This is a genomic window from Amycolatopsis ponsaeliensis, assembly GCF_030182635.1.
In the GTDB taxonomy this organism is placed as follows: domain Bacteria; phylum Actinomycetota; class Actinomycetes; order Mycobacteriales; family Pseudonocardiaceae; genus Amycolatopsis; species Amycolatopsis ponsaeliensis.
Genome location: NZ_JAPZLD010000008.1, coordinates 225,273 through 280,845, shown reverse-complemented (window position 1 = coordinate 280,845; position 55,573 = coordinate 225,273). Strand labels below are relative to the sequence as shown.

Here is a 55,573-nt window from a genome sequence, read left to right as displayed (position 1 = left end):
GCAGGGCAGAGACCTGTTCGGTCGCGAGCGTCATCGACTCAGGACCACGCAGGTCTCCGTCCGCGTGCGGGTGGAGGCCGAGTATCGTGGCTTCGGCTTGCTGAGGCACCGATTCGATCGCGCCGCGCAAAAGGTCCTGGGCCGCGGCCAGGAGATCAGTACCCCAACGCTCTACCGCCTCGTCACCGGTATCGATTTCCTCCGCCCCTTCGGTTCCGGTGAGCACCCCGTCCTCGACGAGGAGATCCAGGCTGGATTCCAGCCAGGGTTTCCCGTCTCCCAGCCGCACCCGCCGGGTGACCGGGTCGTACTCCACCCGCACGCACTGCTCGGCCCGACGCAGAAGCAGATCCTCCAAACCGCCGTCCCACGTCGATCGCTCCAGCTCGACCCAGCCCGCGCCGGACAGCGTCGAGCCCACGACGTCGAGGACCGAGTCCGCGTACTCGGCGAACCCTGTCGCCGCATACAGCTGCAGATACGCCTCGGCAACTTCACCCTGGTCGATCAAGGCGCCGGACGTCTGGCCGGCTTCGATCAACGGCGACAACAGAGAGTCGAGCTCGGGCTCGACCGTTTCGGCGCAGCCTCCGCGATGGCACCAGTCCGGCCCTGGGCAGGAAAGCGTCACCCGGTGCGCACAGCGTCGATCACATCCGTCCCCGCTCGGGACCGGGTGACGCACAGCAGATGGCTGTGGAGTGGACCCGGATATCCCGACAGGCCTTCGTGAGCGTGGAACGCGCCACCGGAAACGTAGAGAATCAAGCCGCTGCCGCTATCGTGCGCCCAGCCCGCGAGGGCGGCTCGGGCAGTGACCAGCACTCCTGCGTCCGAAGTCGGATCCCACGCGTCGAGCCGCCACCGTCGGCTGAACCGCCAGTCCCCGGCCACCGCGAGGGCTTGCGCTGTCACCTCGGGCGAGTCGTCAATCACCCGGACACCGCCGAGGGTCACGCACGTGGCCAGCAGCTCACTGGCGATCCCCGGATCGTGTGTTGCCGGCACGGGCCCGGTTCGCTGCCGGGGCCACCAGCACGTCTCATCGGGAACGAGCGCTTCGTTGGCTGCCGCGTCAAGATGCAGCTCACCGAGTACTCCCTCGGCGCCAACCGTGCCCAGGGCAGCATGCAGCACCATTTCGAGCTCGCCGATTCCACCGGCGAGCACCGGAACATCGGGCCGATCTTCGCCGTCGGTGGGCAGCTGGATGGAGACGTCACCGAGCTCGGGGAAGCTGGCGATCGTCAACGAGACCGATGGCGGCTCGACCTCGGCGCCGGTCGAGGGCATGGGACGGCCGTCGCGGTCGATCGTGGGAATCCATGACGGCCGGTGCTCGTGCCGGCGTTTGATCCGCTCGAGCTCGTCGAGCAGTTCGCCCTTGGTGGGGTACGACCGCAGGAACCCTGTGGCAGCCGGGCGGACCAGCTCGGCCAGCTCGGCCTTGGACAGCTCCTCGGGGTGCTCGGGGATGTCGATGACCACCTCGGGCTTGGCCACCGCAGCAAGCTGCGCCTCGATCGCAGTGGCGAACCGGGCGGCGAAGTCTCCCCGGGTCGTCTCGAACGCGATCCTCGCAGGCTCAACGTCGATGTCGGCGCCCGCGAGGGTCAAGAGCATCGTCTCCAACAAGGCGTTCTGCGTCACCGGGCTCAGCATCGGCTCAACATACTTGATCAGCGAGTCGCCGGAGACCGGGTCAGGTGAATCGGACGGCAGTTTTCAGCAAGTCGGGATTCGCGCGGAGTTCGTTCAGTCCGACCGTTTCCTGGGGGATCCGCGCGCGCTGGTGGAGCAAGTCCGTTACGGCCTCGTGCATGTCTTCAGGGAGCCAGGCGGTCAGTGCGGAGACATCGATCGACCCGCGGCTGGATTTGTCCGGCCGGGCGGTGCCGTGATCGAGCAGCCGGCGGTAGAGCGACTCGGCCGGGCGCACTGGGGGCAATCCCAAGCGCGCCGCGGTCGCCGCCGCGCCACAAGCTGCTCTGAGCCCGGCGACGTCGAGATCGCCGAAGTAGTACAGCTCGTGTGGCTGCGGTTGCAACAGCTCGACCGCGGCGATCCCGACCGGGATCTGGTTTCCGCTTCCCCAGCCGAGGTGCAGGGCCGGTCGGCTCGCCGGGTCCAGGCTGCGGGCGATGGTGAGCAGAGACTGGAATGTCGCGTTGTTCTCGGCAACCAGCAGCCGGACAGGTCCGACGCCCGGAACGAACTGGGACGGGAACAGCAACGGTGGCGGGAAGCAGGCCAGCAGGTCCAGGGTGAGCGCTCCCGACGTGAAAAGCCGGTTCGGCAGCAGGGAACCCAGCATCTTCTCGTCGTCGAGCAGCTCCAGCGAGCGTTCTTCGATCGGCACACGTTCGGGATGCGGGTTCTCCCGCAGCCAGTTCGCAACCCGGTCAAGTATGTCGAACTCGTCAGGTCGCTGGGCAACCGCAGCCGCGGCGGCCAGGGCCTCCGGCCACACTCGTTCGGTGCCGGCTGGTTGGGGTTTGGTTGCGGCGGTTGGCTTTCGCACCCAGCGCGGCAGGGTCGGGCGGGCGCGGTCGTCCCAGCCAGCCGCCGTTTTCGGTACCACGATCAATCCGTTGTCGGTCAACTGCTGCACCGCGTCGGCAATCTTGTGGCGTGCGGCGGGATCCCCGACCAGCGAAGGACAGCTGGTAGTCGCTGCGCGCATCAGGTCGGACATCTCGATCCGCTGTTGTGTCTGCCCGGCAATCCAGGTGGCGAGCAAGCCGGGCAATGCGACCGTCATCGGGCTGCCTCAGGCGGTCGCTCCGTGTGGGCCACTCGCACGCCTTCCACTGACCGGGTGTCGGCATCGCCGTTCTCTTCCCCGACGATGTAACGGCGGTTCCGGGTCCGTCCCGGCCGGTTGTCCAGCCGGATCACCGTGGGGAAACGGGACACCGCATCGGGGTCTTTGACCCCGGTCGTGTAGACCAGCTGCACCCGATGGGCCGCAGCAACCGCCCGCTGCAGGGTGACGAGGCTGCCGTGTGAGGCGCGGCCGATGGGATTGTCCAGCAGCAGGACGCCGCCGGATCGGTCACGACGTCCGGCGTTGGCTGCGCGGAGCGCGGCTATGGTGCAGTACAACGCGACGCACACTGTCAGTTTCTCGCCACCGGACCACTTGCCGAGGCGGGTGATGTCCTCGGTGGTGGATACCACATCGAGCGTCGGCTTCAGGACCTTCACCCGGAATCCGGCCGGGCCCGCGGCTTCGTGGACTGCGTCCTTCAGCAGCGGCAGGCCCTCGGCCTTGACCTTGGCCTCGATCCGCCGCTCGATGACGCGGTCGACGTAGGTGCGCAGGTCCGCTTCACTCGCCGGCACTGTGAAGCCGATCCGCAAGACCTGTTTGCCGGACCAGCCGCCCAGGTGAGTGGTGACACGGGAGTACCGCTCGGCCTTGCGCAGCGTTTCCAGAGTGCTCGACACCAGGTGGGTGAGTGAGTCGACGATGATCGCCTGATCCTTGGCGATGCCGGCCAGCTCGCCCTCGATCATCTCCGCGCGCAGCCGCAACTGCCTGATCAACGCGCCTGCCTGCTCGGCAACGACCTCCTCCGGGTCGTGCACCAAGCGGTCCTTGGCGGGTGTGGCGACGGTCTGGAAGCGGCTGCCGATCGCCCGGAGATCACCGACCGCCCTGGTGCGGGCACCAACCTTGACGTTGTGCCGTTCCCGGGTGTCCAGCACGTCCTTCGCCACGGCCGCTTTTCGTGCACGTGCCGCGTCTTCGTCCCCATCGAAGGCCAGCGCGATGCGTTCGCCCGCCTCCGGCAGGCCATCGGCTAGCAGGAGGAACGTGTTTGCGCGTTCTTTGAGCCCGTTCTGCTGCTCCCGGATGGCGGCAAGCTCCTTTTCAGCGGCAATCCGCCGTTCGACGGCGGCCTGCCCGATCCGTTCCTGCTCGGCCGCGAGGGAATCGGCGTGCTCCGCATCATCCGGTTCGGTCGGCAAAGCCCGTCTCGGCGGTTCGAGACGGCGCTGTGTGATGGCCTTCAGTTCCGATTTCCGGTTCTTCGCCTCGGCTTCGGCTCGCCCGAGTGCTGTCAGCGCATCGCTTCCCTTCTGGCGGGCGTCCGCCAGCGCTGAGGCACGGTCCGCGGCTGTCTGGCCACGTCTGGTCAGAAGCAGGGAATCGGCCTGCTCGACGACGCTCCCGTCTGCCTGGGCGAGTGCGGCGTTCACGTCGGCGAGCTGGCCTCGGATCACGCGTTCGCGCTCGGCGAGGACGGATTGCGCCGCCTGCACCGCCCAGGCACGCTCGGCGTCCTCGTACGTCGCGCGCAGGGAATCCAGCAACACAGTCTCGTCGTCCTGGACCTCGAGCACCGCGTCGAGGAACCTGACCGATTCCGCCTCGGCTGTGCGCTGCTCGGCGGCCAGGTTCTCGCTGTTGGCCGCCGCAGCTGCGGTCACGGCGCGCGCCGAGGCCGCCTCCCGTTCGGTCTCGTGGTGATCGGCTTGTTCCATGGCCTGGCTCGATCTGCCGTTGGCCTCTTCCAGGGCCTCACGCCAGGTGCCGGCGGCAGCCACCTTGGGTATCAGGGTGGCGAGCTGCGCGCGCCGCTGGGCAATCTCGGAGAGCGCGGCGGTCGTGTCCGTCTCCAGCTGGGCATCCGCACGTTCGGCGACCTCGAGCGCTTCGAGTTCCGCAAGGACCGCCGACACCGACTCGCCCAGTTCACCTAGCGTGCGATCGAGATCGGCGATCCGCCGCTCCAACGCATCAAGGTGGCCGGCCGGGCAGTCCGCGAGGAACTGCGTCAGGTCCGCAAGCAGCGTCCGGTCGCGGTCACGATCCGTCATCAGCGCCGTACGTTCGCGCTCGTGGTCGGTGATGCGTGCGTGAATGCGGTTGATCGCCGCCTCGGCGACAGCCGTGTCCACGAGACCGCGGTGCAGGCCCGTCCACACAGGGGTGACCGCCGGGACGGGCGAACCGGTCGCCCGGGCAACCCGCGACGCGTCGGCAGCGGTGTACAGGCCGACGAGCGCGGTTGTCGACGCATCGGCTTCCAGCAGGGTGAGGGCAGCATCCTCCGCCTGCTCGGTCGCGACGACGACACCGAGACCGACACGCACGAGATCGGGGTCGCCCAGCAGCTCGCTCAGGCGGGCGTCGGCCACCACGGACAGCAGGTGCGTCCAGCCGGTCTCTGAGGCGATGCCCTGACCGGACAGGATCGTCCGCACGCGATCAGCGTCCAGCGTGGTGGGCAGGAGCCCCGTGCGGGCCTGGGTTTCCGTGGCCCGGCGATCTTCCATTCGCTCGGCTTCATGGCGGACCAGAGCCAGGTCCGCGCCGACGATCTCGTCGGTGAGGCGCCTTGTCAAGGTGTCCGCTTCGGCCCAGATGTCGGCTGGGACATCGCCACTTGCCTCGGTGAGGTCGAGGACCCGCTGGTCGCCGGACAGCGCCGCCGATCGATCCGCGAGTGCACTACGCTCGGCAGCCGCTCGTCCACGGTCGGCGTCGAGCTTGGCGATCTCGCCCGAGAGCTCCGTTCGCCGATCGGCCAGCCTCTGCCGGGCCACCGGGCGTTCCTGCCGCCTGGCCCGGACGTCCGCGAGGGTGGTTTCCTGGGCCTCCCACCGATCGGCCAAGGCCGCGTCGTGAGCACTCGGGTCCGTCGCGGCGTCCGGCAGCGCACCGGCCAGGACGGCCGCTTCGATGTCCGCGGCGAGTGTGTCGAGCTTGGCCTGTGCGCCGGCGGCTTCCTGATCGGCTTTCCGCGCTTCGACGCGGAAGCGTTCGGCTTCGGCATTGTGCTGTCGGGCGCTCTGTTCGGCTTCTCTTTGATCGTCGCGGGCTTGACCGGCCGCCTCCGCGTGTTCGGCAGCGAGGCTCAGCAGGCGAGTTCGCAGACGAGCGGCGTGGTCGTCGTGTTCCCGGCGTTGCGGTGCGGTGCGGGTCCGTTCCTCGGCGGCTTCCCGGGCATTGGCGTCGAGGTCGGTCTCGAGCTTCCGCTTCGCCGCGAGGTGACCGGCGACTTCCCAAGCGGACACAGTCTCGTTGGCCGCATTGACGGCGTCTCGTGAAGCAGCTTCCTCGTGGTCGGCCTCTTCGACCCGGAACCTCGCGCCACGGAGCTGGTACAGATAGAGCAGGTCATAAGCAACGCCTTGCTGCTGATCGGCGACGCTCCTCCGCCGGTCCACTTCACCGGCGCGTTCTCCGAGTGCGTCGGTCTTGATCTGCGCCTCGGACCTGCTCGCCACGAACGCTGCGGCGAGAGCATGAGCCGCATCTTCCGCCCTGCCGAGGGCGTCCTGCGCCGCGAGGACTTCGGCATGCACAACCTCCAGGCGCCCAAGGCCTGTCACGGATTCGAGGCAGAATTCCCGCTCCGCCTTCTTCGCCGGTTTCGTCTGTAGCAAGGAAGCGATGGACGAAAGGCGTTGAGCCACGTTGTCGGCGTCTTCGGGCGCGGCGGTGAGCTCGATGAGCAGATCGATGAACTGCCGGGCCGAGGCGAACTTGAACATGTCCTCGACGCCGCCCTCGACGTGGTTCATCTGCTTCTGCGTGCGGAACAGCTCCGGATCCAGACTGCGGTTGACCAGCGCCGTCGTCCATTCGTGCTGCCGGCTGGTGATGACCAGATCGGCAGCCTGAGGGTGGGCGGCAGCCGCTTCCCGGACAGCGGCGAGGAAGGCGTTCTGTCGGAGTGGCGTCCCGGACTCGTCGGAGAGAGGCAGACGACCGGGCTCCAGAACTCCGGGCACCGCGTAGAAGGCGTAAAATGAGATGTTCAGCTTGTCCCTGGCCTTGTCCGCGTCCGCAGGACGGCGAAGATCCGCCCACTCGTACACCGCTCCGGTGACGAGCACGTGCTCCGCCGCGCCGTCCAGCGTTCCGCTGGTCGCCGGGTGCCAGACCGCGATGGTGTGCGACGTGTCGCCGGTGTCCACGTAGTCGGTGAGGCTGCGCTTGGCGACGCGGCCGAGGAAGTCGTTGGCGTTCGGCAGAACGAGTGCGTAGAACAGGGAGAGCAGGGAAGATTTGCCGCCGCCGTTGCGCAGCCACACGACACTGTCGGCTGGCGTGACCGCGGGGCCGTCCGGCGCGGTGAAGTCGAGCGCGAGGTCGGTGAACCTCGCCGAGCGCTCGCCGACCGAATGCAACCGGAGTTCCGCGAGGTGGTAGGTCAATCGTCCTCCTCGTCGAGTGGCACCGGTGCTACTTCGTTCCGCCGCAAGTGCTCGCCGCGCCCGATCGCGGCGAGGACGGTGTACGCGGGCTCGCTCGCCATGTCCTTGACCTGGATGCGGAACCGCTCGGTCAGGACCCAAGCGCCGCCGCTGGTTTCCGGCCGCGCCATGCCCTGCTCGGCGAGCCAGGCGAGGGTGTTGCGCACCCAGTACAACGTGCACTTCGGTGACAGCCGCCCGGCGCCACGGCCGCGCTCGCCGACCCGGTGCGCCGGCTTCTCGTGGTAAGCACGCCACGCCTCGTCCAAGCCTTCGTCTGGGATCGGCTCACCGGCCGCGTCGCGCCCGCGAAGCCGGTCACACGCGGCCCGCAGCCACTGCTCGAACTCGGTTTCCGGGATGCGCCGGACCCGCTCCTCGTCCAGGTCCGCCGGGCTGGGGTAGGCATAGGCCGCGATGCCGACCAGGACGAGACCGGCGAGCAGGCGGCCATCGCGCGTGGCGGCGTTCGGCAGATCGGCCACCCGGAACGCGAACGGCGATTCCGGGTTGACGCCGAGCACCAGCCCGAAGTCACCGTCCGACAGCACCCGCGTGTCCAGGCCGTGCAGAACCGCGTCCGTGGCGAGGCGGAAGTCCGGCTCTGTCCGGTACCGGCCGAGCACCCGGCGGTACTCGGGACTGCGGCCGGGGCGCTGGTTCGGCTGTAAGGCGAAAGCCAGCAAGGTCCCGAGATCGGTGTGGTCGGCCTGGGTGAGCGTCATCGTCGTCCACCTCGCTCGGTCACGGGTGCCGGGTCGGCATCGCGCAGGGCATCCGGCTGCGCCACCACGATGAGGTCGTCGCCGTCCCAGCCGGTCAGGTCCAGGCGAAGCCCGTCGGCATCGGCGGCGGCCCGCGGACCGAAGATGCTCGCCGCGAGATCGGCCGACTCCGGGCGTCCGGTCTCGGCTTCCTCCGGTGCATAGCACCACAACGCCGCCAGTGCGACGATCTCCGCCGTAGCCTGCCGGTCTGCTGTTTCGCCCGGCGCCGTGAGTGCTTCGGCCAGCAACGCGGAGAGGCGGGCGGGCAGGCCGACGTTGCCCACGACGGCTGCGGCGGCCTCGACGACTTCGGGCACGATCGTCGGCGGGTCAGCGTCGCCGATCTCGTCGGTCTCGGCGCCGGGATCAGTCATGGCCGGCTCACGCACCGACCACAGGTCTTCGACCAGCCGATAGAGCCGCGGCAGTTTCGGTGGTCGCGGGCCGGTGATATCGGACAACCACCGATCCGTGACCTCGAGCGCAACGGCGGTGGGAAGTCCGAGCAACGGGTTCAGTACCTCGACGGCCAGGTCCGGCAGGTAGCCGAGGGCCGGAGGACGGAACGCCTGCCTGTCCTGTTCGTCGAGGAACACGCTGCGGGCCGTGATCACCCGGGCGTGAAGCGCCTGGTGTCTGCGCGCGCACTCGGTGAGCAGCCGCGCGATCCGTGCCGCGGCCGCGGTCACCTGCGCATCCTCCGCTTCAAGTGACTCCCTGACCTTGGCCAGCAACCGGTGTTCGGATTCCAACCTGCCCGCGATGTGGTCCCGCGCCAGTTCGAGCCGCTCGGGTACCTGCTCGGCCCACTCGTCGAGCACCGACCGCAGATCGCGTCGCGTGTCCTTGATCAGCCGGGCCAGGTCCTCCGCGAGCGACACTGACAACAGGCGAGCCCGCACGGCCGCCTTCTCGGCAGCGTCGAACGCACCCTTCGCGAGCTGGCGCTCCAGCATGAGTTCGTTGGCGATCTGCTCGTCTTCGACATCGAATTCGAGACCGCCGACCAGCGCGTTGATCGCGTCCCGGGTCGCGTTGACCACCACTTCCCCGCGGACCGGATCCTCCCGTTCCACCAGCAGCCGGAACTGCACCTGACGCTGCCGGTGTCCGCCGCGATCGGTGTGGTCGCTGATCCGGTAGGTGAACGGCGCTTCCTGCGCAGGCCGGTTCAGCAGCCCGCCGATCGTGAACTCGGCCACCCGCCGGTGTTCCTCGCCAGACCTCCCCGGTGCTGCACGGCGGGCGAGGATTGTCAAGCCGCCGACCAGATCGTCGTAGGTCGCCTCCTCGTCGAATCCCTGCCGCGCGATGACCAGGTCGATCGCGGCGAGCGCGAGGGTCGTGACGTCGTAGCTATCAGCCGGCCAATCCTGCCGACCGGCCGCCAGCACCGCCTCGACGATGGGCCGCGAGCGAAGCAGCGCGGCCACCCTGGCCGGGAATGTCGGATCCGATGGCGGCAGGTCCGCGAGTTCCTCCATCCGTCTCCCCCGTCCGACGCCCCTTCGCGGCCGTCACGCAATCCGGATCAAGCTTCCCCACGAACACGGCTTTGACCGCCGAATGCAGCAATGATCACGACGACAGTTCTCATTCGCATCAATTCCCCTTTGGATCATGGTGCGTGTGCGCTGTCGTCAAGCAGAGCTCCGCTGTTACGTACGGGGCGCCCGCCGTGACCGGATCGTTTCAACTTTTCGCCGAATCGGCCCACCGGAACACACGCCTTGTCTTCCACTCGACGGTGATAGCGGACCGCGAGCCCTACGGCCGCCAAGCAGATCGGTGACACTGAGTAACTTCAGAGCTCGGAGCACATCGGATCGACACTGTGCTGGCGGTTGCTGAACTCCTGGACGAGGAGCGCACCTGCCCGGCTGAGCCGAGGCCCTCAACTGCTTGGAGAGCTAGATGCCTCGCGCCCCATGATTGATGGCCTGCACAACGAGTCCGGTCGAACGGGGGTTCGCTACCCGTAGACCAGCTGTTCCGCGGCCGAGAACCCGATAGCGCTTCCGGCCCACTCCGACGTGCGTGGAGCCGTCGTCCAGCACGACGACCTCGCGGTCAGGTACTCGATCCGGACTGGGATGTCCGACGGGGGTGAAGCGAGGAAAGCCCAGGGTGCCGCTCGCTGTGATGGTGCCGTCCGCGACTTGGGTGGCGGTAAACGACGTGAACTCGGCAGGCTGGATCACGACGACGTCCGCAGTACTCGCTTTGGCCAGCGCGAGGGTCCCGTCGGCGGGCACGCAGTCGGCCCGGTGGTGGCCCGACCGGACCGGGGTCGGGTGGCCCGGTACCGCCCGTTAGCGTCGGTCACTGGCTGGACGTCGCGCTCGCCGCAGAAGTCGCCAGCATAGTAAACGATGCCAACGGCCACACTGCACCAGGAACTGGCGGTCGAGGTGACTCGTCGTGACCAGGGCCAGGTCGTCGACGAGGCCCTTGCCGGCGCTGGACGTTATAGATCGCCCCCGTGCGAGCACTCACTGCGCTGAATGAGCGAATGCTGCCGGACTCACCGTCATACGTCCTCCGAAGAGGCATCCGGTCATCGTGATCCCGAATCGACCACTCGCAGAACCGGCGCCGCCTCCAACCGGGACCGCAGACCTGCTCGCGCAGTGGATGGCCACCGGCAAGCCCACCCGCACTTCTCCCCCACCCGACCACAGCGACGGACTCCAGTTCGCCTTCTACGGCCGAACCTCGACTACCCGCCATCAAGACCGCGTGTCGTCACAAGGCTGGCAGCGTGACATGGCCAACGGCCTCGTCGCCGGCAATGGTCAGATCGTCGCCGCGTACTTCGACGCCGGCACCTCACGCCGCGTCCCATGGACACAACGACCGCACGCCGCGCGGCTCATGGCTGAGATTGCCGAATCAGACAAGACAATCGATGCGATCGTGGTCGGTGAGTACGAGCGCGCGTTCACCGGCTCCCAGTTTGCCACCCTGTACGCCTGGTGCGTCCGGCACGGCGTCCAGCTGTGGCTGCCGGAAACAGGAGGTCCGGTCGATCTCGGCAACCGCGACCATCGGGCGCTGATGTCGCTGCTGGCCACTCAGTCACAGCGCGAAGTGCTCCGTGCCCGCCATCGGGTGCTAGCGGCGATGCACAACCAGGCCACCCAACAGGGCCGCTACCTCGGCGGCCGACCACCCTACGGCTACCAGCTCGTCGACGCCGGCCCGCACCCCAACTCCGCCGACGCACGCTGGGGCAGACGCCTCCAGCGCCTCGCCCCCGATTCCCGAACCGCACCCCACGTCGCCTGGATGTTCCGCCAGCGTCTCGCCGGGCACAGCGTCGCCAGCATCGCCCGGCACCTCAACGAGCGCGGTATCCCCTGTCCGTCCAGCGCCGATCCAGAACGCAACCGGCATCGAACCCGCAGTGCCTGGACCCTACGCACCGTCGCCGTCATCCTGGCGAATCCGCGCTACACCGGTCGCCAGACCTGGAACCGCCGCGCCACCGGCACCGAAGGCCCAGCCTCAACGCCCGCGCTGTCGGCGAAGGCTGCCCATCCGGCGCTGATCACGGAGCAGGACTTTGTCGCCGCGCAGCAAGTCCGGGCGGCGCGCCCCGCCGGCGACGGTCAGACTCGCCGGTTCGCCCTCGCCGGGCTCATCCACTGCGGCGTTTGCAACCGGCGACTGGACTCGCACTGGAACCACGGGCGACCGACGTACCGCTGCCGCCATGGCCACACCAGCACTCAACGCGCGGGCCAGCCGCGGCCGAAGACGCTCTACATTCGCGAAGACCGCCTCGTCGACGAGATCCACGTCCGGCTCGGCGTTCAAGACGGTGACGGCCACGCCACGCTGGAGTCCGCTCGGACACGAAGCAACCGCGTCGCGACAGCGCTACGAGGTTCGGGACAGTTCATCGTCTGCGGCAGCGCCGGATGGCGACTGGAGGAGATCGATTCGAGCTAGGCTAAGATCAGCCCCGCTTCAAGATCGCGTTTCGCGATCCGTGGGGTAATACTGTGTCCGAGGGGGGACTTGAACCCCCACGCCCGTTAAGGGCACTAGCACCTCAAGCTAGCGCGTCTGCCATTCCGCCACTCGGACCTGCTGAAGAAAGAGTATACGGCTCCTCCGCACCCTCCTTCAGGGGGGTCTGGATCCGCTCCTGAACTGCCTCTGGCATCATCGGCGAGTTTCGAACCTGCTGCATCGATTCAGCCAAGCGGCCTCGGGCGAACATGCGGACCGGCTCCTGGTAGCTGTAGCGCTCCGGGCCGGACGGGTCCAGTAAGTGTGCGTCCGCCAGGGACTCCAGCAGGATCGTCGTGTCCGCCCACCCCAGCTCCAGGACCTCCGACGCCGTTGTCGTCGAGAACGTCGGGAATGCCGATAACAGCGCGAATGCCCGGGCCTGCAAGGGAGTCAGCTCCGCCAGCGCCGACTCGTACGGCTTCTCGATCGCCTGGCACTCCGGGGGCGTTGCCGGTGACCCCGGCGCCGGGCGGCCCACTCGCTTCAGGGCCTCCGCCATCGTCCACGCCGGGCGGGCTGCCAAGCGGGCGCCGATTGCCTGGATCACCTGGGGTAGGCCCGCTGTTCGGGACGCCAATGTCCGAGCCTCCGGGAGCTCGCGGCTGACTCGCTCCGGGCCCAGGAGCTGGGTGAGCAGGGCCACCGAGTCCGGGAGATCCAGGCCGCCCAGTTTTGTCCAGTGGGCCTGGGCCAGGTCGTACCTGCGCCGGCGGGCCGTGATCATCACCGCTGGGCCTCCCGCGCCCGGGAGCAGGGGGCGGAGGTCGTCCGCTGGGCGGGCGTTGTCCAGGATCACCAGCAGGTGACGACCCGTCGTGCGGGTTCGCCACAGCGCCGCTCGCTCGCTGACCGATGGCGGGAGGTCCGTCACGCCGATGCCGCGCAACAACTCCGACAGCGGGTCTGCCGACTCGGCCATGTCCAGGAACAGGCGGCCGTCCGGGAAGCTCGGGGTCAGGATGTGGCCGATGTGGACCGCCAACGCCGTCTTGCCGATCGCCGCCAAGCCCTCGATGCCGATCACCGATGCCCTGGTCAGAGCATCGGAGAGCGCCGAAGTCTCCGAAACCCGGCCGACGAACTCCGGGAGGTCCGGGGGCAGCTGCGACGGGCGGGACAGCGGTGCCAGCGAAGGGTCCGCCGCCAGGATCCGGCGCTGCATCTCCTGCAGCTCAGGCCCAGGATAGAGGCCCAGTTCGGACTCCAGCAACCGCTGCGTCCGGGCATAGACGTCCAGGGCCTCGGCCTGGCGGCCCGAGCGGTACAGCGCCAGCATCTGCAGCTCGCGGGGCCGCTCGCGCAACGGCTGCTCCGCGATCAAGCCGGCAAGAGCCGTCACCGCTTCGACGTGCCTGCCGGCCTCGATGTCGGCCGCCGCCAGGTCCTCGCGGGCCGTCACGTGCAGCTCGGAGAGGCGGACGCGGGCGGCCTCCGCGTAGTCGCCGTTCACTCCGGTCAAAGGCGTGCCGTGCCACAAAAGAAGCGCCGCTCGCAACGAGTCGGGGCCGGCCGACGACAGCAGGCGCTGGAACTCCGTGACGTCCAGGGATGCCGGCCGGATCGCGTAGCCGCCGCCGGTGGACTCGATCGGTACCCCCGCGTGCCGCAGGCGCGACACGTACGAGCGCACCATGCCGACCGCCGCCCTCGGCTCGGCGCCGCCCCACAACGCCGAGACCAGCTGGGACGGCGACAGCGGCGTGCCCTCCTGCAGGAGCAGCACCGCCAGCGCCGCCCGCTGCTGGGGTGGCCCCAGCTCGATCTCGGCGTCGCCGCGCCACGCCCGGATCGGGCCCAGGACTTCGAACCGCATCGCATCGGTCACGCAGAGCGCAACCGGCACCCGCGGAGCGGTATTCCGTCACAGCCCTTGGAAGGCCTCCCGGTGCCCGGCGAGCCAGGTGGCGAAGTCCTGCAGGCGGGGGTTGAGCTCCCGCACCGCCTCCGGGTCGCGCGCGCCGGCGAACACGTCTTCGTGCTCGGCGTAGTAGAAGAACATGTTCGAGAGGTCGTCGGCGCCGGGGAAGCCCGACGACCGCAGCGCCTCGACGCTCATCGGCCGGTACGCGACGTCGGTGCCGAGCTCCTTGGCGAACGCCGCCGCGTACTCCTCGCCGGTCAGGTTCTCACCGGAGATGCTGATCCGCTCCCCCGCCGCCGACGGGCCCTGCGCGAAGACGCCGAACGCGGTCCGGCCGATGTCCTCCGCCGCGATGCCCGGCAGCCGCGCGTCGCCCATCGGCAGGTGCAGGGCGAGGACGCCGTCGTCGTCGCGGACCGGGCGGAAGAAGTCGACGAACGCCTCGAAGTAGAACGTCGTGGAGAGGAACGTCGTCGGCACGCCCGCCTCGACGAAGAACTTCTCCGCCTCGGCCTTGCTGTCGAAGTGCGGGACCTTGTACCGCTCGTGCAGCGTCGGCACGCGGTCGTCGCGCAGGTGCAGGCGCGTGTCCGGCAGGGTCGACCAGATCACGTGCCGCAGCCCCGTGGCCTTCGCGGCCGCCGCCATCGCGCGGGCCTGCAGCTGCTCGCGTTCGACGGAGTTGTACTCCCAGAACGCGGTGACCAGGTAGGCGCCGTACGCGCCTTCGAGGGCCTTCGTGAGGCTCGCTTCGTCGTCGAGGTCCGCGGCGACGACTTCGGCGCCGCGGGCGGCCAGCGCCTGTGCGGCCGCCGAGTCCGGGTTGCGCGTGAGCGCGCGCAGGGCGAACCGCCGCTCCGGGTCGTCGAGGATCGCGCGGGCCAGCCCGCCGCCCTGCTGGCCGGTCGCGCCGACGACGGCGATGATCTTCTGGTCGGACATCGGAACCTCCTGGGCTCGGGCCGGGCGTTCCGGCCACCGGTCCAGGTAAGCGCCGCGAGATGCACGGCGAGTGCACGCAGCGTGCACGTGGTTTACAAGACCACCCCGGGATTCCTAGGATTCGCCGGTCGGGCCGCAGAACTGGAGGATCCGGATGGCGCGCGCCGGTCGGCGGCAGGACGACGAGATCTCGGTCGCCGAGCTGCTCCGCGAAACCGGGGCGACACCGCGGTCGCTCGGCGGTCCGCCCGAGGCCACGCCCGCTCGCGACGAGGACACCGGCGACGGCTACCGGGAACGCCTCGAGCAGCGGGCCCGGGAGGCGGCCGCGGCCCAGCAGCGGGCCGGACGGCGGATCCGGTGGGTTTCCGCGGTCGGCGGCGCCGTCGTAGTGGTCGGCAGCCTCGTGCTCATCGCGGTCACGTCCGAAAGCTCCCCGGGGCGGCAGGCGGCGCTCACCCCGGACTCGCTCGCGCCGGCGACGACGGCTCCGCGGTCGACCACGCCGGTCCCGGTGAAACCGAACCCCACGCCGATCCCGACCGTGCTGCGGCAGACGGAGTCCTCGGCCCCGCCACCGCCGCGGACCCAGGCGCCGCCCGTCGAGACCGCCACGTGCGTCGTGCGCTTTTCCGTGACGGACCAGTGGAACGACGGCTTCACCGCGGGCGTCGCCATCACCAACAAGGGCAGCGGGACGCTCTCGCCGTGGACGCTCTCCTGGACGTTCACCGCCGGCCAGCGGGTCACCCACGGCTGGGACGGCAAGTACAGCCAGAGCGGCAGCCGGGTCACGGTGATCGCCGAGTCCTACAACGCCACCCTCGCTCCGGGCGCCACCGTCAGCACCGGCTTGAACGGCGCCTTCGACCACGGCAACCCGGCGCCCACGGCGTTCACGCTCAACGGCGCCCGCTGCGACGCGGGCTGACGATCTTCACGTCGGCCAGCTCCAGCAGGCCGTCCAGCTCGACGCGCGCGCGGGTGCGCCGCGGATCGGGCACCAGACCTTCGGCGCGGACGACGTCGAGCAGGCGGCTCGCCAGCGGCAGCACCAGGTGGCGTCCCCAGCAGCGCTCGCTGACGTGCCCGAACGGCAGGTAGCCGGGATGGCGGTCGGCGTCGAGCTCGGCCCAGCGCCGCGGCCGGAACTCGTCCGGCGCCTCCCAGAGCTTCGGTGAGCGGTGGCTCAGCAGCGGCAGTAGCAGGACGTCGTCGCCGGGCGTGATGCGCGTGTCGACCTCGGTGAATTCCGGCGAGCGCACGCGCAGGACGTTCCACGACGGCGGCAGCAGCCGCAGCGCCTCGTTGAGGACGTACTCGTTCGGGACGTCGTCGTCGAACGGCGCGCCCAGCCACACCGCGTTGGTCACCAGCGCGGCGACCGTGAAGCAGATCGGCCCGGCGACCCGGCGGTAGAGGTACATCCGGAACCGCCGCTCGGCCAGCGTCCCGGCGGCCACGACCTGCCGCGCGAGGGTGGACAGCGGCACTTCGGGTGCAGGCGGGCGGACCAGCGCGGCGCCGGCGGTGACGGCCGACCACGTCAGCTTCGGGGTCAGCTCCAGGCGCCGGTCGACGAGCACGCGGAACCGCCGCAGCTCCGGCCCGAAGACGAACCGGCGCAGGTAGTCGTGCGGCACGGCCGGCCATGCGCCGGTCAGGTCCGGGGAGTCGGCGGGCCGCTTCAGCGCCGCCCGGACGTCCGCGCCCAGGGCCTGCATGAGGCTCGCGGACTCGGCGCGGGTGACCTCGCGGCCCAGTACCGGCTTGAACGTCGGACGTTCCTCGGCGTTGGCCGGGCGGGCGCGCAGGACGGCGTCCATCAGCTCCGGGTCCGCGATCCCGACGGTGTCTTGTTCGAGCCGGAAGAGCCCGCCGTCGCGGTGGTTACGGAGCAGTTCTTCCAGGCGGGGCGCGAAGACGACCGCGCGCTGGGCGGGGGCGATGACCACGTTCGGCACTCCTCGACGGGAACGGGCCGGCCCCGGGGGGTGTCCGGGACCGGCCGCGACGATCAGATCCAGCCGTACCAGGCGTAAGCCTTCAGGCTCTTCTTGGGAAGCGCTTTCTTGACCAGGCGGACGAGCTTCACCGGATTCCTCCCTAGCTCGGTTGTCAGGACCGTGACCGAGACTAGGCAGAGCGGGATCGGTTCAGCACGAAGCACTACACGTTCGGCCCAGATCTTTCGGCGCGAAATGGGCGCGAGGAAAAATGCGTGTTAAATCAGCTGAGCACTTCGCGCATGAATGTCACAAGCCACTGCTGTGCCGGGCTGCGCGCGTGCGTGTGGCGCGTGTACACCGACACCTGCGCCGGCTCGACGTCCATCGGCAGCTCGAACAGCCGGACGCGGTGCTCGGCCGCGAACATCTCCGCCACCAGGCGCGGCACCATCGCCACCAGTTCGCTGTCCTGGACCAGGTACGGCAGGGCCGCGAACCGGGTCACCTCCAGGACCACCCGGTCGAGCAGCCCGCACGCCTCGAGCGCGCGGCGCGGGCCGTCGTGGCCGGTCGGGCCGAACACCGTCACGTGCCGCTCCGCCGCCAGCTGCTCGAACTCGACCGACGAACCCAGGCGGGGGTGGTCGCCGGACACCATCCCCAGGTAGCCCTCGGAGAACAACGGGACCCGCGCGACGCGTTGCGAGCTGATCAGCGGCGACGCGATGAACGCGTCGATCTCGCCGCGGCCGAGCTGGTCGGCCGCGCGGTCGACGTCCAGCGGCCGGACCGTGAGCGTCACGCCGGGCGCCCGCGCGGGCAGCGCCGCCATCAGGCGCGGCAGCAGCGAGATCTCCCCCAGGTCCGACAGGCACAGCGTGAACGCCGCCCGGGCCGTCTCGGGCGAGAACGACCACGCGCCGCTGACCGCCGACTCGATGCCGGACAGCGCGCTGTGCAGGGGTTCGTAGAGCGCGCGGGCGGTCGTCGTCGGCACCAGGCCGCCGCCCGTGCGGCGGAACAGCTCGTCGGAGAACCGGCGCCGCAGCTTCTGCAGGCTGTAGCTGATCGTCGGCTGCGTGACGTGCAGGGATTCCGCCGTGGCGGTCACGCTGCGAGTCTCGTAGAGCAGCACGAACGTGCGCACCAGGTTGAGGTCGAAATCCCGCATCATCGATCCTCTCTATGAAGCACCTGGCCAACATCTATTGGAACACGACCAGGCGGCTTCCCTAGGGTCTGGTCCAACCCGTCCGAGGAGGACCCGAGCATGCCCACCGTCCGCCGGATCGCCCACGAGTTCCTGCACCGCCGAGGCCTGACCACGATCTTCGGCAACCCCGGCTCGAACGAGCTGCCGTTCCTCGCCGAGCTGCCGGACGGCTTCCGGTACGTCCTCGGCCTGCACGAAGGCGCCGTCGTCGGGATGGCCGACGGCTACGCCCAGGCCACCGGCCGGCCGGTGCTGGTCAACCTGCACGCCGCCGCCGGCTCCGGCAACGCGATGGGCGCGCTGACCAACGCCGTCTACTCGCGCTCTCCCCTGGTGCTCACCGCCGGCCAGCAGGTGCGGGCCGCCATCGGCATGGAGGCGATGCTCGCCAACGTCGACGCCACGCAGCTGATGCGCCCCCTGGCCGCCTGGTCCGGCGAGCCGAGCTGCGCCGAAGACGTCCCGCGCTCACTCGCGCAGGCGGTGTTCGAAGCCGAGCTGCACCGGCGCCCGAGCTACCTCTCGGTGCCCTACGACGACTGGGCCGCCGAGCTGCCCGCGAACGCCGCCGTGACCCTGGATCGGACCGTGACGAGAGGCTTGGCCCCGAGCGAGGCCCAGCTCGACGACCTGGCCGCCGTCGTCGCCGCGGCGAAGAACCCCGCGCTCGTCCTGGGCGGGGACATCGACGCCACCGGCTTGTTCGACCGGGCCGTCGCGCTCGCCGAGCACCTCGGCCTGCCGACCTGGGTGGCGCCGTCGCCGCACCGGCTGCCCTTCCCCAACCGGCACCCGCTCTTCCGCGGCGTGCTCCCGGCCGGCATCGCGCCGGTCTCGGACGCGCTGACCGGGCACGACCTCGTGCTCGTCCTCGGCGCGCCGGTGTTCCGCTACCACCAGTACCTGCCCGGTGCGTACCTGCCGGAAGGCACGCGGCTGATCCAGGTGACCGACGACGTCGGCGCCGCGGCCCGCGCGCCGATGGGCGAGGCGCTGGTCGCCGACTGCGCGCCGGTGATCGAGGCGCTGCTGGCCAAGGTGCCCGCCCGGCCGTCGAGCGGTGGCCGTGTCGGGAACCCGGAGCCCAAGACCGGCGCGAAGGCGTTGCACCCGGAGCAGGTCTTCGCGGCGCTGCGGGAAACACAGGCCGCGGACACCCGGTACGTCGTCGAATCGACCTCGACGAGCTCGGCCTGGTGGCGGCAGATGGACCTGCGCCGCGAGGGGTCGTACTTCTTCCCCGCCGCCGGCGGCCTCGGGTTCGGCCTGCCCGCCGCGGTCGGCGTCGCGATGGGCAGCCCGGACCGCCCGGTCGTCGGCATCATCGGCGACGGCTCGGCGAACTACGGCATCACGGCGCTGTGGACCGCGGCGCACTACCGCGTCCCGGTCACGTTCGTGATCCTGCGCAACGGCGTCTACGGCGCGCTGAAGTGGTTCGCCGAGGTGCTCAGGACGCCGGACGTGCCGGGCACCGAGATCCCCGGCCTGGACTTCACCGCCATCGCCGCCGGCTACGGCGTTTCCGCCACCGCGGTCACCGACCTCGACCACCTGTACACCGAGCTCAAGACGATCCCGGACGGCCCGCGGCTGATCCAGGTCGACACCGAACCGACCTCCCCGGAGTGATCATGACCCTGCTCGACGAAGACTTCGCCCGCGGTAGCGGCGGGACCCACCCGGTCGTCGAACCGGCCACCGGGGAAACCCTCGGCGGCGTGGGCATCGCGACGCCGGACGACGTCGCGGAGGCGGCCGCGGCCGCTGCCGTGGCCCAGCGCGACTGGGCCCGGCGCAAGCCCGCCGAACGGGCCGCGGTGCTGCGCCGCGCCGGTGAACTGTGGGAGGCGCACGCGGCCGAGGTGCAGGACTGGATCGTCCGCGAAGCCGGTTCGACGCGGCCCAAGGCCGGGATCGAAACGGAGATGGCGGCCGGGATCTGCTTCGAGGCCGCGGCCCTGCCCACCCATCCGCGCGGCGAGGTGCTGAGCACCGGCGAACCGCGCTGGTCGCTGGCCCGGCGCGTCCCGGCCGGAGTGGTTTCGGTGATCTCGCCGTTCAACTTCCCGCTGATCCTGGCGATCCGCTCGGTCGCGCCCGCGCTCGCGCTCGGCAACGCCGTGCTGCTCAAGCCGGACCTGCGCACCGCGGTGTCCGGCGGGGTGAGCCTGGTGCGCGTCTTCGAAGAGGCCGGGCTGCCCGACGGCCTGTTGCACCTGCTGCCCGGGGACGCCGCCGTCGGCGCCGCGGTGGTCGACGCGCCCGAGGTGTCGGTCGTGTCGTTCACCGGCTCGACGGCCGCCGGGCGCAAGGTCGGCGAGGCCGCCGCCCGGGCGCTCAAGCGCGTGCACCTGGAGCTGGGCGGGAACAACGCGCTCGTCGTGCTGCCGGGGGCCGACGTCGCCAAGGCCGCGTCCGCCGGCGCGTTCGGCTCGTTCCTGCACCAGGGCCAGATCTGCATGACGACCGGCCGCCACCTCGTCCATGAGTCCCAAGTGGACGAATACGTCGAGGCCCTCTCCGAGAAGGCGCGGCGGCTGCCGGTGGGCGATCCGGCCGCCGGCGACGTCGCGCTCGGCCCGATCATCGACGACCGGCAGCTCGCGCACGTCACCGACGTCGTCGACCGCAGTGTCGCGGCGGGCGCCCGCGTGCTGGCCGGCGGCAAGCCCGACGCGCCGTACTACCCGCCGACCGTCCTCTTCGGACTGTCCGATGAGAACCCCGCCTGGCGCGAGGAGATCTTCGGCCCGGTCGCGCCGGTGCGCGCCTACCGCGACCTCGGAGAGGCCGCGCGGATCGTCAACGACTCCGAGTACGGCCTGTCGGTCGGCATCCTCGGCGACGTCGGCACCGCGATGACGCTGGCCGACGAGGTCCGCTCGGGCAAGGTGCACATCAACGAGCAGACCGTCGGCGACGAGCCCACCGCGCCGTTCGGCGGCGTCGGCGACTCCGGCAACGGCTCCCGCTTCGGCGGCGCCCAGGCCAACATCGAGGCCTTCACCGAGACCCAATGGCTGACCGTCCGCGCGGAGATCGCGGGCTACCCCTTCTAGGAGCACGACAATGACGACGTCTCCCGCCCGTCCGGTGTGGACGGCGGTCCTCTGCTGGCTGACCGTCCTGCTCGAGGGCTACGACCTGGTCGCGCTCGGCGCCACCATCCCCACCCTGCTGAAGAGCGGCTACCTCGGCTTCACCGCGGCCGGCGCGACCGCGGTCGCCACCGTGTCACTGGTGGGCGTCGCGGTCGGCGCGGCGTTCCTCGGCCCGCTCACCGACCGCTTCGGCCGCCGCGGCATGCTCATCGGCTCGGTGCTGCTGTTTTCGCTGTTCACCCTGCTGACGCCGCTGGCGCCGAACGTGGCGACGTTCGGGATCTTCCGGTTCGCCGCCGGGCTCGGCCTCGGCGCGTGCATGCCGGTGGCGCTGACCGTGATGTCGGAGAACCTCCCGGCGCGGCGGCGGGCCAGCGCGAGCACGTTCACCATGACGGGTTATCACGTCGGCGCGGTGCTGACGTCGATCCTCGCGCTGTCCGCGAAGGACGACTGGCACGTGCTCTTCTACGGCGGCGGGATCGTCGGCCTGCTGGCCGTGCCGCTGATGTGGTGGAAGCTGCCGGAGTCGGCCGCCTACCTCGCGTCCAAGGAGGACGCGGCGGCCGAGCGCGTCGGCCTGCGCGACCTGCTCGGCGCGCGGTTCCGGCGGATCAGCATCGCCGTGTGGACCGGCTCGTTCATGGGGCTGCTGCTGGTGTACGGGCTCAACACGTGGCTGCCGCAGCTGATGCGCACGGCGGGCTACCCGATTTCGACGTCGATCACGTTGCTGCTGGTGCTCAACATCGGCGCGGTGCTCGGGCTGGTGCTGGCCGGCACGATCGCCGACCGGTTCGGCATCCGCCCGATCGCCCGGATCTGGTTCGGCGCGGGCGCGGTGCTGCTCGCGGCGCTGAGCCTGAAGATCGGGAACGCGTTCGTGCTCAACGCGGTCGTGCTGCTGACCGGCGTGTTCGTGTTCTCCGCGCAGGTGCTGATCTACGGGTACGTGGCGCAGGCGTTCCCGGCGCAGGCCCGCGGCACGGCGCTCGGGCTGACGTCGGCGGTCGGGCGCCTCGGCTCGATCCTCGGGCCGTTCGTGACGGGCGCGCTGGTCACGGCCGGGGTCGCGTACCCGTGGGGGTTCTACTTCTTCGCCGTCGTGGCCGCGTTCGGGCTGGTCGCGGTACTGATGTTGCGGAGTGAGGCACGCGCGGAGCTGGCGGCGGTGTAGTCAGGCCGTTTCCTCGGGGCGGCGGCGCATGGTCGGCTCGGGGTCCTCGGTGCGGCGGTCGGAGTCTTTCAGCACTTCGCGGGCCTGGGCTTCGGGGTCGGCGCTGTCGGCGGCTTGTTCTTCGGGCAGGAGCTCGGCGCGGGTTTCGGTGCGGTCGGGGATCTTGTCGTCCATGCCGGGGTGGTACCCGCTGATGTCCGGGCTCAGACACCCCGGGCGGCTGACGCGCCTGGGTTGCGAGCCGGGGATGGCGAGACTGGCCCAGCCCGGCGGGCGACTGCCGCTGGCCTCATCGGCGAGCGTCGTCGCCAAACCGGAGTCTCAGTCCTTCGTGCGCCGGTTGCCCGCAGCGTCGCGGCGGAGGCGGTTCGTCTCGTCCGAGATCTCCTCCAGCTGCTCCGCCAGCCCTGCGTGATCGTCGGCCAGATGGGGCTGGGCCGCGGCCAGCGGCGGCAACAGCGTCGCCGGGTCGTCGTCGCCCAGGGCGGCGCCCAAGCGGTCCGCGCTCTCCTGGGCCGCCGGGCCGAGGCCGTCCAGTGCGCTCACCCGGCCGGCCAGCTGGCGCAGGATCACCGAGTTGCGGCGTGCCCAGTCGGCGACCGCCCGGTCGCCCGCCCGGCGGTCGCGCTCCGCGTCGACCCGGGCCTCGCCCGTCTTCTCTCCCGAGTTCGACGGCTGCAGCCGCAGGTAGCGGCGTTCCGCGGCCTGGCGGCTCGCCACGCCCAGCGCCGGTGCCAGCGCCACCCAGCTGGCGCCCGCCGCGCGCGCCGCGGTGATCAGCTCGGGCTCCCACCCGGCGAGTTCCTCGCGCAGCACGCGCAGGCCGGCCAGCGCGGACAGCAGCCGGTCCTGGTCCGCCGAGCCGGCGCGGGCGGCCGTGACCGCTTCGTGGACCCGGCGCAGCGCGTCGGCGGGGTTACTTGCGTCCATCCGTCATCCTTTCGACGACCCGATTCTTGTCATCGTTCTGATGACATGCTAGAACAAGAACGCGTGGTAACGCCAGAGCCGTCGAGATGACGTCGAGGAGAATCGCGTGAGCACCGAGAGACCGATGACGGACGAGCGCGGGCCCGTGACCGCACTGCTCGAGGAACTCCTGGCGCGGATCGCCGCCGACGTGCCGGGCGCCGTCGGTGCGGCGGTTTCCGTGCACCACAACGGACATCCGCTGCACGTGGCCGCCGCCCACGGGCTCGCGGCCACCTTCGTCCCGGCCCAGCTGGACGGGTTCGGCGGCCCGGTCCCGGCCGCCGGCCGGACGGGCGAGCCGGTCGTCACCGCCGACGTCTTCGCCGACGAACGCTGGCCGTCGCTCACCCTGAGCGGCCTGATCGAACGTCACCCGGAGCTGGCGGCGGACTGGTCGCGCGTCCGCGGCGCCGCGGCGCTGCCCGCTCCCTGGGACGTCGAGGACAGCCTGGTGCTGTCGGTGACGCTCGACCGGCCCGCCACCGACGAGACGCTGAAGGTCTTGCGGCGCAACGAAAGGCTCACCGCTTCGGCGCTGATCGTCGCCGAAGCGGCCCGGCCGGACCGGGCCGAGCAGATGCTCGACCTCCTGCAGTCGCGGGCAGCGTTGGAGGAGGCGAAGGGCATCGTCATCGCCCTGCGCCGCTGTGACCCCGATGAGGCCTGGGAGACGCTCAGGCGGGCGAGCCAGCAGTTCAACGTCAAGGTGCGCGAGCTCGCCGTGGCGCTGGTGGAACTGCTGGCCGGCGCCCCGGCGCCGCAGCCCGGCGGCGACCGCACGATCCGTCCGGGTCCTGCCGCCCGGGCCGCCGCCGAGCAGGTGCTGCGGGCGTTCGAGCGCGAGGCCGAGCTGACCGGCGTGTAACGCTCCGGGCGTCGCGGGCGACCTGCGTGCACCGGGATCGCCGATCCCGGACGGCCCGAGGAGGCCCGATGCCGGATGCCGGCCCCTGGCCCGAGATCCACCGGGAGCGCGCCGCGCTGGCCGACGACCTCGCGGACGTGCAAGCCTGGTCGACGCCGTCCCTGTGTCGCGAGTGGACAGTCCACGAAGTACTCGGCCACGTCGTCTCGACCGCGACGTTGAACCCGGCCACGTTCTTCGCGCGGCTGGCCGGCTCCGGGTTCCGGTTCGCCACGATGACGACGAGGAACATCGCCCGCGAGACCGCGGACGGCCCCGCGGCGACGCTCGCCCGGCTGCGCGCGCACGCGAACGACACGACCGGGCCGCCGGGCCCGGCGGATTCGTGGCTCGGCGAGGTCGTGGTGCACGGCACGGACATCCGCTGGCCGCTCGGGCTCGACCGCGCGTTCCCGGCCGCGACGTTGATCCGGGTGGCTGAGTTCTACCGCCGGTCCAACCTGCTGATCGGCGCGAAGAACCGGGTCGCCGGGCTCACGCTCCGGGCGAGCGACGCGGAGTGGTCGGCCGGGAGCGGGCCGGAGGTGGCGGGGCCGTTGCTCGCGTTGGTGATGGCGATGACCGGCCGGGAGGCGGCGCTGGAACAGCTGTCCGGCGCCGGGTTGGAGCAGCTCTCGGCCCGGTGCCGGACAAGCTGAGTCCGGCGGTCCGGCTCGCCGGCTAGGCCGGGTCGATGCGGAACACCGCGATACGCTCCGCCGCCGCAGCCGCCCCCTCCGGAGTTGCCTTCTCCGCGAGCCCCGTCGTCACCAACCGCTTTCCGACACTGGCCGGACTGCTCGCCACCAGCTCGCGCAAGAGCGGGCGCCGCTCCTCCACCGGGACCTCCGTCAACCGGGCCGCCTTCGTGCGGCGGCCGCGCGTCAACGTCACCGATTCCGCCGCCCGCGCGTTCGCCACCCATGCCGCCTTCGGGTAGGCCTGGAAGATGTAGCGGTCTCCGTCGATCGGGATCACCGCGATCGGGAACGTCCGGGGCACCCCCGTGCGGCGCCCCGGGACCGTGAGCAGCTGCATCGGGCCGAACGCGACACCCAGGCGCTGGAGCCCCACGACGATCTTGTTCCCGGCGTTGACCATCCGCCGGTAGTTCTGCGCTGTTGTCATGCCACGACCGTACACGAGATCATATGAGTTTCATATGATCTGTGACTCGTACTCAGTGGCGGTCCGGGCCGGGCTCGGTTTCCGGCGGCAGCGGGTCCGGTACGGGCGTGCCCGGCTCGGGCGACGGCACGTCCGGCGTGGGGCCGGGCGGGTCCGGGACGAGGGGATCCGGCGAGATCGGCTCGGGCGGCGCCGGGGGTGCGGTCATCCAGGCCGTGGTCGGCATCGGTCTTCCCTCCGCCACGCGCCGTCCGCGGCTCGGACGGCGATCACCGGTGGTTACCACCACTGTGCGAAACGGAAACACGGCGGCCGAGGAAGGCCAGCATCCGCGTCTGCTCGTCGGCGCCGGCGGGCGGGACGAGCTCCGGCCCGAAGAACCCCGGCCGGCGCACGGCGTTCGCCCGCGCCCAGGCGAACGCCACCGCCACGAGCTCCGGCGGGAGCCGCACGTCCTGACCGGCCGCCGAGCCGATGTCCCAGCTGTGCGCCGCGAGGTCGGTGGTCAGCAGCGCGACGATGCCGGCGACCGGGATCTCGCCGAGCCCGGGCAGCGAAACCGGCCTGCCCAGCTCCTCGTCGGTCAGCGCACCGACCAGAGCGGCCCGCCACGTCTCGACAGGGTCCGCCCCGGCCAGCACGGCGGGATGCGGAGCTCCCGGCGCGCCCGCGGTCTCGGCGTAGTCCTCGCCGGTCGCCCAGGCCCGCAGCTGCCGCTGACCCCAGACGACGTGCCCGGCGACGTCCCGCACCGACCACTCCGTGCACGCCGAGGGCGTGTCCCACTGGTCGTCGCGCACCGCCGCCAGCACCGCGTCGAACCCGTCCTGGGCGTGCCGGTACAAGTCCATCGTGTCCATTTCGCTCCTTCGCCGAGGTGTCCTGTCCCCCGAGGACGAACGGGCGCGGCCGGACTCGACAGTTGACCCTGACACCGTGTCAGCCGCTATTCCGGACCCATGACGTTCTTCCGCACCGCCACCGAGGTGGCCGCCGACCTCCGCCGGGGCACGCTCTCGGCCCGCGAGCTGACCGAACAGCTCTTCGCCCGCATCGACGCCTCCGACGTCAACGCCGTCGTCGCGACCCGCCGCGACTTCGCGCTCGAAGCCGCGGCGAAAGCAGACGCGACGACCGGCGGCCCGCTGCACGGCGTCCCGATGACGATCAAGGACGCCTTCGCCGTCGCCGGGATGGCCACGACCTGGGGTGAACCGGCCTTCGCGGACAGCGTCGCCGACGAGGACGCCGTGGTCGTCGAACGCCTGCAGGCGGCCGGCGCGATCGTCGTCGGGAAGTCGAACGTCCACCACATGCTCGCCGACTTCGGCCGGACCGAGAACCCGGTCTACGGGCGGACGGTGAACCCGCGGGACCACGCCCGGACACCGGGCGGGTCCAGCGGCGGCGCGGCGGCCGCGCTCGCGGCCGGACTGTCCTTTTTGGAGTACGGCTCCGACCTCGCCGGGTCGATCCGGATCCCGGCGGCGTACTGCGGCGTCTACGGCCTCAAGCCGACGCCGGGAACCGTGCCACTGCGCGGTTTCCAGCCGCCCGGGCCGCCCGCCGATCCGGTGCGGGAGTTCCCGTCGGCCGTCGGTCCCCTCGCCCGCTCGGCCGCCGACCTGCGGCTCGCGCTGAGCGTCACCGCCGGACCGGGAACGCCTTCACGGCGGTCGCGGCTCGCGGACTTCCGCGTCGGCGTCGTCCTCGACGATCCGGACTGCCCGGTGACCGGCGAGGTCGGCAAGGTCCTGTCGGACGCCGTCGACGCGCTCGCGCGGGCCGGTGTGCAGGTGACCGAAGGCTGGCCGGACGGCGTCGATCCGGCCGTCCAGGCGGAGGCGTTCGGCTTCCAGGTCGAGTGGTTCTTCGCCGCGATGGAAGGCCGGGAGCCGGTCGGCGCGGCCGAGCAGGAGCGGCAGCGGGCCGCGCTGGGGGCGGCGTGGGCCCGGTACTTCAGAGGCGTCGACGTCTTCCTCTGCCCGACCGTGTTCACGACGGCCTTCCCGCACGACGACCGGCACCGCTACGACGACCAGGTGTTCTGGGTCGCGCAGGCGTCGCTGCCCGGGCTGCCGGCGGTGAGCGCGCCGATCGGGGGCACGCTGCCGGTCGGGCTGCAGGTGATCGGGCCGGCGCACGAAGACGACACCGCGATCACGTTCGCGGAGCTCGCCGCGGACGTCCTCGGCGGGTTCGTCCCGCCTGCGGAATGATCGGGCCGTGTTCTCGATCGGCGACTTCGCGCGCCACGGCCGGGTGTCGGTCCGGATGCTGCGCCACTACGACGCGCTCGGGCTGCTGCGGCCGGCGCGCGTCGACGCCGCGACCGGCTACCGCAGCTACACGGCGGGCCAGCTGGCGCGGCTCAACCGGATCGTCGCGCTGAAGGACCTCGGGTTCACCCTCGAGCAGGTGGCGACGCTGCTGGCCGAAGACGTCTCGGCCGAGCAGGTGCGCGGCATGCTCACCCTGCGCCGGGCGGAGCTGGAAGCCGCGCTGGCGGAAGGCGCGGCGCGGCTCGCGCAGGTCGAGGCACGGCTGCGGACGATCGAGGACGAAGGTCACGCACCCGACGTCGTCGTGAAGGAGCTGCCGGCGATGCGCGTGGTGGAGCTGACGGGCGTCGCGGCGGGGTTCGCGCCGGAGGCGATCGGCCCGGTGGTGCGCCCGCTGTGCGCGGAGCTGGGCCGCCGTCTCCCCGCGGCGGACGTCACCCCGGCCGGGCGGCTGACCTGCTACTACGAGCAGCGCGCGGAGGACGAGGTCGTCGTGCACGCGGCGGTTCCGGCGTCGGTCGGCGCGGGCGACCTCAACGGCTTGGCGGTGGCGGACCTCGCTCCGGTCCGCGCGGCGACGCTCGTCCACCGCGGCGCGATCGACGGCGTGCTGCCGAGCTGGCAGGCGGTCGTCCGCTGGATCGACGACCACGGGTTCACCTCGGCCGGGCCGCAGCGGGAGCTGTACCTGGACTGCCCGGAGGATCCGGCGGGCTGGGTGACGGAACTGCAGGAGCCGATCGGCTGAGAGAATCCCCCGATGACGACGTCCGCTCAGCCCCGTGCCTTCATTTCCTACGTCCGGGACACCGAGCAGCACTGCGACGAGGTCCGGGAGTTCGCGGCTCTGCTGCGGGGAAGCGGGATCGACGTCGAACTCGACCAAGGCGCCGGCCAAGACCGGTATGCCTGGGCGCTGAAGAACCTCGGCGAAGCCGATTTCGTGCTCGTGGTGGCCTCGGAAGGCCACCGGCGGGCAGGCGACGGAACCGAAGCTTCGGCGCTGCGCGACCTGCTCGAGGACGATCGGCGCGACTGGACCGGGAAGCTGCTGCCCGTGATCCTGCCCGGCCGGAAGATCGGCGACCTCCCCGCGTTCTTGCGGGGTCACCACGCCGACCACTTCCTGGTCTCCGCTCTGACGGTGGACGGAGTCGACCACCTGCTCCGCCATCTGACCCGGCGGTCCTTGGCGGTCTCCTGGCGATCCGAGCTGCTCCCGCAGGACTACCGGCCGCGAAGTCCGCTCGTCGAGGTGCATCTCGTCCCGGCCGGGCCGGCGGCCCGCTACGGCGTGCCCGAGCTCGCGCGGACGTGTGAGGAACTGGCGACGCTGGGAACGTCCGAGGGGCTCTTCTCGCAGTCCTTGAGCGCCGGATCGTCCGCGGACGCGGCGTGGGCGTTTTCGCCCGACGGGCAAGGCGGGGAATGCGGACTCGCCGTGGTGCGCGATGGTCAGCGGACGTGCTGGTTTCCCTTGCCCGGTGCGCTCTTCGACCGGGAAGACCTGGCGCGGCAGGTCTCGGCCCGGCTGCGCACCCTGCTGGCCATCAGCCTGCCGAAGCCCGGCCGCTTCGCTCCCGGGATCGGGTTGGATCCGGTCACCGCGACGACCGGGATCGCCGAGGCGTCGGCTCACCACAAGACCTTCAGCCTGACCAGCCCCGGACGCATCAGGATCGGCCCCGAGGAGTCCTTCGCGCCCGAAGAGCTGGATCGCGCGGCCGGGGAAATCGCCGAAGAACTCGTCGCGCGGCTCGAGGCTCCGCTGGAGCGCTGAGTTACTGCGTCCGCGGGTGGTGGGCGTGCTCGGCCGGGAGGTCGCGGTCCAGGTGGTCCGCGTGGTGCAGCGCCTGGGCCAGCAGGCCGCGCACGTGGTTGTCGGCCGCGGAGTAGTAGACGAACGTCCCTTCGCGGCGGCCCTTCACCAGGCCCGCCAGCCTGAGCTTCGCCAGGTGCTGGCTGACCGCCGTCGGGGCCGCGCCCGCCAGCTCCGCCAGGCACGCCACCGACGACTCGCCCTGCAGCAGCGCCCACAGCACCTTGATGCGGGTCGGGTCGGCGAGCAGGCGGAACGACTCCGCGGCCAGGTGGACCTGCTCGTCGGTGGGCATGTCGAACTCCGGCGACGACGCGTGCATGCCGCGAACCTTACTACTTGCGTATCTGCGTGCATGCGCAGATAGACTCATCGCATGGGACACGGACACGGGCACAGCCACGACAGCGCCGGGCGCGTCGACCACGCCCTCGAAACCAGCCGGCGCGGCCTGCGCACGCTGACGTGGTCGTTCGCCGCGCTGTTCGTGACCGCCGTCGCGCAGCTGGTGCTCGTGCTCGTCACCGGCTCGGTCGCGCTGCTCGGCGACACGATCCACAACTTCGCCGACGCGCTCACCGCCGTCCCGCTCGGCATCGCGTTCGTGCTGGGCCGGCGCGCGGCGACGCGGCGCTACACCTACGGCCTCGGCCGCGCGGAAGACCTGGCCGGCGTGGTCGTCGTGCTGGTCGTCGCGGCATCGGCGGTGCTCGTCGGGTACGAGTCGGTCCTGCGGCTGCTGGATCCGCGGCCGGTCGGCCACCCGTGGATCGTCGCGGCCGCGGGCGTGATCGGCTTCGCCGGCAACGAGCTCGTCGCGCGGTACCGGATCAAGGTCGGCCGGGAGATCGGCTCGGCCGCGCTGGTCGCCGACGGGGTGCACGCCCGGACCGACGGCTTCACGTCGCTGGCCGTCGTCGCGGGCGCGGCCGGGGTGCTGTTCGGTTTCCCCTCGGCGGACCCGATCGTCGGGCTCGGCATCACGGTGGCGATCGTGTTCGTGCTGCGCGACGCGGCGAAGGAGGTGTTCCGGCGGCTGCTGGACGCCGTCGACCCGGAGTCGGTGGAGCTGGCCGAGCGGACGGCCCTGGACGTCGAGGGCGTGCTCGGCGCGCGTGACCTGCGGATGCGATGGGTCGGGCACCAGCTGCGGGCCGAGGTGGCGGTGACCGTCGCGGCGGACCTGACGGTCGGCGAAGCCCACGCGCTCGCGCACACCGTGGAGCACCGGCTGGTGCACACGATCCCGCGGCTGGCCGCCGTGGTGGTCCACACCGAACCCGAGGTGGGCGCGGAACGGGCTCACGAGGCGGTCGGTCACCACCACTAACTGGGCATCACCCGTGTTCGAAGGGGCATCACTCGTGATTGGGGAGGCATCACGTGTGATTGAAGGGGCATCACTCGTGATTGGCGGGTCGACACGTCAGGCCGGGGCCGGCTGACGTGCGCCCGCTCGCCAGACCGCGGCGGCCGACAGGGCGGTCAGGGTCGCCAGGGCGCCGGATACCGCCACCGCCGTTGCCGGGCCCACCTGCTCCGCCAGCACTCCCGCGCCGACGATCGCCACGCCCTGCGAGCTGGAGAGGCACGTGGCGAGGCGGCCCATCACCGTGCCGCGGCGGGCGTCCGGGACCAGGTCGGCGACCGCCGCCTGCAAGCGGATGAGATACACCGTCGACAGGCCGCCCGACAGTGCCCAGAATCCCGCCGCCCACCACGGGCCCGGCAGCAGCGGGCACACCAGCAGCGGCAGCCCGGCCAGCGCCGCCGGGACGGCGACCGAACGCGGTGCCGCCCGCGGCCGGGACGCCGTCTTGGCCGCCCACCAGCCACCCAGCACGCTGCCGACCGGGTCCGCCGCCATCAGGATCCCCACGCCGGCCGACCCGATGCCCGCCGACGCCGCGTACGGCGCCGCGAGACCTTCCGGCACCACGAGGAAGCCGATCAGCGCCGCGAACCCGTACACCGCGACCAGCACCGGCCCCGCCTGCGCCGGCAGCCCGGCCGTCTTCGTGGCCCGCGCCGCCGGGCGGGGCCGCACGAACGCCACGACGACCGCCGCGCTCGTCAGGAACGTCGCCGCGTTGACCAGCAGCGCGAGGGCCGGCCCGGTCGCCGTCACCAGGACGCCGCCCGCGCCGAACCCGGCGACCTGCACCGCCTGGATGGTGATCTGGCGCAGGCCCATCCCGGCCTGGAACAGCGGCCCCGGCAGGACGTCCGGGAGCAGCGCCAGCTGCGCGGCCTTGAACGGCGCGGACGCCAGCGTCAGCACGCCGATGAGCCCCCACAACAGCCACAGCGGCAGCCCCGGCACGGCCATCGCGGCCGCGAGCAGACCGCGGACGACGTCGGTCGCGACGACGACCGCCCGCCGCGGGTACCGGTCGGCCAGCCCGGACAGCAGGACGCCGCCGAGCACGGCCGGGACGAACGTCAGCGCGTACGTCAGCGCGGTCAGCGCCGCCGAGTTCGTCCGGGCGAAGACCACCAGCGCCAGCGCGACCCGGGCGACCTGGTCGCCGCACACCGACAGTCCTTCGGCCAGCCAGAGCGCCCGGAACTCCCGGACGCGCAGCGCGTCACCGAACCCCGTCACCCTTACCACCCCCGGGAAGGGCACGCGCGGGACGGCCGGGCGGTTTAGCCCCGCCGCAGCCCGAACATCAGCTTCAGCACGACCAGCAGCACCGTGCCGAGGATCAGCGGCTGCGCGAGGATCAGCTGGACGAGGGCCGGCATCGCCTTCAGCGTCGGCGCCGGGACGAACAGGCCGCCGATCGCCGTGATGAACGGGAAGCCGGCCAGCATCAGGTTGTCGCGGGACCAGTGCACGCCGGAGAGGACGTCGATCGCGCTGGCGAACAGGACGCCGAACAGCACCGTGCCCGCCGCGGCCAGCACCGGCAGCGGGACCGCCTGCAGCAGCCGGTCGAACGGGCCGAGGCCGCCCAGCACCAGCAGGATCACGCCGGTGGCCAGGGTGACGTACCGCGAGCCGACCTTCGTCACGCGCAGCAGGCCGATGTTGTCCGGGTAGGCCAACGTGGACAGTCCGCCGAACACCGCGCCGACCGTGCTGCCGAGGACCTCGCCGAACACGCCCTGGGACACGCGGTACCCGGACAGCTCCTGCCTGCCCCAGTCGGCCACGATGTCGTAGGTGGCGATGCTCTCGGCGATCGCGGGCAGCAGGGTGATGAAGAAGATCAGCACGAGGTCGCCGTGCACCTCGAAGCCGAACGGGAAGATCCGCGGCACCGTGACGCCGAGGTTCTCCCCCACGGCGCCGAAGTTCGTCGGCGCCAGCAGCGCGTAGACGAGCGTGCCCACGACCACGGCGACCAGCACCGCACCGCGGCGCAGCAGTTTTCCGCGGCGCAGCAACGTCAACGCGATGACGAGGGCCGCCGCGACGCCGCCCGCGAGGAGGTTCACCCACGGGAAACCCGGGCTCGTCGGCGTGCCCAGCCAGTTGGGCAGCGCCGTGCTCGTCAGCTGGGTCGCCAGGATCAGCACCAGCACGCCGGAGATGATCGGGTCGCGCACGAACTTGGCCAGGTAGGTGATCGGGCCGAACCGCTTGAGCGGGATCGCGATCACGCACCAGATCAGCCCGGCGACGACCATCGACCCGAACGCGGCACCGAGGCCGCCGCGCCCGTGCCCGACGGCCAGGAGCGCGGCCAGCGAGCCCGCGTACGGGCCCTGGATGATCGGCAGCCGCAGCAGGAAGACCGACTGCAGGATCACCACCAGCCCGGACGTCATGAACGTGACGCCGTAGAGGTAGGCGGTGTCGGTGGCGGACAGCTTGAACGCCGTGCCGATCAGTGCGGGGAAGATCAGCAGGCCTGCCATGCCGAGGATGTTCTGGATCCCGAGCCCGACCGCGCTGCCGACGCGGACCTTGTCGTCGATGCCGACGTCGAAGACGGGGACGGGCTCGGCCGGCGCGTCGGCGGTGATGCGAGTGGCCACGGGAACTCCTGGGTGGGCGGGTCAGCGGACGGGACGAGGGGCGCGCAGCCGGGCGGCCCAGCGTTCGAGCATCCCGGCGAGCACGATGCGGATCAGTTCGGACGCCTTCATCGGCGGGACTTCGGCTCGCGGCTTGCTCACCGGGGGTGCGGCAGGGGCGGGCACGGCAAGGGCGGGTTGGGCGGCCGACGGCTCTGTGGCGGCGGCATTCGCGGGCGCGGCGGCCGTCGGCGCGGCAGCGGGTTCGCCCTGCTCGATCCGCTCGCGCACCCGGGACGCCAGCTCCCCCACCATCCGGCCCGAGACGTCGGCCATGATCCCGCGGCCGAACTGGGCCAGCTTGCCCGAGATCGTCAGATCCGTGGCCAGCACGACGCTGGACCCTTCGCCCGCGGGTGTCACGCGCATCGTCGCGCGCGCCTTGGCCGTCCCGGAGCCGCGCGTGTCCTTGCCGTCGGCGAGCAGCACCGCCGTGCGCGCGACCGCGTCGCGCTCGACCACCTTCGCCACGCCCTGGTAGGCCGCGGTCACCGGGCCGACCTTGATCTTGACCTTGCCCTGGTAGGAGTCGTCGCCCAGATCCTCGGTCAGCTCCGCGCCCGGGAAGCACGCGGCGACGTTGTGGGCGTCCTGCAGGAAGCGGTACACCTCGTCGGGGTCGGCGGCGACCTCGAAGGAGTTCTCGATGAGCATCAGGAGACCCTCTTTTCGGCGGCGGCGGCGAGCAGGGCGTCTACGATGCGGGCGGGGGTGACCGGCGCGCGGGTCACGCGGGCGCCGAGCGGGCGCAGCGCGTCCTCGACGGCGTTGGCGATCGCGGCGGGCGGCGGGACGGTGCCGCCCTCCCCCGCGCCCTTCGCGCCGAGCGGGTTGAGCGGGCTGGGCGACTCGATGTGGAACAGCTCGACCGGCGGCACCTCGGCCGACGACACGAGCGCGTAGTCGAGGTAGCTCGTGGCCTGTGGCGTGGCTTCCTCGTCGTAGACGGCTTCCTCGTACATCGCGTTGCCGAGCCCGTGGGCGAAGCCGCCGAGCACCTGGCCGTCGACCAGCAGCGGGTTGATCACGGTGCCGCAGTCGTGGCCGATGACGTACTTGAGGATGGTGATCTCGCCGGTCTCCGGGTCCACCTCGACCAGCGCGGCGTGTGCGCCGCTGGCGTACGCGGCGCGTTCCGGCGAGAAGTAGCTGGCCGTCTCCAGACCGGCGGTGATCCCGCGTGGCAGTGTGATGCCGTGCTTGCCGATGTTCGCCACCTGCGCGAGTTGTTGCAGCGAAACGGACTTCTCGCGGTCGCCGCCGAGACAGGCGTGGTCGCCGTCGAAGTCCACTTCGGACGCGTCACAGCCGAGCAGCACCGCCGCCGTGTCGAGCAGCCGGGCCCGCATCTGCTTGGCCGCGTCGAACACCGCGGGCCCGCAGGTGGCCGTGATGCGCGAGGCGAACGTGCCCTGGCCGAACGGGATCCGGGCGGTGTCGCCGGTGGTGACCTCGATGTACTCCATGCCGAGCCCGAGGCCGTCGGCGGCGATCTGGGCGTAGATCGTCTCGTAGCCCTGACCCTGCCCGGCCGCGGCGAGCGTCACGAGGATCCGGCCGCGGTTGGTGACGCGGATCTTCGCACCTTCGTACGGGCCGAGGCCGCAGCCTTCGACGTACACGGCAAGTCCGATGCCGACGTAGCGGCCTTCCTCGCGCAGCTTCGCCTGTTCGCGGCGGGCTTCGTCGTAGCCGATGCGCTCCAGCGCGCCTTCCAGCAGCGCCGGGAAGTTCCCGCTGTCGTAGGTGAGCGGGCTGCCGTCGCGGAACATGATGCCGACCCGGTACGGGAACTCGTCGGCCTGGATGAGGTTGCGCCGCCGCACTTCCGCGGGGTCGAGGCCGAGGTGCGCCGCGATCCGGTCCATCATGCGTTCCATCACGAACACCGCCTGCGGCCGGCCCGCGCCCCGCACCGACGAGGTCGGGACCATGTTGGTGTAACAGGCCCGCAGCTCGATCTCGATGTTCGGCACCTTGTACGGGCCGGGCACCGTCGACGTCGTGATCGACGGCACCTGCAGTCCGGCACAGTACGCGCCCTGGTCGTGCTCGATCACGTCCTTGACGGCGAGGAGCCGCCCGTCGCCGTCGAAGCCGACGTCGATCCGGTGCGTCTGCGAGCGTTCCATCATCGCCGAGACGAAGTTCTCCTGCCGGTCCTCGACCCACTTCACCGCGCGGCGCAGCTTCTTCGCGACCCACGGAATCACGACTTCCTCGCCGTAGAACTGGGCTTTGGGGCCGAACCCGCCGCCGACGTCCGGCGGAGCGATCACGCGCAGGTCGTCCTCGGCCATCTCGTAGATCATCGACAGCTGCTGGCGCGCGTAGTGCGGCGACTGCGTGGTGTCCCAGATGGTCAGCTGCCCGGTCGCCGGCTCGAACCGCGCGGCCACCGCCCGCGGTTCCATCGAGTGGCCGCCGCCGCGCATCTGGTAGAACTCTTCGCTCAGCGTGTGCGGCGCGGCGCTCAGCGCTTCCGTGGCGTTGCCGGCACTCTGGGTGAGCAGCACGGCCACATTGGACTCGTCGCCGCTGTGCGCGAGCGGGCCGCCGGGGCGTAGCGCCGCCGCGGTGGAGCCGACCGCGGGCAGCACGTCGTAGTCGACGTCGATCAGTTCCAGCGCGTCTTCGGCGAGATACCGGGACTCCGCGATGACGACGGCGAGCGGTTCGCCGACGTAGTGCAGCTCCTCCGGCGGCATCGGCAGCCGCGGGTAGTCGCGCAGCTGCGGGTGCAGCACCTTGGGCGCCAAGGGTTTCTGGATCTCCACCAGGTCCGCACCGGAGAGCACCGCGACGACGCCGGGCAGCGCGAGAGCCTCGCTCGCGTCGAACGCCGTGATCCGGGCGTGCGCGTGTGGCGAGCGCAGGAAGGCCGCCGCGAGCGCGTCGGGCAGGTCGAGGTCGTCGAGGTAACGCCCTTGGCCGGTGAGCAGCCGCTGGTCTTCGCGGCGCGGGAGCCGGGCGCCGATCATCGCGTCAGGCATCGGCGTGTCCTTTCGCGACGTCCAAAACGGACTGGACGAGCCCGGTGTAGCCGGTGCAGCGGCAGATGTTCCCGCTGAGCACTTCGCGCGCCTGAGTGGCGTCGCGGACCGTGTCTTCGCGCAGCGCGGCCGTGACGCTCATCAGGAACCCCGGCGTGCAGAACCCGCACTGCAGGGCGTGGTTGCGCTTGAACGCCTGCTGCAGCGGCGCCAGCTCGCCGTCGGTGGCCAGGCCTTCGACGGTCTCGACGGCCGCGCCGTCCACCTGCACGGCGAGCATCAGGCACGCGCGCGTCGCGGCGCCGTCGACGATCACCGTGCACGCGCCGCAGACGCCGTGCTCGCAGCCGAGGTGCGTGCCGGTGAGCCGCAGCTTCTCGCGCAGGAAGTCGGCCAGGGTCATCCGCGGGTCGACGGCTTCGTCGAAGGGCTCGCCGTTGACCGTGCCCCGGACCGGATGGGTGACTTCAGGCATGGGCTTTCTCCGTGATGTCGGCGAGCGCGCGCTTGACCAGCACACCGGTGAGCCGGGCGCGGTACTCGGCGCTCGCGTGGATGTCGCCGGTGGGATCGACCTGGGCGCGGGCGGTGGCCTCGGCGGCCGCGCCCAGGTCGGGTCCGAGGGGCTGCCCGATCACGAGCTGCTCGGTGTCGGTCAGCCGCTGTGGGGTCGGCGCCACCCCGGCCGCCGCGATCCGGCACGCGGTGACGACCCCGTTGTCCACTTCGCACACCACGGCGACCCCGGCCAGCGCGAAGTCGCCGCGCCGGGTGGCGAACTCCCGGAACGCGGAGTGCTGGTTCGCGCCGGGCCGGTCGACGCTCACCTCCAGCAGCAGTTCGTCCGGCTCCAGCGCCGTGGTGAGGTGGAACAGGAAGAAGTCCGCCACCGGCACGGTCCGGACGCCCCGGGCCGAGGCGAGGGTGAACTTCGCGTCCAGCGCGGTGAGCACGCTCGGCAGTTCGGCGGCCGGGTCGGCGTGGGCCAGGCTGCCGCAGATCGTGCCACGGTTGCGGATCTGCGGGTGGGCGACCTGGTGCAGGGCTTCGGTGAGCACCGGCAGCAGCCGCGCCGCCTCGGCCGAGCGTTCGAGCTGCCGCTGGCGCACCAGGGCGGGGATCGTGATCGAGTCCTCGCCGAACGTCGGCGCCGCCCACCGCTCACCGATGCGGTTGATGTCCACGAGGTGCTCGACGTGGGCCAGGCGGAAGTTCAGCATCGGCATCAGGCTCTGGCCGCCGGCCAGGACCTTGGCGTCGTCGCCGAGGTCGCGCAGCAGCTCGAGGGCTTCGTCGAGCTCGCGCGGCGCGTGGTAGGTGAAGCGGGCGGGTTTCATCGGGTCTCCGTGACGCGGCGCAGGTGCTGCCGGACGCGGCCGGCGAGCAACGGGCGTTCGATCAGCGACAGGTGCCGCAGGTCGGGCAGAATTTCGAGCTCGGCGCCGTCGATGCCGTCGGCGAGCGTGCGGGCCATCGACGGCGGGGTGGCGTAGTCGTGCCGCCCCACCAGCACCAGGGTCGGCGCCGTGACCGACGGCAGCAACGGCCGCGAGTCCATGGCCCCCATGGCGATCGACGCGGCCGCATGAGCCTCGCTGTTGGTGCGCAGGAAGACCTTGACCACGCGGTCGGCTTCCTCCGGGTGGCGGTCGAGGAACTCCGGGGAGAACCAGCGGTCCAGCTGGAAGGTCACCTGCTTCGCCCGCGGCACGGCGACGGCCTTCTGCGCCCGCTCGGCCCAGGTCGTGACGGCGTCTTCGCCGTACCAGGCCGTGGTGTCGGCCAGCACGAGCGACCGGACGCGCTCTGGGTGACGGCCGGCGAAGTTCACCGCGACGCTGCCGCCCATCGACAGGCCGAGCAGGCTCGCCGAGGGCAGGTCGAGCGTGTCGAGGGTGCGGGCGACGTCGTCGGCGAGGTCCTCGATGGTGAACGGCTTGCCGTCCCACGGGCTGTCGCCGTGGCCGCGCAAGTCAAGGGCGAAGACCTGGAACTCGTCGGAAAGGGCTTCGGCGAGCGGCGTCCACAGGTCACCCGAGAGGGCCAGCGGGTGCAGCAGGACCAGGGGCTCGCCCGCGCCGCGGCGGCGCACGGCCAGGGGCTTGCTCATGCGGGCCTCCGGAAGAGCGTGTCGGCGTTGGTGTGCAGGATCGCTTCGACCGCCTCGGCGTCGATGCCGCTTTCACGGACGGTCCGGACCGGCTCGGGGTCGCCGAGCGCGAACGGGTAGTCGCTGCCGAGCAGCACCTTCCCGGGTCCGACGAGCCCGGCCAGGAACGCGATCGCGGGGCCGGACAGCCCGACCGTGTCGTAGTGGAAGTCGCCGAGGTAAGCGGACGGCTTCTCACGACCGAGTTCTCCGGCGAAGGCTTCCTTGGTGCGATAGCCGCCGTCGAGCCGGTGGGCCTGGTAGGGCAGGAAACCGCCGCCGTGCACGAGGACCAGCCGCAGGTCCGGGTGGCGGTCGAGCACCCCGGCGAGGATGAGCTTGGTGACCGCGACGGTGTTGTCGATCAGCCTGCCGTGGACGTTGCCCATCGTGCCCAGCGACGCGAGGTCGCCGGACGGCCCGCACGTCGGCGGGTGCAGCACGACCGGGATCCCCTCGGCCGCGGCTACAGTCCACAGTGGATCGAACGACGCCTCGTGCAGGGCCGGGCCTGCGGGCGGGTCGGTGTTCAGGATCAACCCGGCGAACTCGGGCCGCTTCCACGCTTCGAGCAGGTCCTCGGCAGCCTGGTCGCCGTCGTCGGTGGCCACCGAAGCGAGGGCGACGGTGCCGGCGGCCGACTCGGCCATCGCGTCGTTGACCGTGCGCGCCCAGTCCCGGGCGCGGGCCGGGTTCAGCGGGGCCGACTGGATGTCCAGCCACGGCGAAAGGATCTGCCGCGTGACGCCGGCTTGACGCTGCCAGCCGGCCCGGGCGCCGGGCTCGGTCATCCGCGCGCCGATCGGGCGGGTCTCGCCGGTGCCGGGCACCGCCACCACCCAGCCCGCCTCGGTGCGCCGCGCCGAGAACCCCGCGACGGGGGCCTGCTCCAGCGCGGTCAGCAGCGAGGGCGGCACGATGTGCGCGTGCGTGTCGAGGACTTCCGTCCGACTCACCTCCACCGGTCGGGTTGGTGCCTCGACGCTAAGCCGGGACCGCGCGGGTCACCAGCGCGCTTTCCTGGCAGCAGGCGTAAGGAGAACTGACAGCCGGGGCCTCGCTTCCGGCGCGGGTTCGTGCTGCGATGACCGGAGGAGTCCATTGAGGAAAGGCGGCGGTCGTGACGGAAACCCGGAACGTGGTCGTGGCGATCACCGGCGCCAGCGGAGCGTGCCTGGGTGTGCGCGTCCTGCAACTGCTGCGCGAGCAGCCCGGGATCCGGACGCACCTGGTGCTGTCGAAGGCCGGGATCCTCACCCTGCGCCACGAATGCGACCTCACGCTGGCCGACGTCCGCGCGCTCGCCGACGTCACCTACCGGCCGGGCGAGATCGGGGCGACGATCGCGTCCGGCTCGTTCCCGGTCGCGGCGATGCTCGTCGCGCCGTGTTCGGTCAAGACGCTCTCGGCGATCGCCACCGGCTACACCGACGACCTGGTCAGCCGCGCCGCCGACGTCTGCCTCAAGGAGGGCAGGCCGCTGCTGCTGATGGTCCGCGAAACCCCGCTGCACCTGGGGCACCTGAAGTCGATGGTCGCGGTGACGGAGGCGGGCGCGATCATCGCGCCGCCGGTGCCGGCGTTCTACCCGCGGCCGCGGACCGTCGGCGACCTCGTCGACTACACGGCTCGCCGCGCGCTCGCCCGGGTGGGACTATGGGAGCTGGCGCCGCAACCATGGGACGGCGAACTGACCAGAGCCGACCCGGCCGACCTGCTGGGGCGGTGACGAAAGGGACCGGGGTGCTGGAGGCGCGGCGGCTGCAGATCTTCTCCGCGGTGGCCGAGCACGGCTCGTTCACCGCGGCGGCCGAGGCCCTGTTCATGACGCATTCCGCCGTCTCCCAGCAGATGGCGCTGCTGGAGCGGCAGCTGGGCGTGCCGCTGATGATCCGCGGGCCGCGCGGGATCGAGCTCACCGAGGCGGGCAAGCTGCTGTCGGAACGCAGCACCGGCCTGCTCGGCACGATCGCGCACATCGAGCAGGAGATGTCGGACCTCAAGGCGCAGCACGCGTCGGTGCGGCTGGGTGCGTTCCCGACGGCCGGCGCCGACCTCATCCCCCGCGTCGTGCGCGAGTACCAGCGCCGGTATCCCGAGACGAAGATCGTGCTGCGCTCGGCGCACGCGTCCGACATGACGGCGGCCCTGCGCGACGGCTCGATCCACCTCGGCCTGGTCTGGGACTACGACTTCGACCCGCGGTCGGTGCCCGCCGACGTCGAGTGGGTCCACCTGGCCGACGACCCGCTCAGCGTGCTGGTGCCCCTCGACCATCCGGTCGCCGGGGAGTCCGAAGTGGAGCTGCGGGAGCTGGCCGGCGAGACGTGGGTGGTGCGCAGCCACCGGCCGCCGTACGACGAGGCGTTCACGACGTTGTGCCGGTTGTCCGGTTTCGAGCCGCGGATCGGCTTCGCGACCGAGGACTACCTGTCGGTACAGGGCCTGGTCGCGGCCGGGATCGGCATCGGCGCGGCCCCGCGGCTGGCGCTGGTCGCGCAGCGCCCCGACGTCGTCGCGGTGCCGATCGCCGGGCCCACGCCACGGCGGCGGATCGCGGCAGTGCGCCTCCTGGAAGCGAGTCATCCCCCCGCGGCGCGGCAGATGCTGGAAGTATTGCGGGTGGTGGCGACGACCGACCCGGAGGAACACGCGTGACCGAACCGCCCGACGTCCTGCGCCGGATGCTGCTCGACGGGCGCGCGGACGTCTCCCTGGTCGACCGGATCGTCGAGGACCTGGCCCGCCGCATCATCGACGGCTCCCTCCCCCCGGGCGCGGACGTCAACTCGGTGGAGCTGGCCCGCCGGTTCAGCACATCGCGCACGCCGATCCGGGAGGCGCTGCTGACGTTGCAGCGCGAGGGTCTGGTGGACATCCCGGCCCGCCGCCGGCCGCGGGTCGCGCCGGTGACGCTCGCCCAGGCGCGGGAGCTGTACGAGATCCGGGCGTCGCTGCATGCGCTGGTGAGCGAGCTGATCGTGGCCGGTGCTCCGGATTTGTCGGTGCTGGCTTCGTGGCAGGCGCACCTGAGGGACGACGCTGCACGCGGGGACGTCGATGCTTACTTTTGGCACAACGTTTCGTTTCGCCAGGCCGAGGCCGAAGTGGCGGGGAACCGGCAGTTGACGCGGTTGCTGGGGTCGTTGGGGTTGCGGACTTTGCAGCTGCGGCACGTGAGTTTGTCGTTGCCGGGGCGGTTGGACCGGTCGGTGGCCGATCACGAGCGGCTGCTGGCGGCTTATGCAGATGGGGATGCTGCTTTGGCGGTCGCGTTGACGCGGTCGATCATCATGACCGGGTTGCATTCGATCGAGGCTTCCGGGTGGTCGGGGTTGGCGGAGTGAGTCACACGCCGCCGGCGCGTTCGATTGCTCGGTAGCCCCTCATCACCAACGACCGGCTCACCGCTGCCGCCAACCCCGCGTCGCGGTCCGCGTACGCGTTCACCAGCCTCTCGTGGTCCGCCACCGAATGCAGCAGCCGCCCCGGCAACGACAAGCTCAAGTGCCGGAACCGGTGCATCTGCAGGCCCAGCGAACTCAACCGCCGCTGCAGCTCGCCGTTCTTCGACAAGCTCGCCTCGGCGTTGCGAAACCCCACGTTGTGCCAAAAGTACGCATCCACGTCACCACAAGAAGCGTCCGCCGAAAGCAGACCCTGCCAGCGCCGCAGCCCGGCGATCTCCTCGTCCGATGCCCGCGCCACCAGCAGCTCGCTGACCAGCGCGTACAGCGAAGCCCGGATCTCATAAATCTCCCGCACCTGAGCCATGTCCACCGGGGACACGTACGGCCGACGGCGCGGCGGGATGATCACCAGTGACTCGCGTTCCAGCAGCAGCAACGCTTCCCGCACCGGCGTCCGCGATGTGCTGAACCGGCGGGCCAGCTCGGCCGAGTTCACCTCGTGGCCCGGCGGCAGCCGCCCCTCGACGATGCCCACCGCGATCTCCTGGAAGATCGTGAACGCCAGCGACGAGCCGCCCTCCACCCCGCGCAACGCGGTGAAGAGCAGCTCCCGCCGCAAGTCCGGCAGGTCCACCGCCGTCACTAGCCGAGGACCTCGGGCCAGCGCCGGCTCACGTCGGCGATCAGCGACGGGCTCGACTCGGCCACCGCCGGGAAGTCGCCCAGCCGCTCGTACGGCCGGCACGCGTCGATGATCGCGCGGCTGTTGAACGCCACCGCGCCCGGCAGCGTCAGCGGGTCGACCCGGCTGCCCCACGTCCGCTTCATCACCTCGATGTCGAGTGACGGGTCGGTCCGCCCGCACATCGCCCAGACGACCTCGCCGAGGTCGCGCGGGTTGACATCGTGGTCGACGACCACCGTGAACCGGTTCATGTACGCCGCACTCGGCAGCTGCGACGTCAGGTACGCCGCTTGACGCGCGTGCCCCGCGTAACGCTGTTCGATCGCCACGATCAGCAGCGACCGCCCACCACCCGCTTCGTGCGCCCACACGCCCCGCAGCCCCGGCAAGCCCGTCTTGCGCAGCGAGTCGGTGATGATCGCGGACTTCATGACCGTCCGCATGTACGAATAGTCGTGCGGCGGCTTGCCCGGCGGCGCGCCGAGCAGGATCGGGTCGTCGCGGTAGTACACCTTCTCGACGTCGATGGTGAGAATCGGGTCGCGGGAGCCGGAGTAGTAGCCGGTCCACTCGCCGAACGGGCCTTCCGGCCGCTTGTCGTCCGGCCGCACCCAGCCCTCGACGGCGATCTCGGCGTCGTGCGGCAGCGGCAGCCCGGTCGCGAGCCCGGCGATCGTGCGCACCGGGGCGCCGGCCATCGCGCCGACGTAGTCGTACTCCGAAACGTCGCCGGGCACCTCGACGCCGGCCGCCACCAGGTACGCCGGGTGGTGGCCCAGCGACGCCGCGATCGGGGCGCGGCCCTCGGCCTCGAACCAGCGGCGCAGGTGCTGGGCGCCGTGCTTGCCCGCCTCGATGTTGACGCTCACCGCGCGGCCGTCGTCCTGCACCTGCATCCGGTACGCGCCGAGGTTGATCCGGCCGGTGTCGTAGTCGCGGGTCACGACCGCGCAGCCGGTGCCGATGTAGCGGCCGCCGTCGCCTTCGTGCCAGCGCGGCACCGGGAACTTCAGCAGGTCGACCTCGTCGTCCACATGGGACAGCAGCGGCCCGTCGTCGACGCTGACAGCGTGGAAGTCGCCCGAGCGCGAGATCCACTCCCCCGGCTTGACGGCGAGCTTCTCGACGAGGTCCTCGTCGGTGTTGTCCCAGCCGAGCCCGAGCACCGACCCGAGCAGCCGCGGGTTGCTGACCGAGCCGGACAGCACGCGCGAACCGGAAGCGTAGTCCTTGATCGAGTCGAACATCAGGGCCTTGGGGTGCGAACGCCGGTAGTTGACCTGGGACAGCGCGCCGATCTCGAGCTCCCAGTGGGCGCCTTCGACGGTCTGCACCTCCCCGGCCGTCTCGGCTTCGGCGAGCCACTTCCGCAGGTCGGTCATGCCGGGATCCTTCGCGAGGTCTGGCGGAGGTGGCCGATCGCCGCCTCGGCGGTGAGCACGTCCGCGTACTTCTGGTCGATGTCGAACAGGCTCAGCCAGTGCGACGCCTCGAACCGGTCGAAACAGCAGTCGCCGACGACGCCGACGCGGTAACCGCGGCTGCAGGCGTCGACGACGGTCGAACGCACGCACCCGCTCGTGGCTTCGCCGGCGACGAGCAGGGTGTCGTGGCCGCCCATCCGCAGCATCGTGTCGAGCGGGGTGCCGTGGAAGCAGCTGGGGCCGATCTTCTCCAGCACGATGTCCCCGGCCCACGGCTCCACTTCGGACACGATCGCATTCGGGTCCACAGTGGATTTCGGCGTCAGCGCCGAGCCCGGCTTGCGGTTCCACCGGCCGTACCGCGGCGGCGTCGCGTGGAAGTAGATCACCGGGGCGCCGGCGTCCCGGGCCGCGCGCAGCAGCGGGGCGGTGCGGTCGACGGCGGCCCAGCCGTCCGCACCGCACGCACTCGGCCAGTCCTCGACCGCCGCGACGATGTCCTGCCGGGGCAGGCCCAGCGCCGCGTAGTACAGGTCGACGACGAGCACAACCGGATTGGCACCCAGACCGAACGGGGCCCGCTTCGCCCACGACGTCGCCGCGAGCACCGCGCGGTCCCGTTCGGTCAGGTACTTCGTCCACTCGGCTTCGAAGTTCATGACGCCGTGAAGCTGTTGTCGATGTACTTCGCGATGTCCGATGGAGCAGTGGTCTTGGCGTTCTCGGCGGCTTCGTCGAAGGCCTGCTTGATCACCTTCTCGTCCACCACCGGCGTCTTCGCCCAGACGTCGAGGAAGAAGTCGTAGGCGTAGGAGGCCAGTTCGGTGCTCTGCACGCCGCTGTACTTCTGGATGCTCTTGACCGTCTCGTCCTTGTGGCCGCGGATGTACTGCAGCGCCTCGGTTTCCGCCGCGACGAACCGCTTGACGACCTCGCGGTTGTTCTGCAGGAACTTCGACTGCACGGTGTAGGCGCCGAGCGGGAACGGCATGTTCGACAACGCGGCGAGCCGGTGCGCGCCCTTGTTCCGGCTCTCGGTGCCGTTGGGCGGCTGGGTGAGGATCGCCGACACCGCACCGCTGCCGAGCGCGGCCACCTCGGCCGGGACGCCCTTGACGAACACCGCCGTGACGTCTTCGCGCTTGAGGCCGTTCGCCTCCAGCAGCGCGGTCAGCCCGAAGTCGCTTTCCGAACCGGGCGAGGTGATCGCGACCTTCTTGCCCTTGAGCTCCACGACCGACTTGACGTCGGGGCTCGCCCACATCTCGAGGTTGTAGTGCGGCTCGGACATCGCGACGTACTTGAGGTCCGCGCCCTTCATGATGGCCGCGGCGGTGTCGGCCGCGACGCCGACGCCGATCTGGACGCTGTTGCTGGCGAGCCCCGCGACCAGCTGCGAGCTGTCGTTGAGCCGGCTGAGCTTCACGTTCAGGCCGTGCTTGGCGAAGATGCCGTAGTCCTGCGCGGTGTAGAGGTCGGAGTAGCCCGCGCCGAGCGCGGTGTAGCCGATGGTGACCGGCAGCGCGCCGCTGGCGTCGGCGGTGACCGTGCCGCCGGCCCCGCCCCCGCACGCGGTGAGGCCGAGCATGAGAGCGGCTGCCAGGAGAAGTGTCTTCATTGTGCACCTGCCCAGTGGGTGAAACGGCGTTCGACCAGCCGGACGGCCCAGTTCAGCAGCAGGGCGAGCACGGCGAGGATGACGATCCCGGCCATCGCCGAGTCCATGTTGAAGTTCGAGGTCTGCGTCTGCACGAAGTAGCCGAGGCCCTGGCTCGCCAGGAACAGCTCGGCGACGATCGCGCCGACCAGCGCCCGGCCGACGGCCAGCCGCACGCCCGCGAGGATGTACGGCAGCGTCGCGGGCAACGCGATGGCGTAGAAGAACTTCAGCCGCGGCGTGCAGAACACCGTCGCGACGCGGGTGTAGTCGCTGTCGAGGTTCCGCACGCCCGCCGTGATGTTGATGATCAGCGGCAGGATCGCGGCCCACACGATGACGATCACGCGCGAGGTGTTGTCGATGCCGAACCAGAAGATGATGATCGGCAGGAACATCACGTACGGCACCGAGTAGAGGATGTTGACCATCGGCTCGGTCATGTCGTGCAGGACCCGGCTGCGGCCGAGCACGAGCCCGATCGGGATGCCGAGGACGAACGTGATGCCCAGGCCCCACAGCAGTTCCAGGCCGGTCGCGCCGAGCGCCGGGTAGATCTCGCCGGAGCCGAAGAGCTTCGCCTCGGCCGCGGCGATGCGCAGCGGGTTGCTGCTGAAGGAGACGTCGACGAGGCCGAGCGCCGTCGCCAGCTGCCACAGCACCAGGACGATCGCCATCCCGGCCGTGCCGAGCAGCCCGCTACGGTGTCGCCGCACCCAGCCGGAGTTCGCCGACAGTGCCGGCGGCGGGGGCGGGGCCGGCGTCGTGCGCGGGAGAGACGCTGTTGTCATGGTTCGGCTCCGAAGCTGCGGGTTCGTGGTGGAGGGCCGAGAGGATCTTGTCGCCGTACGCGAGGAACTCGGCGCTGCGCCGCCAGGCGGCGTCACGCGGTCGGGGCACGTCGATGACCACTTCCAGCGCGACGTGCGCGGGTGACGGGGAGAAGACGAGCACGCGGTCGGCGAGCAGCACGGCCTCGTTGACGTCGTGGGTCACGAACATCGCGGTCTTCTTCGTGACGGCGTCCGCCTGCCAGATCCGCAGGAGCTCGTCCTGCAGGTTCTCGCGGGTCTGGGCGTCGAGCGCGCCGAAGGGCTCGTCGAGCAGCAGGAGCGTCGGGTCGGTGGCCAGGGCGCGCGCCAGGTTGACACGCTGCTTCATCCCGCCGGACAGCTCGTGCGGGTACTTCTTCGCGACCTCGGCCAGCCCGACGACGTCGAGGAGCTCCTCGGCGCGTTTCCGGGTCTGGGCAGTGAGCCTGCCCTGGACCTGGGGTCCGAAGAGGACGTTGTCGAGGACGGTCCGCCACGGGTAGAGCGAGGCGTGCTGGAAGACCAGCGACCGCTCCGGCCCGGGCCCTGTGATCGGGCGGCCGCCGAGTTCGAGGGCCCCGCCGGCGACCGGCACGAGCCCGGCGACGGCCTCGAGGAAGGTGGTCTTGCCGCACCCGCTGGGGCCGACGATGACCACGAACTCCTCGTCGCGGATCTGCAGGTTCAGGTCGAGACACGCGGTGGAGAACCCGCCGCCGCGCCGGGCCTGGTGCCCGAGCAGCAGGTCCCGCGCGTCCAGGCAGGTGGTCGGGACGGACATCAGCGCGTCCCCGGGATTTCTGGGTGGTTCACAACCGCTCCTCCTTGCCGATGGCTGCACTGCGGATCGCAAGGTGTCGACACTTCGAGAGAGTCTGCGTCCGTGCACCCGCAAGTGTCAAGGAGTCGGAATCGAGTAAGTAGCGAACTGTCGACACTAGCCACTTCACTACAGGCAGACCGACCGGAACCACGAAAGCCCCCTGACCGGCTTCGAGAGCCGGCGAGGAGGCCTTCAGGGACCTGCGCGAGGGGTCAGCCGACGGGCTGCTCCGCCGGCTCCGGCTTCGGGCTCAGCACTCCCGCGAACACCGCCGCCAGCACGCACAGCACCACCGGCACCGCGAAGGTCACGTTCAACGGCATCCACCGCGTCAACCCGCCGATCAACGCCGGGCCGGCCAGCAGGCCCACGTACCCGAGCCCGACCACCCGGGCCATCAACGCCCCCGACGCCCGCGTGTCCAAGTTGCCCGCCGCCGTGAACAGCTGCGGGACCCCGCCCGACAGGCCCAGCCCGAACACCGCCCAGCCCACCAGGGACAGCGGGACCCACGGCGCCGCTGCGGCCGTCGTCAGGCCCACCGCCGCCAGCGCCGCCCCGTACCGGACGATCGCCGCCGGGCCCGCCCAGGCCGCGACGCGGTCGGTCAGGAACCGGCCGGTCGTCATCGCCACCGCGAACGCGCCGTACGCCAGCGCCGCCGTCGAAGACGACGTGCCCAGGACCTTCTCCATGTGCAGCGCCGCCCAGTCGTTGGCCACGCCCTCCGACAGCATCAGGGCCAGCGCCAGCAGGCCGAGCAGCCACACCACGCGGCCCGGCGTGCGACGGCGGGCCGGCGCGGCGTCGGCGGGCGACTCCGAAACCACCGGCGCGTCCGACGGCTCCATCAGGAACCGGGCCGACGCCAGGGAAAGCAGCACGCACAGCAGGCCGGTGCCGGTGAGCGTCACGCCCGTCGGCACGCCCGCGCCGAGCGTCGCCGCGCCGATGACCGCCGCGAACGCGCCGCCGATCGACCACATCGCGTGGAACGCCGCCATGATCGGGCGCGGGTAGGCCCGCTCCACCACCACCGCGTGGGAGTTCATCCCGACGTCGATCGCGCCGTTGCCGAAGCCGAACAGGATCAGCGAAAGCCCCAGCGTCCACCACGAGTTCGCGAACCCGGGCGCGAGCAGCGCGAGCCCGAGCAGCACCCCGGCCGCCGGGACCAGGCGGCGGTGGCCGAGCCGGTCGACCAGCGGCCCGGAGATCTGCATGCCCGCGAACGCCGCGCCGCCGAGCACCAGCAGCAGCGCGCCCAGCGTGCTGTGCGAGATGCCGGCCGCGCGCTCGACGTTCGGGATGTGCACGACCCACATGCCCATCGCGAAGCCGTTGAGGCCGAAGAACATGAAGGTCGCGAACCGGGCGGCACGCGGGCGGGGAGGAGCGGTCGTCATCGGTTCTCCAAGGGGACGGCGACGTGCACGAGCACGCCGAGGCCGGCCAGCGCCGCACGCTGGTCCTCGGGCGCACCCGGGTCGGTGATCACTACGTCCGCGCGGTCGGCGGGACAGACGTGGGCGAGCGCGGCACGGCCCCACTTGGCGCCGTCGGCGAGCACGATCGCCCGGGCCGCGACGTCGAGGGCCGCCCGCTTGACCTCGGCGTCGCCCAGGTCGAACGCGGTGAGCCCGGCGTCGAGGCCGAACGCGCAGGGGCTCAGCACGGCGACGTCGAACCGCAGGGCGCGCAGCGACGCGAGGGTCAGCGGGCCCACCAGGGCCTGCTCCCCCGGCCTCGGCTCGCCACCCGGCAGGAGCAGCCGGACTTCCCCGTCGTCGGCCAGTTCGCGGGCCGCGTGCAGGGAAAGCGGCATCACGGTGACCGGGCGCCCGCGCAGCAGCCGCGCGAGTTCCAGCGCGGTCGTGCCGCTGTCGAGGACGATCGTTTCGCCGTCGCGGATCAGCTCGGCCGCCGCGGCCGCGATGGCCCGCTTCGCCGCGACCGAGTCGGTCGCGCGGGCGGCGAACGGCGGCTCGATCCCGGACGGCGACGCCGGGACGGCTCCGCCGTGCACCCGCCGCAGCACGCCGCGCGAGGCCAGGTGGTCGAGGTCGCGGCGCACGGTCATCTCCGACGCGCCGGTCGCCGACGCCAGGTCCGCGACGGCCACCTGGTCGGCGTCGCGCAGGCGCTCCACGATGATCCGCTGCCGTTCCGCACTCTTCACGCCGCGATGTTCGCAAGCCGCGAGCGTTCGCACAACCGATTTGTTCGTCCACTCACGTCGCATGTGCGAAACACCGCTGCGGCATGATGGGGCCGTGCACGCCGCCGAGACCACCGCGACCCCGTGACCGGGGGCTACCTGAAGGGCCGGATCCGCCGCGAGGACATCATCACGGCGGCGGCCGCGGCGTACGGCGAGCTCGGCTACCAGGGCTCGTCGCTGCGGGAGATCGCCAAGCGCGTCGGGATTTCGCACGCCGGCCTCCTGTACTACTTCCCCACCAAGGAAGCCCTGCTCGCCGCCGTGCTCGAACGGCGCGATGCCGAGGACTCCGAGCGCGAACAGCTGACGGTGCCGCCCGGCCTCGAGGTGCTTCGCCACTTCGTCGCGCTCGCCGAGCACAACGTCCGCCACCCCGGGATCGTCGACCTCTACTCCCGGCTCGCCGCCGAAGCCGTCGCCGCGGACCACCCGGCGCACGAGTACTTCGTGCGCCACTACCGGGCCGCGCGCGAAGGCGTGCGCGAGTCGTTCGCGGTCCTGGCCGCCCGCGGCGAACTGCGGGACGGCGTCGACCCCGGGCTGGCGACCCTGACGTTCATCGCGCTGATGGACGGCCTGCAGGTGCAGTGGCTGACGGTCCCCGGCGACGTGGACCTGGTCGGATCGCTGCGCTTCTACCTGCAGAACCTGCTCACCGTCCCGGTCTAGAGGGTCTTCGCGTACGGGTCCCAGCCCACCGGCAACAGGCGCGGGACCTCGACGCTGCTGCCGACGTCCACGGTCTGCTCCCGGGTCAGGGACTCCTCGATGGCCAGCATCGTGTCGAGCACGTGGTAGGCCAGCTCGCCGGATGCGCGTTCCGGCACTCCGGCGCGGATCGCCCGGGCCAGCTCCAGCGCCCCGGTGCCGCGGGAGGCCGCGTGCCCGGCGGGCGCCAGCTCTTCCGGCTCGTCACGGCCGAGCAGGTGCAGCCGGGTCGGCTCGTCGAACCGGTTGGGGTCCGGCAGGACGGCGGTGCCGAGGGTGCCGGTCAGCTCGACCAGCCCGGTCCGCTTGAGCGCCGAGTCGAAGCTCAGGACCAGCTGCGCGGACCCGCGTTCGAACTCGACGAGCGCGACGACCGTGGTCGGCACCGTCACCGGGAACTCCGTCCCCGCCCGCGGCCCGGACCCGACGACCCGGGTGTCCCGGGCCCGCCCGCCGGCCCCGGTGACGCGCCGGACCGGGCCCAGCAGGTGCACCAAGGCCGTCAGGTAGTACGGGCCCATGTCGAGCAGCGGCCCGCCACCCGGCTGGTAGTAGAACTCCGGCGCCGGGTGCCAGAGCTCCGGGCCCGCCACCTGGAACAACGCCAACGCGGTCAGCGGACTGCCGATGCGGCCCTCGTCGACCGCCCGGCGCGCGGTCTGCAGCGCGGCGCCGAGCACGGTGTCGGGCGCGCTCGCCACGCGCAAGTTCTTCTCCCGTGCGCGATCCAGCAGCTTGCGCCCGGTCTGGCGGTCCAGCGCGAGGGGCTTCTCCGCCCAGACGTGCTTGCCCGCTTCGAGGGCGGCGAGCCCGACGTCGACGTGCGCGGCGGGGATGGTCAGGTTGACGACGATCTCGACCTCGGGATCGTCGAGCAGCTCGGCGACCGTGCCCGAGGCCGGCACGCCGTACTCGGCGGCGCGGGCCGCGGCGCGCTCGGTGTCGAGGTCGGCGACCCGCAGCACGCGGACGTCCGGGAAGCTCGTCAGGTTCTCGAGGTAGGTGCCGCTGATGACGCCGGCGCCGACGATCCCGACGCCGACCGGCCCGCCGGTCACCGGGCCGCGCCGGTCAGGAAGGTGCGGCTGGCGGCGATGGCCTCGAAGAGGTCGCCGTCGTAGGCGTCGAACTCGATCACGCGCAGGGCGTCCGGCGCGGCGGCGAGCACGTCGGCGAGCGGCACCCGGCCCTGCCCGGCGGGCACCTGGCCGGTGGCGTCGGTGGCCAGGGCGCCGTCCTTGACGTGGATCGCGCGGACGCGGTCGCCGAGGCGGCGCAGCAGGGCGGGCGCGTCCTCGCCGCCCGCGGTGGCCCAGTACGTGTCGACCTCCAGCGCGACGGCCGGGTCGAGCTGGTCGGCGAACACCTCGAACGCGCTGCGGCCGTCGATCCGGGACTCGAGCTCCCACCAGTGGTTGTGGTAGCCGACCTGGACACCGTGCTCGGCCGCGAGCTTGGCGGCGGCGTTGAGCGCGTCCGCCGTGGCGGCGATGTCGGCGGGGTCCTGCCACTGCTCCGGCTTGACGAGCGGGTCGATGACCAGGCCGATGCCCAGCTCGGCCGCCGCGGCGAAGACGGCCGCCTGGTCGGCGCCGATCAGGCGGGCGTGCGCGGTCGGGGCGGTCAGGCCGTTCGCCGGCAGCCCGGCCCGCAGCGCGTCGACGTTCTCGACGACTCCGTACGGCTCGACGTGGGTGAAGCCGATCGCGGCGAGCCGCCGCAGGGTGTCGGCGGGGTCGGCCGCGAAGGCGTCGCGGACCGAGTACAGCTGCACGGAAAGCTCGCTCATCACCGGCTCCTGGAGGTCACGGGGTTCCTTGAATTTCTACCACTTGGTCAAAATTGACACCAGGGATTTCGCGGCCGGTCCACCGGACGGCCGCACCGGCGTGCCGAGGCTCACTGCCGTCGTTGTTTTGGTCAGGGCCGGTTGGGGCAGTAACGCTTTGACGAGGTCAAGGCCGATCCGACCCGGGAGGTGCCGGTAGTGGACAGGGCAGGGGACGAAGTGGACACGGGGGCCGTCGGCCACCCGGCGTCCCGTCGCGACCTGACGGAACTGTCCGAGGCCGCACGCGACCTCGACCGCCGGATCGAGCAGCACCTCGCCCGGCTGCGCCGCGAACGCGCCGAGCGCGCCCGGGACGACATTCCTGACCAGCGGCTTCGGCCGAGCGGCTGACCTGGCGTTTACCGCGCGGACCCGGGCTACTACGCTGGGTGGCCCCACGCCACGCGCCGAAGTCCTGCGAGGTCGCCATGTCCGAGTCGCTGTCCCCGAGCCAGAAGCCCGTCGGGGTCGACCCCGACCGGCCGAGCATCGCGCGGATCTACGACGGGTTCCTCGGCGGCAACAACTTCTACGAGGTCGACCGCGTGGTGATGGAGAAGATCCGCGCGGCGGTCCCGGAAGCGGTCGACATCGCCCGCGGCAACCGCGGTTTCCACAACCGCGCGCTGCGGATGCTGGCCGCCCAGACCAAGATCCGGCAGTTCGTCGACTGCGGGTCCGGGCTGCCGACGGCGGAGAACACGCACCAGATCGTCCAGCGCATCGACAAGGACCACACGGTCGTCTACATCGACAACGACCCGGTGGTCCTCGCGCACGGCCGGGCGCTGCTCGTGGAGAACGACTTCACGCACATGGTCGAAGCGGACATCTTCAAGCCGGAGGCGGTGCTCCGCGACGAGACCGTGCTCCAGCACATCGACTTCTCGGAGCCGGTCGCGCTGCTGCACGTCGGCACGATGCACCACTTCGAGGGCGACGGCGCCGTCGACGTCTTGCGGGAGTACATCGACGCGCTCGCCCCGGGTTCGTACGTGGTGCTGTCGCACTTCTTCGACCCCGAGGTGCCGGAGCTGACCGCGATCGCCAAGCGCATCGAGGACATCCTGACCCAGGGCCCGCTCGGCGCCGGCCGGTTCCGCACGCGGGCGGAGATCGAAGCCATGCTGCCGGGGCTGGAGTTCCTCCCGCCGAACGCCACCTCCGGGCCGGGCCTCGCGGTGTGCGACGAGTGGTGGCCGGACGGCCCCCGGCTCACGCCCCTGTCGGGGTCGGCGAAGTGCGTGGCCGGGATCGTCGGCGTCAAGCGCTAGCCCGATTCACCGCGGCCGGACTGCCCGCTGACGCCTCCGGGTGTTCCGGCATGATGAGCGGGTGCCCAGTCGTCAGCTCCGCCCGCACCAGGTATGGCTGATCGGCGTTCCGCTCAACCTGCTGCTGGCCATCCCGTGCGCCTACCCGGTCGCGTACGCGATGCTGGGGACGCAGGTCCTCGCGTGGGAGCTCGGTTGGGGCACGCCCGACCCCACTGTGGTCGACGACGGCGCGGGCCTCGTGATCGGGCTCGGCCTGGTCGCACTGGTACTCGCCGGACTGGTCGTGGCCGGCCTGAACGCCCTGTTCGCCTTCCGCGCACCGCAGCTCAAAGCGGGCCGTTACTGGCTCGCGGTGGCACTGCTGGTCGTGGTGCCCGACATCGTCTACTGGACCAACCGCTAACGCAGCCGCCACAGGTGGTCCGCGGTTCCGGTGTCGCCGAACTGCACCACCTGGGCACTGTCGGCCGTGGACATCCGGTCCACGCCGAGGACCTTGCCCGAGTTGCGGTTCACGATCCGGAACCAGCCGCTGCCGTCGTCGCGCAGGCGCCACAGGTGATCAGCCGACCCGTTGTCGGTGAACTGGACGACGATCGCGCTGTCCGCCGTGGACAGCTGGTCGACCCCCAGCACCTTGCCCGAGTGGACGTTGCGGATCAGGAACCAGCCGTCGGCGACGGCCTCGAACGTCCAGAGGTGGTCGTCGGTGCCGTTGTCGGCGAACTGCACCACCCGCCCGCCGTCCGCAGTGGACATCTGGTCGACGCCGAGCACCTTGCCGGAGTTGCGGTTCCCGACCCGCACCCGGCCGTCCGGAACCAGCCGCCAGACGTGATCCGCCGTGCCACTGTCGCCGAACTGCACCACCAGCGCACTGTCCGCGGTGGACATGCCGTCGACCCCGATGACCTTGCCGGAGTTGCGGTTCTTCAGCCGCCACCAGCCGTCGCCGTTGTCGACGAGCTGCCAGAGGTGGTCCGCGGTGCCGTTGTCGGTGAACTGCACGACCGTCGCACTGTCCGCTGTGGACATCTGGTCGACGCCGAGCACCTTGCCGGAGTGGTGGTTGCGGATCCGGTACCAGCCGTCGCCGTTCGCGACGAGGTGCCAGACGTGGTCGTCGGTGCCGTTGTCGGCGAACTGCACCACGCGCGCACTGTCCGCAGTGGACATCTGGTCGACACCGAGCACCTTGCCGGAGTTGCGGTTCACGATCCGGAAGCCCGCTCCCCCGCCACCCGGCGACCACGGGTGGCCGTTCGGGTCGGCCGTCGGGAACGACGTGACGCGCAGGCGGGCCGCGCCCATGGGGATCAGCGTGACCGTCTCGACCGCCGCTTCACTGCGTGCCGGTGACGCCTGCAGCGGCGTGACGACGTTCTGGTCGTCGGCCGTCCATTCGGCGATCTTCCGCGCGGGCGCGGTGATCTTGACCGGCGCGGTGTCCGGCGTGAACGGGTTGGCGGGCAGCGCGCCGCCGGCCGCGGAGAAGGTCAGCGCCGCGCCGGGGGTGAGGCCGTAGTTCCAGGGCGTCGTCGCGTGCACCGCGTACTCGGGGAACTGCGCGTTCCCACCGATCTGCTGGTAGCTCTCCCCGATCTTCAGCGAGTAGGTCAGCGGGCCGTGGTCGACCGAGACGGAGTCGTGGTTCGCCGCCCAGGTCCGCGTCGTCGTGCGCTGCGGCAGGGTGAGCGTGACGACGTCGCCACCTCCCCAGGTCCGGTCGACCTTGACGAACGACGGCCCGGCCGTCGCCGCGACCGTCGCCCCCGCCACGACCAGCCGGGGCGCGGCGCACCACGCGGGAACCCGGAAGTACAGCGGGAACGCGAGCGGCTTCGCCGTCCGGACGGTGAAGGTGACCTGCTCGGAAAACGGGTAGGTGGTGTCCTCGGTGATGGTCACCGAAGTGCCGTCGCCGACCTTCGCCGTGACGCTGCTGGCGGAGTACAACGCGGCGGCGAGGCCGTTGTCCGGCGTGGCCAGCCACAGCTCTTCGGTGAAGTACGGCCAGCCCATGCCGTAGTTGTGGGGGCAGCAGCGGTACTGGTCGACGCCCGGCAGGTAGGCCTGCATCGCGAAGCCGTTCTGGAACTGGCCTTCGCTCTTGGGCACGTTGTCGAGGTCGACGCCGTTCGCGCTGGTGATGTAGTGGACGGCGCGCCCGGCCGGGTCGAGCGCGGCGGGCAGGGAGTTGAAGGCGA

Annotated in this window: 54 protein-coding genes and 1 tRNA gene (2 of these 55 only partly in view); 18 read left to right on the top strand and 37 right to left on the bottom strand. The window is 71.4% G+C overall.

Annotation, left to right across the window (positions count from 1 at the left end; translation table 11 throughout):
• From QQ657_RS15045 to QQ657_RS15020, 6 genes are all read right to left on the bottom strand, one after another.
• Window positions 1-541 carry the 5' portion of a hypothetical protein gene (locus tag QQ657_RS15045; protein ID WP_284742743.1) on the bottom strand. The gene continues 35 nt to the left of window position 1, outside the view, so only the first 541 of its 576 coding nucleotides appear in the window; its start codon is at window positions 539-541; its stop codon lies off the left edge, out of view.
• Between the two features lie 86 nt (window positions 542-627).
• On the bottom strand, window positions 628-1,662 hold the full coding sequence (locus tag QQ657_RS15040; RefSeq protein ID WP_284742742.1) for a hypothetical protein: 1,035 nt from the start codon (window positions 1,660-1,662) through the stop codon (window positions 628-630).
• A 40-nt stretch (window positions 1,663-1,702) separates the two neighbouring features.
• Window positions 1,703-2,761, bottom strand: coding sequence for a hypothetical protein (locus QQ657_RS15035; RefSeq protein ID WP_284742741.1), 1,059 nt, complete (start codon window positions 2,759-2,761; stop codon window positions 1,703-1,705).
• Window positions 2,758-7,173, bottom strand: coding sequence for a coiled-coil domain-containing protein (locus tag QQ657_RS15030; RefSeq protein ID WP_284742740.1), 4,416 nt, complete (start codon window positions 7,171-7,173; stop codon window positions 2,758-2,760). The genes QQ657_RS15035 and QQ657_RS15030 overlap by 4 nt, the downstream gene beginning before the upstream one ends.
• Window positions 7,170-7,937, bottom strand: coding sequence for a hypothetical protein (locus tag QQ657_RS15025; protein WP_284742739.1), 768 nt, complete (start codon window positions 7,935-7,937; stop codon window positions 7,170-7,172). Before QQ657_RS15025 ends, QQ657_RS15030 begins: the two co-directional genes overlap by 4 nt.
• A complete protein-coding gene (locus QQ657_RS15020; RefSeq protein WP_284742738.1) occupies window positions 7,934-9,463 on the bottom strand; it encodes a hypothetical protein in 1,530 nt (509 codons plus the stop codon). Before QQ657_RS15020 ends, QQ657_RS15025 begins: the two co-directional genes overlap by 4 nt.
• Window positions 9,464-10,613: 1,150 nt before the next feature.
• Between QQ657_RS15020 and QQ657_RS15015 the strand changes: the two genes are divergently transcribed.
• Window positions 10,614-11,933: a recombinase family protein gene (locus tag QQ657_RS15015; RefSeq protein ID WP_284742737.1), complete on the top strand. Its 1,320-nt coding sequence runs from the start codon at window positions 10,614-10,616 to the stop codon at window positions 11,931-11,933.
• Window positions 11,934-11,987: 54 nt separating this feature from the next.
• Here QQ657_RS15015 and QQ657_RS15010 read toward each other — a convergent pair.
• From QQ657_RS15010 to QQ657_RS15000, 3 genes are all read right to left on the bottom strand, one after another.
• Window positions 11,988-12,071 (bottom strand) — tRNA-Leu (locus QQ657_RS15010).
• Window positions 12,037-13,842: an AfsR/SARP family transcriptional regulator gene (locus QQ657_RS15005; RefSeq protein ID WP_284742736.1), complete on the bottom strand. Its 1,806-nt coding sequence runs from the start codon at window positions 13,840-13,842 to the stop codon at window positions 12,037-12,039. Before QQ657_RS15005 ends, QQ657_RS15010 begins: the two co-directional genes overlap by 35 nt.
• An 18-nt stretch (window positions 13,843-13,860) precedes the next feature.
• Window positions 13,861-14,802, bottom strand: coding sequence for an NmrA/HSCARG family protein (locus tag QQ657_RS15000; RefSeq protein ID WP_284742735.1), 942 nt, complete (start codon window positions 14,800-14,802; stop codon window positions 13,861-13,863).
• A 154-nt stretch (window positions 14,803-14,956) separates the two neighbouring features.
• Between QQ657_RS15000 and QQ657_RS14995 the strand changes: the two genes are divergently transcribed.
• Window positions 14,957-15,733, top strand: coding sequence for a cellulose-binding domain-containing protein (locus QQ657_RS14995; RefSeq protein ID WP_284742734.1), 777 nt, complete (start codon window positions 14,957-14,959; stop codon window positions 15,731-15,733).
• Here QQ657_RS14995 and QQ657_RS14990 read toward each other — a convergent pair.
• From QQ657_RS14990 to QQ657_RS14985, 3 genes are all read right to left on the bottom strand, one after another.
• Entirely contained in the window at window positions 15,705-16,757 is a 1,053-nt protein-coding gene (locus QQ657_RS14990) for a cytochrome P450 (protein WP_284742733.1), read from the bottom strand. The genes QQ657_RS14995 and QQ657_RS14990 overlap by 29 nt on opposite strands.
• 62 nt (window positions 16,758-16,819) lie before the next feature.
• A complete protein-coding gene (locus QQ657_RS56720) occupies window positions 16,820-16,897 on the bottom strand; it encodes a tryptorubin family RiPP precursor (RefSeq protein ID WP_225440239.1) in 78 nt (25 codons plus the stop codon).
• Between the two features lie 134 nt (window positions 16,898-17,031).
• Window positions 17,032-17,925 carry a LysR family transcriptional regulator gene (locus QQ657_RS14985; RefSeq protein WP_284742732.1) on the bottom strand — a complete coding sequence of 298 codons (894 nt, stop codon included), beginning with the start codon at window positions 17,923-17,925 and terminating at the stop codon, window positions 17,032-17,034.
• Window positions 17,926-18,021: 96 nt separating this feature from the next.
• Here QQ657_RS14985 and mdlC point away from each other — a divergent pair, with 96 nt between their 5' ends.
• From mdlC to QQ657_RS14970, 3 genes are read left to right on the top strand one after another with little or no spacing between them, the layout of a single operon-like run.
• Window positions 18,022-19,596, top strand: a complete 1,575-nt coding sequence (gene mdlC, locus QQ657_RS14980; protein WP_284742731.1) for a benzoylformate decarboxylase — start codon at window positions 18,022-18,024, stop codon at window positions 19,594-19,596.
• 2 nt (window positions 19,597-19,598) lie between these two features.
• Window positions 19,599-21,026 (top strand): benzaldehyde dehydrogenase, encoded by a 1,428-nt coding sequence (locus QQ657_RS14975; RefSeq protein WP_284742730.1) that lies wholly within the window; start codon window positions 19,599-19,601, stop codon window positions 21,024-21,026.
• Window positions 21,027-21,036: 10 nt separating this feature from the next.
• Complete coding sequence (locus tag QQ657_RS14970) at window positions 21,037-22,245, top strand: MFS transporter (protein ID WP_284742729.1); 1,209 nt, start codon at window positions 21,037-21,039, stop codon at window positions 22,243-22,245.
• On the opposite strand, the gene QQ657_RS14965 is transcribed toward QQ657_RS14970, so the two are convergent.
• Window positions 22,246-22,419 (bottom strand): hypothetical protein, encoded by a 174-nt coding sequence (locus QQ657_RS14965; protein ID WP_284742728.1) that lies wholly within the window; start codon window positions 22,417-22,419, stop codon window positions 22,246-22,248.
• Between the two features lie 147 nt (window positions 22,420-22,566).
• Window positions 22,567-23,175: an HSP18 transcriptional regulator gene (locus QQ657_RS14960; RefSeq protein WP_284742727.1), complete on the bottom strand. Its 609-nt coding sequence runs from the start codon at window positions 23,173-23,175 to the stop codon at window positions 22,567-22,569.
• 106 nt (window positions 23,176-23,281) lie between these two features.
• Between QQ657_RS14960 and QQ657_RS14955 the strand changes: the two genes are divergently transcribed.
• Together QQ657_RS14955 and QQ657_RS14950 are read left to right on the top strand one after the other, a co-directional pair.
• A complete protein-coding gene (locus QQ657_RS14955) occupies window positions 23,282-24,082 on the top strand; it encodes an ANTAR domain-containing protein (RefSeq protein WP_284742726.1) in 801 nt (266 codons plus the stop codon).
• A 68-nt stretch (window positions 24,083-24,150) separates the two neighbouring features.
• Window positions 24,151-24,780: a maleylpyruvate isomerase family mycothiol-dependent enzyme gene (locus tag QQ657_RS14950; RefSeq protein WP_284742725.1), complete on the top strand. Its 630-nt coding sequence runs from the start codon at window positions 24,151-24,153 to the stop codon at window positions 24,778-24,780.
• Window positions 24,781-24,802: 22 nt separating this feature from the next.
• Here QQ657_RS14950 and QQ657_RS14945 read toward each other — a convergent pair whose 3' ends face one another.
• The 3 genes from QQ657_RS14945 to QQ657_RS14935 are packed head-to-tail and all read right to left on the bottom strand — an operon-like array spanning window position 24,803 to window position 26,109.
• Complete coding sequence (locus tag QQ657_RS14945) at window positions 24,803-25,249, bottom strand: nitroreductase/quinone reductase family protein (protein WP_284742724.1); 447 nt, start codon at window positions 25,247-25,249, stop codon at window positions 24,803-24,805.
• Window positions 25,250-25,301: 52 nt separating this feature from the next.
• Entirely contained in the window at window positions 25,302-25,475 is a 174-nt protein-coding gene (locus QQ657_RS14940) for a hypothetical protein (protein ID WP_284742723.1), read from the bottom strand.
• A 43-nt stretch (window positions 25,476-25,518) separates the two neighbouring features.
• On the bottom strand, window positions 25,519-26,109 hold the full coding sequence (locus tag QQ657_RS14935; RefSeq protein ID WP_284742722.1) for a TIGR03086 family metal-binding protein: 591 nt from the start codon (window positions 26,107-26,109) through the stop codon (window positions 25,519-25,521).
• A gap of 99 nt (window positions 26,110-26,208) precedes the next feature.
• Here QQ657_RS14935 and QQ657_RS14930 point away from each other — a divergent pair, with 99 nt between their 5' ends.
• From QQ657_RS14930 to QQ657_RS14920, 3 genes are read left to right on the top strand one after another with little or no spacing between them, the layout of a single operon-like run.
• A complete protein-coding gene (locus QQ657_RS14930) occupies window positions 26,209-27,468 on the top strand; it encodes an amidase family protein (protein ID WP_284742721.1) in 1,260 nt (419 codons plus the stop codon).
• Window positions 27,469-27,475: 7 nt separating this feature from the next.
• Window positions 27,476-28,279 (top strand): MerR family transcriptional regulator, encoded by an 804-nt coding sequence (locus QQ657_RS14925; RefSeq protein ID WP_284742720.1) that lies wholly within the window; start codon window positions 27,476-27,478, stop codon window positions 28,277-28,279.
• A gap of 12 nt (window positions 28,280-28,291) precedes the next feature.
• Window positions 28,292-29,311, top strand: coding sequence for an SEFIR domain-containing protein (locus QQ657_RS14920; protein ID WP_284742719.1), 1,020 nt, complete (start codon window positions 28,292-28,294; stop codon window positions 29,309-29,311).
• 1 nt (window position 29,312) lies between these two features.
• On the opposite strand, the gene QQ657_RS14915 is transcribed toward QQ657_RS14920, so the two are convergent.
• Entirely contained in the window at window positions 29,313-29,672 is a 360-nt protein-coding gene (locus QQ657_RS14915; protein WP_284742718.1) for an ArsR/SmtB family transcription factor, read from the bottom strand.
• 54 nt (window positions 29,673-29,726) lie between these two features.
• On the opposite strand from QQ657_RS14915, the gene QQ657_RS14910 reads away from it, so the two are divergent.
• Window positions 29,727-30,680 carry a cation diffusion facilitator family transporter gene (locus QQ657_RS14910; protein ID WP_284742717.1) on the top strand — a complete coding sequence of 318 codons (954 nt, stop codon included), beginning with the start codon at window positions 29,727-29,729 and terminating at the stop codon, window positions 30,678-30,680.
• A gap of 96 nt (window positions 30,681-30,776) precedes the next feature.
• Here QQ657_RS14910 and QQ657_RS14905 read toward each other — a convergent pair whose 3' ends face one another.
• Genes QQ657_RS14905 through QQ657_RS14870 form a run of 8 tightly spaced genes read right to left on the bottom strand, consistent with a single transcriptional unit; the run spans window position 30,777 to window position 39,474 of the window.
• Window positions 30,777-31,955 carry an MFS transporter gene (locus QQ657_RS14905; protein WP_284742716.1) on the bottom strand — a complete coding sequence of 393 codons (1,179 nt, stop codon included), beginning with the start codon at window positions 31,953-31,955 and terminating at the stop codon, window positions 30,777-30,779.
• Between the two features lie 44 nt (window positions 31,956-31,999).
• A complete protein-coding gene (locus QQ657_RS14900; protein WP_284742715.1) occupies window positions 32,000-33,337 on the bottom strand; it encodes a uracil-xanthine permease family protein in 1,338 nt (445 codons plus the stop codon).
• A 21-nt stretch (window positions 33,338-33,358) separates the two neighbouring features.
• Entirely contained in the window at window positions 33,359-34,030 is a 672-nt protein-coding gene (locus QQ657_RS14895) for an SRPBCC family protein (protein WP_284742714.1), read from the bottom strand.
• The gene (locus QQ657_RS14890) at window positions 34,030-36,369 is read right to left on the bottom strand and encodes a xanthine dehydrogenase family protein molybdopterin-binding subunit (protein WP_284742713.1); all 2,340 of its coding nucleotides are present in this window, start codon (window positions 36,367-36,369) and stop codon (window positions 34,030-34,032) included. The genes QQ657_RS14895 and QQ657_RS14890 overlap by 1 nt, the downstream gene beginning before the upstream one ends.
• Window positions 36,362-36,844, bottom strand: coding sequence for a (2Fe-2S)-binding protein (locus QQ657_RS14885; protein ID WP_284742712.1), 483 nt, complete (start codon window positions 36,842-36,844; stop codon window positions 36,362-36,364). The genes QQ657_RS14890 and QQ657_RS14885 overlap by 8 nt, the downstream gene beginning before the upstream one ends.
• Window positions 36,837-37,706 carry an FAD binding domain-containing protein gene (locus QQ657_RS14880; RefSeq protein ID WP_284742711.1) on the bottom strand — a complete coding sequence of 290 codons (870 nt, stop codon included), beginning with the start codon at window positions 37,704-37,706 and terminating at the stop codon, window positions 36,837-36,839. Before QQ657_RS14880 ends, QQ657_RS14885 begins: the two co-directional genes overlap by 8 nt.
• Entirely contained in the window at window positions 37,703-38,479 is a 777-nt protein-coding gene (locus QQ657_RS14875; protein WP_284742710.1) for an alpha/beta fold hydrolase, read from the bottom strand. Before QQ657_RS14875 ends, QQ657_RS14880 begins: the two co-directional genes overlap by 4 nt.
• A complete protein-coding gene (locus QQ657_RS14870) occupies window positions 38,476-39,474 on the bottom strand; it encodes an amidohydrolase family protein (RefSeq protein ID WP_284742709.1) in 999 nt (332 codons plus the stop codon). Before QQ657_RS14870 ends, QQ657_RS14875 begins: the two co-directional genes overlap by 4 nt.
• Window positions 39,475-39,638: 164 nt before the next feature.
• Between QQ657_RS14870 and QQ657_RS14865 the strand changes: the two genes are divergently transcribed.
• The 3 genes from QQ657_RS14865 to QQ657_RS14855 are packed head-to-tail and all read left to right on the top strand — an operon-like array spanning window position 39,639 to window position 41,865.
• Window positions 39,639-40,247: a UbiX family flavin prenyltransferase gene (locus tag QQ657_RS14865; protein WP_284742708.1), complete on the top strand. Its 609-nt coding sequence runs from the start codon at window positions 39,639-39,641 to the stop codon at window positions 40,245-40,247.
• The gene (locus tag QQ657_RS14860) at window positions 40,244-41,176 is read left to right on the top strand and encodes a LysR family transcriptional regulator (protein WP_284742707.1); all 933 of its coding nucleotides are present in this window, start codon (window positions 40,244-40,246) and stop codon (window positions 41,174-41,176) included. Before QQ657_RS14865 ends, QQ657_RS14860 begins: the two co-directional genes overlap by 4 nt.
• Window positions 41,173-41,865, top strand: a complete 693-nt coding sequence (locus tag QQ657_RS14855) for a GntR family transcriptional regulator (protein WP_284742706.1) — start codon at window positions 41,173-41,175, stop codon at window positions 41,863-41,865. The genes QQ657_RS14860 and QQ657_RS14855 overlap by 4 nt, the downstream gene beginning before the upstream one ends.
• Window position 41,866: 1 nt before the next feature.
• Here the strand turns inward: QQ657_RS14855 and QQ657_RS14850 are convergent, their stop codons facing one another.
• The 8 genes from QQ657_RS14850 to QQ657_RS14815 form a co-directional block, all read right to left on the bottom strand.
• Window positions 41,867-42,571, bottom strand: coding sequence for a GntR family transcriptional regulator (locus QQ657_RS14850; RefSeq protein ID WP_284742705.1), 705 nt, complete (start codon window positions 42,569-42,571; stop codon window positions 41,867-41,869).
• Window positions 42,571-43,995 carry a UbiD family decarboxylase gene (locus tag QQ657_RS14845; protein WP_284742704.1) on the bottom strand — a complete coding sequence of 475 codons (1,425 nt, stop codon included), beginning with the start codon at window positions 43,993-43,995 and terminating at the stop codon, window positions 42,571-42,573. Before QQ657_RS14845 ends, QQ657_RS14850 begins: the two co-directional genes overlap by 1 nt.
• Window positions 43,992-44,696 (bottom strand): isochorismatase family protein, encoded by a 705-nt coding sequence (locus QQ657_RS14840; RefSeq protein WP_284742703.1) that lies wholly within the window; start codon window positions 44,694-44,696, stop codon window positions 43,992-43,994. The genes QQ657_RS14845 and QQ657_RS14840 overlap by 4 nt, the downstream gene beginning before the upstream one ends.
• Window positions 44,693-45,655: an ABC transporter substrate-binding protein gene (locus QQ657_RS14835; RefSeq protein WP_284742702.1), complete on the bottom strand. Its 963-nt coding sequence runs from the start codon at window positions 45,653-45,655 to the stop codon at window positions 44,693-44,695. Before QQ657_RS14835 ends, QQ657_RS14840 begins: the two co-directional genes overlap by 4 nt.
• Window positions 45,652-46,410 (bottom strand): ABC transporter permease, encoded by a 759-nt coding sequence (locus QQ657_RS14830; RefSeq protein WP_284742701.1) that lies wholly within the window; start codon window positions 46,408-46,410, stop codon window positions 45,652-45,654. Before QQ657_RS14830 ends, QQ657_RS14835 begins: the two co-directional genes overlap by 4 nt.
• A complete protein-coding gene (locus QQ657_RS14825) occupies window positions 46,394-47,287 on the bottom strand; it encodes an ABC transporter ATP-binding protein (RefSeq protein ID WP_284742700.1) in 894 nt (297 codons plus the stop codon). The genes QQ657_RS14830 and QQ657_RS14825 overlap by 17 nt, the downstream gene beginning before the upstream one ends.
• A 254-nt stretch (window positions 47,288-47,541) precedes the next feature.
• Window positions 47,542-48,735 carry an MFS transporter gene (locus QQ657_RS14820; RefSeq protein WP_284742699.1) on the bottom strand — a complete coding sequence of 398 codons (1,194 nt, stop codon included), beginning with the start codon at window positions 48,733-48,735 and terminating at the stop codon, window positions 47,542-47,544.
• Window positions 48,732-49,508 carry a DeoR/GlpR family DNA-binding transcription regulator gene (locus QQ657_RS14815; protein WP_284742698.1) on the bottom strand — a complete coding sequence of 259 codons (777 nt, stop codon included), beginning with the start codon at window positions 49,506-49,508 and terminating at the stop codon, window positions 48,732-48,734. Before QQ657_RS14815 ends, QQ657_RS14820 begins: the two co-directional genes overlap by 4 nt.
• 123 nt (window positions 49,509-49,631) lie before the next feature.
• On the opposite strand from QQ657_RS14815, the gene QQ657_RS14810 reads away from it, so the two are divergent.
• Entirely contained in the window at window positions 49,632-50,219 is a 588-nt protein-coding gene (locus QQ657_RS14810) for a TetR/AcrR family transcriptional regulator (protein WP_284742697.1), read from the top strand.
• On the opposite strand, the gene QQ657_RS14805 is transcribed toward QQ657_RS14810, so the two are convergent.
• The gene (locus QQ657_RS14805) at window positions 50,216-51,316 is read right to left on the bottom strand and encodes a Gfo/Idh/MocA family protein (protein WP_284742696.1); all 1,101 of its coding nucleotides are present in this window, start codon (window positions 51,314-51,316) and stop codon (window positions 50,216-50,218) included. The two genes, QQ657_RS14810 and QQ657_RS14805, sit on opposite strands and share 4 nt — an antisense overlap.
• Window positions 51,313-52,047: a sugar phosphate isomerase/epimerase family protein gene (locus tag QQ657_RS14800; RefSeq protein ID WP_284742695.1), complete on the bottom strand. Its 735-nt coding sequence runs from the start codon at window positions 52,045-52,047 to the stop codon at window positions 51,313-51,315. Before QQ657_RS14800 ends, QQ657_RS14805 begins: the two co-directional genes overlap by 4 nt.
• A gap of 198 nt (window positions 52,048-52,245) precedes the next feature.
• Between QQ657_RS14800 and QQ657_RS14795 the strand changes: the two genes are divergently transcribed.
• The 3 genes from QQ657_RS14795 to QQ657_RS14785 all read left to right on the top strand — a co-directional run bounded on the left by QQ657_RS14795 (window position 52,246) and on the right by QQ657_RS14785 (window position 53,769).
• Window positions 52,246-52,440: a hypothetical protein gene (locus tag QQ657_RS14795; protein ID WP_284742694.1), complete on the top strand. Its 195-nt coding sequence runs from the start codon at window positions 52,246-52,248 to the stop codon at window positions 52,438-52,440.
• A gap of 77 nt (window positions 52,441-52,517) precedes the next feature.
• Complete coding sequence (locus QQ657_RS14790) at window positions 52,518-53,363, top strand: SAM-dependent methyltransferase (RefSeq protein WP_284742693.1); 846 nt, start codon at window positions 52,518-52,520, stop codon at window positions 53,361-53,363.
• Window positions 53,364-53,424: 61 nt separating this feature from the next.
• Complete coding sequence (locus tag QQ657_RS14785; RefSeq protein WP_284742692.1) at window positions 53,425-53,769, top strand: hypothetical protein; 345 nt, start codon at window positions 53,425-53,427, stop codon at window positions 53,767-53,769.
• On the opposite strand, the gene QQ657_RS14780 is transcribed toward QQ657_RS14785, so the two are convergent.
• Window positions 53,766-55,573, bottom strand: the 3' portion of a protein-coding gene (locus QQ657_RS14780) for an RICIN domain-containing protein (RefSeq protein WP_284742691.1). It continues 1,048 nt past the right edge of the window; only the last 1,808 of its 2,856 coding nucleotides appear in the window; its start codon lies beyond the right edge, outside the window; the stop codon is at window positions 53,766-53,768. The genes QQ657_RS14785 and QQ657_RS14780 overlap by 4 nt on opposite strands.

Coding starts and splice junctions, on each gene's coding strand:
- QQ657_RS15040 (WP_284742742.1), bottom strand. CDS start 1,662: ATGCTGAGCCCGGTGACGCAGAACGCCTTGTTGGAGACGATGCTCTTG.
- QQ657_RS15035 (WP_284742741.1), bottom strand. CDS start 2,761: ATGACGGTCGCATTGCCCGGCTTGCTCGCCACCTGGATTGCCGGGCAG.
- QQ657_RS15025 (WP_284742739.1), bottom strand. CDS start 7,937: ATGACGCTCACCCAGGCCGACCACACCGATCTCGGGACCTTGCTGGCT.
- QQ657_RS15020 (WP_284742738.1), bottom strand. CDS start 9,463: ATGGAGGAACTCGCGGACCTGCCGCCATCGGATCCGACATTCCCGGCC.
- QQ657_RS15015 (WP_284742737.1), top strand. CDS start 10,614: ATGGCCACCGGCAAGCCCACCCGCACTTCTCCCCCACCCGACCACAGC.
- QQ657_RS15000 (WP_284742735.1), bottom strand. CDS start 14,802: ATGTCCGACCAGAAGATCATCGCCGTCGTCGGCGCGACCGGCCAGCAG.
- QQ657_RS14995 (WP_284742734.1), top strand. CDS start 14,957: ATGGCGCGCGCCGGTCGGCGGCAGGACGACGAGATCTCGGTCGCCGAG.
- QQ657_RS14985 (WP_284742732.1), bottom strand. CDS start 17,925: ATGATGCGGGATTTCGACCTCAACCTGGTGCGCACGTTCGTGCTGCTC.
- mdlC (WP_284742731.1), top strand. CDS start 18,022: ATGCCCACCGTCCGCCGGATCGCCCACGAGTTCCTGCACCGCCGAGGC.
- QQ657_RS14975 (WP_284742730.1), top strand. CDS start 19,599: ATGACCCTGCTCGACGAAGACTTCGCCCGCGGTAGCGGCGGGACCCAC.
- QQ657_RS14970 (WP_284742729.1), top strand. CDS start 21,037: ATGACGACGTCTCCCGCCCGTCCGGTGTGGACGGCGGTCCTCTGCTGG.
- QQ657_RS14965 (WP_284742728.1), bottom strand. CDS start 22,419: ATGGACGACAAGATCCCCGACCGCACCGAAACCCGCGCCGAGCTCCTG.
- QQ657_RS14960 (WP_284742727.1), bottom strand. CDS start 23,175: ATGGACGCAAGTAACCCCGCCGACGCGCTGCGCCGGGTCCACGAAGCG.
- QQ657_RS14950 (WP_284742725.1), top strand. CDS start 24,151: ATGCCGGATGCCGGCCCCTGGCCCGAGATCCACCGGGAGCGCGCCGCG.
- QQ657_RS14945 (WP_284742724.1), bottom strand. CDS start 25,249: ATGACAACAGCGCAGAACTACCGGCGGATGGTCAACGCCGGGAACAAG.
- QQ657_RS14940 (WP_284742723.1), bottom strand. CDS start 25,475: ATGCCGACCACGGCCTGGATGACCGCACCCCCGGCGCCGCCCGAGCCG.
- QQ657_RS14935 (WP_284742722.1), bottom strand. CDS start 26,109: ATGGACACGATGGACTTGTACCGGCACGCCCAGGACGGGTTCGACGCG.
- QQ657_RS14930 (WP_284742721.1), top strand. CDS start 26,209: ATGACGTTCTTCCGCACCGCCACCGAGGTGGCCGCCGACCTCCGCCGG.
- QQ657_RS14920 (WP_284742719.1), top strand. CDS start 28,292: ATGACGACGTCCGCTCAGCCCCGTGCCTTCATTTCCTACGTCCGGGAC.
- QQ657_RS14915 (WP_284742718.1), bottom strand. CDS start 29,672: ATGCACGCGTCGTCGCCGGAGTTCGACATGCCCACCGACGAGCAGGTC.
- QQ657_RS14910 (WP_284742717.1), top strand. CDS start 29,727: ATGGGACACGGACACGGGCACAGCCACGACAGCGCCGGGCGCGTCGAC.
- QQ657_RS14895 (WP_284742714.1), bottom strand. CDS start 34,030: ATGCTCATCGAGAACTCCTTCGAGGTCGCCGCCGACCCCGACGAGGTG.
- QQ657_RS14890 (WP_284742713.1), bottom strand. CDS start 36,369: ATGCCTGACGCGATGATCGGCGCCCGGCTCCCGCGCCGCGAAGACCAG.
- QQ657_RS14885 (WP_284742712.1), bottom strand. CDS start 36,844: ATGCCTGAAGTCACCCATCCGGTCCGGGGCACGGTCAACGGCGAGCCC.
- QQ657_RS14880 (WP_284742711.1), bottom strand. CDS start 37,706: ATGAAACCCGCCCGCTTCACCTACCACGCGCCGCGCGAGCTCGACGAA.
- QQ657_RS14875 (WP_284742710.1), bottom strand. CDS start 38,479: ATGAGCAAGCCCCTGGCCGTGCGCCGCCGCGGCGCGGGCGAGCCCCTG.
- QQ657_RS14845 (WP_284742704.1), bottom strand. CDS start 43,995: ATGACCGACCTGCGGAAGTGGCTCGCCGAAGCCGAGACGGCCGGGGAG.
- QQ657_RS14840 (WP_284742703.1), bottom strand. CDS start 44,696: ATGAACTTCGAAGCCGAGTGGACGAAGTACCTGACCGAACGGGACCGC.
- QQ657_RS14835 (WP_284742702.1), bottom strand. CDS start 45,655: ATGAAGACACTTCTCCTGGCAGCCGCTCTCATGCTCGGCCTCACCGCG.
- QQ657_RS14825 (WP_284742700.1), bottom strand. CDS start 47,287: ATGTCCGTCCCGACCACCTGCCTGGACGCGCGGGACCTGCTGCTCGGG.
- QQ657_RS14820 (WP_284742699.1), bottom strand. CDS start 48,735: ATGACGACCGCTCCTCCCCGCCCGCGTGCCGCCCGGTTCGCGACCTTC.
- QQ657_RS14800 (WP_284742695.1), bottom strand. CDS start 52,047: ATGAGCGAGCTTTCCGTGCAGCTGTACTCGGTCCGCGACGCCTTCGCG.
- QQ657_RS14790 (WP_284742693.1), top strand. CDS start 52,518: ATGTCCGAGTCGCTGTCCCCGAGCCAGAAGCCCGTCGGGGTCGACCCC.